The 57,671-nt window shown below is 28.3% G+C and carries 54 protein-coding genes and 1 other annotated feature (2 of these 55 running past the window's edge); of the genes, 6 read left to right on the forward strand and 48 right to left on the reverse strand.

Going from position 1 to position 57,671, the window contains the following annotated elements:
* From NSA50_RS03850 to NSA50_RS04000, 31 genes are all read right to left on the reverse strand, one after another.
* On the reverse strand, positions 1-539 hold the 5' portion of the coding sequence (locus NSA50_RS03850) for a flagellin N-terminal helical domain-containing protein (protein ID WP_257443117.1). The gene continues 277 nt to the left of window position 1, outside the view; only the first 539 of its 816 coding nucleotides appear in the window; the start codon lies at positions 537-539; the stop codon falls past the left edge of the window.
* Between the two features lie 166 nt (positions 540-705).
* On the reverse strand, positions 706-1,035 hold the full coding sequence (locus NSA50_RS03855) for a flagellar protein FliT (RefSeq protein ID WP_257443118.1): 330 nt from the start codon (positions 1,033-1,035) through the stop codon (positions 706-708).
* A gap of 3 nt (positions 1,036-1,038) precedes the next feature.
* Positions 1,039-3,084: a flagellar filament capping protein FliD gene (gene fliD, locus NSA50_RS03860; protein ID WP_257443120.1), complete on the reverse strand. Its 2,046-nt coding sequence runs from the start codon at positions 3,082-3,084 to the stop codon at positions 1,039-1,041.
* A 164-nt stretch (positions 3,085-3,248) separates the two neighbouring features.
* Positions 3,249-3,632: a flagellar export chaperone FliS gene (gene fliS / locus NSA50_RS03865; RefSeq protein ID WP_195429331.1), complete on the reverse strand. Its 384-nt coding sequence runs from the start codon at positions 3,630-3,632 to the stop codon at positions 3,249-3,251.
* A 14-nt stretch (positions 3,633-3,646) separates the two neighbouring features.
* The gene (locus NSA50_RS03870) at positions 3,647-3,937 is read right to left on the reverse strand and encodes a hypothetical protein (RefSeq protein WP_195264807.1); all 291 of its coding nucleotides are present in this window, start codon (positions 3,935-3,937) and stop codon (positions 3,647-3,649) included.
* A gap of 14 nt (positions 3,938-3,951) precedes the next feature.
* Positions 3,952-4,302 (reverse strand): flagellar protein FlaG, encoded by a 351-nt coding sequence (locus tag NSA50_RS03875; protein WP_195264809.1) that lies wholly within the window; start codon positions 4,300-4,302, stop codon positions 3,952-3,954.
* Between the two features lie 165 nt (positions 4,303-4,467).
* Entirely contained in the window at positions 4,468-4,686 is a 219-nt protein-coding gene (csrA, locus tag NSA50_RS03880; RefSeq protein ID WP_257443121.1) for a carbon storage regulator CsrA, read from the reverse strand.
* Positions 4,687-4,702: 16 nt separating this feature from the next.
* Positions 4,703-5,125: a flagellar assembly protein FliW gene (gene fliW / locus NSA50_RS03885; RefSeq protein WP_195429330.1), complete on the reverse strand. Its 423-nt coding sequence runs from the start codon at positions 5,123-5,125 to the stop codon at positions 4,703-4,705.
* A gap of 13 nt (positions 5,126-5,138) precedes the next feature.
* The gene (flgL, locus tag NSA50_RS03890) at positions 5,139-6,134 is read right to left on the reverse strand and encodes a flagellar hook-associated protein FlgL (protein WP_257443132.1); all 996 of its coding nucleotides are present in this window, start codon (positions 6,132-6,134) and stop codon (positions 5,139-5,141) included.
* Between the two features lie 13 nt (positions 6,135-6,147).
* On the reverse strand, positions 6,148-7,983 hold the full coding sequence (flgK, locus tag NSA50_RS03895; protein WP_195264817.1) for a flagellar hook-associated protein FlgK: 1,836 nt from the start codon (positions 7,981-7,983) through the stop codon (positions 6,148-6,150).
* Positions 7,984-8,004: 21 nt separating this feature from the next.
* Complete coding sequence (locus NSA50_RS03900; protein ID WP_195264819.1) at positions 8,005-8,415, reverse strand: flagellar protein FlgN; 411 nt, start codon at positions 8,413-8,415, stop codon at positions 8,005-8,007.
* A gap of 1 nt (position 8,416) precedes the next feature.
* Positions 8,417-8,692, reverse strand: a complete 276-nt coding sequence (locus NSA50_RS03905; RefSeq protein WP_195264821.1) for a flagellar biosynthesis anti-sigma factor FlgM — start codon at positions 8,690-8,692, stop codon at positions 8,417-8,419.
* 247 nt (positions 8,693-8,939) lie between these two features.
* The gene (gene fliY / locus NSA50_RS03910; protein WP_257443136.1) at positions 8,940-10,046 is read right to left on the reverse strand and encodes a flagellar motor switch phosphatase FliY; all 1,107 of its coding nucleotides are present in this window, start codon (positions 10,044-10,046) and stop codon (positions 8,940-8,942) included.
* On the reverse strand, positions 10,039-11,034 hold the full coding sequence (gene fliM, locus NSA50_RS03915) for a flagellar motor switch protein FliM (protein WP_257443138.1): 996 nt from the start codon (positions 11,032-11,034) through the stop codon (positions 10,039-10,041). The genes fliY and fliM overlap by 8 nt, the downstream gene beginning before the upstream one ends.
* Positions 11,035-11,050: 16 nt before the next feature.
* On the reverse strand, positions 11,051-11,449 hold the full coding sequence (locus tag NSA50_RS03920; RefSeq protein WP_195264827.1) for a chemotaxis protein CheW: 399 nt from the start codon (positions 11,447-11,449) through the stop codon (positions 11,051-11,053).
* A gap of 22 nt (positions 11,450-11,471) precedes the next feature.
* Complete coding sequence (locus NSA50_RS03925) at positions 11,472-11,831, reverse strand: response regulator (protein ID WP_142690943.1); 360 nt, start codon at positions 11,829-11,831, stop codon at positions 11,472-11,474.
* A 15-nt stretch (positions 11,832-11,846) separates the two neighbouring features.
* The gene (locus NSA50_RS03930; RefSeq protein WP_195264829.1) at positions 11,847-12,446 is read right to left on the reverse strand and encodes a chemotaxis protein CheC; all 600 of its coding nucleotides are present in this window, start codon (positions 12,444-12,446) and stop codon (positions 11,847-11,849) included.
* A 14-nt stretch (positions 12,447-12,460) separates the two neighbouring features.
* Entirely contained in the window at positions 12,461-14,497 is a 2,037-nt protein-coding gene (locus NSA50_RS03935; RefSeq protein ID WP_257443145.1) for a chemotaxis protein CheA, read from the reverse strand.
* 13 nt (positions 14,498-14,510) lie between these two features.
* Positions 14,511-15,275 (reverse strand): CheR family methyltransferase, encoded by a 765-nt coding sequence (locus NSA50_RS03940; protein ID WP_195264832.1) that lies wholly within the window; start codon positions 15,273-15,275, stop codon positions 14,511-14,513.
* An 8-nt stretch (positions 15,276-15,283) separates the two neighbouring features.
* Positions 15,284-15,874: a CheB methylesterase domain-containing protein gene (locus NSA50_RS03945; RefSeq protein WP_195264834.1), complete on the reverse strand. Its 591-nt coding sequence runs from the start codon at positions 15,872-15,874 to the stop codon at positions 15,284-15,286.
* 15 nt (positions 15,875-15,889) lie between these two features.
* Positions 15,890-16,390 (reverse strand): chemotaxis protein CheD, encoded by a 501-nt coding sequence (locus NSA50_RS03950; RefSeq protein ID WP_195264836.1) that lies wholly within the window; start codon positions 16,388-16,390, stop codon positions 15,890-15,892.
* A complete protein-coding gene (locus NSA50_RS03955) occupies positions 16,387-16,833 on the reverse strand; it encodes a chemotaxis protein CheW (protein ID WP_195264838.1) in 447 nt (148 codons plus the stop codon). Before NSA50_RS03955 ends, NSA50_RS03950 begins: the two co-directional genes overlap by 4 nt.
* Before the next feature lie 17 nt (positions 16,834-16,850).
* Positions 16,851-18,620 carry a flagellar assembly protein A gene (locus tag NSA50_RS03960; RefSeq protein WP_257443151.1) on the reverse strand — a complete coding sequence of 590 codons (1,770 nt, stop codon included), beginning with the start codon at positions 18,618-18,620 and terminating at the stop codon, positions 16,851-16,853.
* 113 nt (positions 18,621-18,733) lie between these two features.
* The gene (locus tag NSA50_RS03965) at positions 18,734-19,546 is read right to left on the reverse strand and encodes an aminotransferase class IV (protein WP_195264842.1); all 813 of its coding nucleotides are present in this window, start codon (positions 19,544-19,546) and stop codon (positions 18,734-18,736) included.
* Positions 19,547-19,561: 15 nt separating this feature from the next.
* Positions 19,562-20,200 carry an HAD-IB family hydrolase gene (locus NSA50_RS03970; RefSeq protein WP_195264844.1) on the reverse strand — a complete coding sequence of 213 codons (639 nt, stop codon included), beginning with the start codon at positions 20,198-20,200 and terminating at the stop codon, positions 19,562-19,564.
* Positions 20,201-20,371: 171 nt separating this feature from the next.
* Positions 20,372-21,565, reverse strand: coding sequence for a pyridoxal phosphate-dependent aminotransferase (locus NSA50_RS03975; RefSeq protein WP_257443154.1), 1,194 nt, complete (start codon positions 21,563-21,565; stop codon positions 20,372-20,374).
* 16 nt (positions 21,566-21,581) lie between these two features.
* Positions 21,582-22,406, reverse strand: a complete 825-nt coding sequence (locus NSA50_RS03980; RefSeq protein WP_257443156.1) for a PHP domain-containing protein — start codon at positions 22,404-22,406, stop codon at positions 21,582-21,584.
* Between the two features lie 115 nt (positions 22,407-22,521).
* A complete protein-coding gene (locus NSA50_RS03985; RefSeq protein WP_195264850.1) occupies positions 22,522-22,854 on the reverse strand; it encodes a DUF1292 domain-containing protein in 333 nt (110 codons plus the stop codon).
* 144 nt (positions 22,855-22,998) lie between these two features.
* Complete coding sequence (gene nifJ, locus NSA50_RS03990; protein ID WP_195264851.1) at positions 22,999-26,511, reverse strand: pyruvate:ferredoxin (flavodoxin) oxidoreductase; 3,513 nt, start codon at positions 26,509-26,511, stop codon at positions 22,999-23,001.
* 173 nt (positions 26,512-26,684) lie between these two features.
* Complete coding sequence (locus NSA50_RS03995; protein ID WP_195264853.1) at positions 26,685-27,110, reverse strand: flavodoxin; 426 nt, start codon at positions 27,108-27,110, stop codon at positions 26,685-26,687.
* 163 nt (positions 27,111-27,273) lie between these two features.
* On the reverse strand, positions 27,274-28,359 hold the full coding sequence (locus NSA50_RS04000) for an undecaprenyldiphospho-muramoylpentapeptide beta-N-acetylglucosaminyltransferase (RefSeq protein WP_257443161.1): 1,086 nt from the start codon (positions 28,357-28,359) through the stop codon (positions 27,274-27,276).
* Between the two features lie 321 nt (positions 28,360-28,680).
* Here NSA50_RS04000 and NSA50_RS04005 point away from each other — a divergent pair, with 321 nt between their 5' ends.
* Positions 28,681-28,869: an alpha/beta-type small acid-soluble spore protein gene (locus NSA50_RS04005; RefSeq protein ID WP_195264857.1), complete on the forward strand. Its 189-nt coding sequence runs from the start codon at positions 28,681-28,683 to the stop codon at positions 28,867-28,869.
* 83 nt (positions 28,870-28,952) lie between these two features.
* On the opposite strand, the gene recJ is transcribed toward NSA50_RS04005, so the two are convergent.
* The 10 genes from recJ to NSA50_RS04055 form a co-directional block, all read right to left on the reverse strand.
* On the reverse strand, positions 28,953-30,734 hold the full coding sequence (gene recJ / locus NSA50_RS04010) for a single-stranded-DNA-specific exonuclease RecJ (RefSeq protein WP_257443164.1): 1,782 nt from the start codon (positions 30,732-30,734) through the stop codon (positions 28,953-28,955).
* Positions 30,735-30,753: 19 nt separating this feature from the next.
* Positions 30,754-31,293 carry a DJ-1 family glyoxalase III gene (locus NSA50_RS04015; RefSeq protein WP_195264861.1) on the reverse strand — a complete coding sequence of 180 codons (540 nt, stop codon included), beginning with the start codon at positions 31,291-31,293 and terminating at the stop codon, positions 30,754-30,756.
* 19 nt (positions 31,294-31,312) lie between these two features.
* Positions 31,313-34,219 carry a DNA topoisomerase IV subunit A gene (locus tag NSA50_RS04020; protein WP_257443166.1) on the reverse strand — a complete coding sequence of 969 codons (2,907 nt, stop codon included), beginning with the start codon at positions 34,217-34,219 and terminating at the stop codon, positions 31,313-31,315.
* A gap of 20 nt (positions 34,220-34,239) precedes the next feature.
* Positions 34,240-36,189 carry a DNA gyrase/topoisomerase IV subunit B gene (locus NSA50_RS04025; RefSeq protein WP_195264866.1) on the reverse strand — a complete coding sequence of 650 codons (1,950 nt, stop codon included), beginning with the start codon at positions 36,187-36,189 and terminating at the stop codon, positions 34,240-34,242.
* A gap of 443 nt (positions 36,190-36,632) precedes the next feature.
* Entirely contained in the window at positions 36,633-38,027 is a 1,395-nt protein-coding gene (locus tag NSA50_RS04030; RefSeq protein ID WP_195264868.1) for a glycosyltransferase family 2 protein, read from the reverse strand.
* A gap of 545 nt (positions 38,028-38,572) precedes the next feature.
* On the reverse strand, positions 38,573-39,919 hold the full coding sequence (gene gdhA, locus NSA50_RS04035; RefSeq protein ID WP_257443170.1) for an NADP-specific glutamate dehydrogenase: 1,347 nt from the start codon (positions 39,917-39,919) through the stop codon (positions 38,573-38,575).
* A gap of 260 nt (positions 39,920-40,179) precedes the next feature.
* Positions 40,180-40,803 carry a hypothetical protein gene (locus NSA50_RS04040; protein ID WP_195264872.1) on the reverse strand — a complete coding sequence of 208 codons (624 nt, stop codon included), beginning with the start codon at positions 40,801-40,803 and terminating at the stop codon, positions 40,180-40,182.
* Between the two features lie 90 nt (positions 40,804-40,893).
* Positions 40,894-41,871 (reverse strand): rhomboid family intramembrane serine protease, encoded by a 978-nt coding sequence (locus NSA50_RS04045; RefSeq protein ID WP_257443172.1) that lies wholly within the window; start codon positions 41,869-41,871, stop codon positions 40,894-40,896.
* A 76-nt stretch (positions 41,872-41,947) separates the two neighbouring features.
* On the reverse strand, positions 41,948-43,750 hold the full coding sequence (gene pepF, locus NSA50_RS04050; RefSeq protein WP_257443174.1) for an oligoendopeptidase F: 1,803 nt from the start codon (positions 43,748-43,750) through the stop codon (positions 41,948-41,950).
* Between the two features lie 31 nt (positions 43,751-43,781).
* Positions 43,782-44,180 (reverse strand): DUF6762 family protein, encoded by a 399-nt coding sequence (locus NSA50_RS04055; RefSeq protein WP_195264878.1) that lies wholly within the window; start codon positions 44,178-44,180, stop codon positions 43,782-43,784.
* A gap of 245 nt (positions 44,181-44,425) precedes the next feature.
* Between NSA50_RS04055 and NSA50_RS04060 the strand changes: the two genes are divergently transcribed.
* A complete protein-coding gene (locus NSA50_RS04060; protein ID WP_257443185.1) occupies positions 44,426-45,097 on the forward strand; it encodes a metal ABC transporter ATP-binding protein in 672 nt (223 codons plus the stop codon).
* A 26-nt stretch (positions 45,098-45,123) separates the two neighbouring features.
* The gene (locus tag NSA50_RS04065; protein WP_195429317.1) at positions 45,124-45,921 is read left to right on the forward strand and encodes a metal ABC transporter permease; all 798 of its coding nucleotides are present in this window, start codon (positions 45,124-45,126) and stop codon (positions 45,919-45,921) included.
* 96 nt (positions 45,922-46,017) lie between these two features.
* On the opposite strand, the gene NSA50_RS04070 is transcribed toward NSA50_RS04065, so the two are convergent.
* The gene (locus NSA50_RS04070) at positions 46,018-46,428 is read right to left on the reverse strand and encodes a Fur family transcriptional regulator (RefSeq protein WP_195264885.1); all 411 of its coding nucleotides are present in this window, start codon (positions 46,426-46,428) and stop codon (positions 46,018-46,020) included.
* Positions 46,429-46,490: 62 nt separating this feature from the next.
* Positions 46,491-47,045, reverse strand: a complete 555-nt coding sequence (locus NSA50_RS04075; RefSeq protein WP_195264887.1) for a manganese efflux pump MntP — start codon at positions 47,043-47,045, stop codon at positions 46,491-46,493.
* 189 nt (positions 47,046-47,234) lie between these two features.
* Here NSA50_RS04075 and NSA50_RS04080 point away from each other — a divergent pair, with 189 nt between their 5' ends.
* Complete coding sequence (locus NSA50_RS04080; RefSeq protein WP_195264889.1) at positions 47,235-48,452, forward strand: 6-phosphofructokinase; 1,218 nt, start codon at positions 47,235-47,237, stop codon at positions 48,450-48,452.
* A gap of 431 nt (positions 48,453-48,883) precedes the next feature.
* Positions 48,884-50,803 (forward strand): ABC-F family ATP-binding cassette domain-containing protein, encoded by a 1,920-nt coding sequence (locus tag NSA50_RS04085; RefSeq protein WP_195264891.1) that lies wholly within the window; start codon positions 48,884-48,886, stop codon positions 50,801-50,803.
* A 79-nt stretch (positions 50,804-50,882) separates the two neighbouring features.
* Here the strand turns inward: NSA50_RS04085 and dut are convergent, their stop codons facing one another.
* The 4 genes from dut to NSA50_RS04105 form a co-directional block, all read right to left on the reverse strand.
* Positions 50,883-51,323 (reverse strand): dUTP diphosphatase, encoded by a 441-nt coding sequence (gene dut, locus NSA50_RS04090; protein ID WP_195264893.1) that lies wholly within the window; start codon positions 51,321-51,323, stop codon positions 50,883-50,885.
* Positions 51,324-51,467: 144 nt separating this feature from the next.
* A complete protein-coding gene (locus NSA50_RS04095; protein WP_195264895.1) occupies positions 51,468-52,127 on the reverse strand; it encodes a SpaA isopeptide-forming pilin-related protein in 660 nt (219 codons plus the stop codon).
* A 95-nt stretch (positions 52,128-52,222) separates the two neighbouring features.
* The gene (locus NSA50_RS04100; protein ID WP_257443188.1) at positions 52,223-54,349 is read right to left on the reverse strand and encodes a sensor domain-containing protein; all 2,127 of its coding nucleotides are present in this window, start codon (positions 54,347-54,349) and stop codon (positions 52,223-52,225) included.
* Positions 54,350-54,608: 259 nt separating this feature from the next.
* Positions 54,609-55,886, reverse strand: coding sequence for a uracil-xanthine permease family protein (locus tag NSA50_RS04105; protein WP_257443191.1), 1,278 nt, complete (start codon positions 55,884-55,886; stop codon positions 54,609-54,611).
* A gap of 321 nt (positions 55,887-56,207) precedes the next feature.
* On the opposite strand from NSA50_RS04105, the gene NSA50_RS04110 reads away from it, so the two are divergent.
* Positions 56,208-56,954 (forward strand): polysaccharide deacetylase family protein, encoded by a 747-nt coding sequence (locus NSA50_RS04110; protein ID WP_257443195.1) that lies wholly within the window; start codon positions 56,208-56,210, stop codon positions 56,952-56,954.
* A gap of 57 nt (positions 56,955-57,011) precedes the next feature.
* Here NSA50_RS04110 and NSA50_RS04115 read toward each other — a convergent pair whose 3' ends face one another.
* Positions 57,012-57,542, reverse strand: coding sequence for a tryptophan transporter (locus NSA50_RS04115; protein WP_374940962.1), 531 nt, complete (start codon positions 57,540-57,542; stop codon positions 57,012-57,014).
* A gap of 125 nt (positions 57,543-57,667) precedes the next feature.
* Positions 57,668-57,671: a binding site (T-box leader), on the reverse strand; it runs 228 nt beyond the window's last position.

A 57,671-nucleotide genomic window follows, 5' to 3' on the forward strand; every position in this document is an offset into this window, starting at 1 on the left:
TTATCTGTAGTTGTAACATCTAAAGTTCCACCTACAACATTTAATGCTGCAGCATCCATAGTCTTTAGTGAAATAACTATTGTTTGTCCTGAATTTGCTCCAACTTGAATATTTACTGTTGCAGCTCCTGCTAATATATCTTGTTTGTTGAATTGAGTTTGTTTAGCTATTCTAGTTATTTCTGAAGATAATTGATCTAATTCAGTTTTTATAGCAGCTCTATCAACTGTTACATTTGTATCATTAGCACCTTGTACTGAAAGTTCTCTCATTCTTTGAAGAATGTTGTGAGTTTCATTTAAAGCACCTTCTGCTGTTTGAATTAATGAGATACCATCTTGAGAGTTTCTTGATGCTTGATCTAATCCTCTGATTTGTCCTCTCATTTTTTCTGATATTGCAAGTCCTGCTGCATCATCTCCAGCTCTGTTTATTCTTAAACCTGAGCTTAATTTTTCCATTGATTTTCCTGCTGCTGATGTGTTCATTCCCATATTTCTATGTGCATTTAATGCATTCATATTGTGATTAATTATCATTTTTATTCCTCCTTGATTTTAACTTGACATCCTTGTCATTTAATTTTATATTTAGAAATCCTACCATTTTGGTAGAGAAATTCTCTATATAGAGTTTAAGTTGCTTAAGCTTATATTATAAGTATCGTACATATTTACATAACTTTATATATTTTTATAAAGTTTTTTATATTTTTGTACTAAAAAAACTATTTATTCTTCTATTTTTTTCATAGGCATTATTAGCATTTTTAATATTATGAAGATTTCTAATTTCTTCTTTTACTTTTAATTGCTGTTCCTCAATAGAAATCCTTAATTTCTTGTCAATTTCTAATAACCCCTTCGATATATATAATTCTTTTATTTCATTCTTACCTATACATTGCTGATCAAATAATTTATGTATTAACTCTTCTCGTATATTCATAAGTTCATCAATTGGCAAGTCATCTTTTAAATTACTTATTATATCTTCAGTTATCTTCTTATAATCGTCTAATATCATATCTACCATATCTTAACTCAATCCTAGTTGCTGCATTAAATAACTTTGTTGAGAATTATATTTATTCATCATTGTCTCTAAAGTTGCATATTTACTATATAAAACTTGCTCTCTTCTAGTAAAATCCTTCTCCATATCTTTCATCTTTTGCTCATATTTTTCAATGGATCTAGTTAATTCATTAGTATAAGCAGTAGAAGAACCCTCTAGTCCAGCTTTATTCATTAATGGAGCAGAAACAGTTACAGACTCTTTATATAATATATCTTTGACTCTTTGCATTAATCCTGTTTGTGCATACTTTTTACTATCTGAAAGACCTTCTGTAGTTGGTTTTGCTTTTATAAATAAATTCATAACTTCTTCTGTATTTTCTTCTAATGCTTTTGTTAACTTAGTTTCATCTATTGTGAATGTACCATTTTTAGTTCCTTGATAATCTTCTGTTGGTTTTATCCCTATCTTTTCTAAATTTAAACCAGATCCTTCAACAAAAGTCCTCATAGCTTGCTTTAAACTATTTGAAATTCTTGTTAAATCTGAATCTCTATTCAGTTGTCCCTTTTCAACTTTTTCATTCCATAGCTTAATTTCACTCTCTGACATTTCACTTTTTTGATCTGATGTTAGAGGGTCGAAATCTCTATTCCTTTTTTGCATAGTTAAAGTGTTTAATTTTTCGATTAAAGTATTATAGTCATTTATAAAAGTAACTAACTTTTCCTTAATATCTGTTACATTTGTTTTTCCATTAACAGTTATTCCTTCTGATGATATTTCTCCAGAAAACTTAAAAGTTACTCCATCTAATATAACTGAATTAGAATTTCCTTTATGAGTATAAACTCCACCTTTATTATCCTTAAATACAATTTCCGCATCTCTACCTGCAGAAGGTTCAATTACATTTCCTAATGATTTATCCAGTATACTTACATTGACATCATAATCAGCACCAAGTCTATTGGATGTTAACACTATTTTACCATCAACATTTATACTAGCAGTAACATTTGTGTTTTCCTCTTTTAACACTTTATTTAAGTAATTTAATATATCAGTACTATCATTTTTACCTGTTAGATCAATCATATTTCCATTAACAGATATTTTTTTATCTTTTATCAAGTTTATATCTAATGTATTAGTAGTTGCAGTAGCATCTATTCCTTTTACAAATGTTCCACCTTCCCCATTTATAAATATCTCAGGATCTTTAACATCACTTCCCAAAACAGTGCTGCTAAAAGTTATCTTTCCATCATCATCTACTTTTGCCGTTAAATTTTTATCTTTTATTTTACTTTGTAATAATTTTTCTATATCTGAATTTGTAAGAGTATCATTAATATCTAGTGATATTTCTTCACCATTGATAAATATTTTCCCATATGAAGCTTCCAAATCCCTAATTGTAAAATTATCTCCAGTTATTGTTGCTGCTGTTGCATTTATACCTTTATTAACAGTTCCTTTATTATCAAAAGTTCCTCCAATAGTAAAAGTACTATCTTTTCCTAATACCGTAGATTCAAATATAAATCCCTTAGCATTTCCAGATTCACTTCCTGCAAAATCACTATATCTTACTGATACATTTATTCCTAATTCCTTTAATTCTTTATTTAAATTTGCAGCTCTATCTTTTTCTGTATCTCCTTTTAATATAAATTCCTTACCATTTATACTAATTTTATCATCCTTATCTATTCCCGTTGATAAAACTGTCTTAGCAGCTTTAGCAGTAGTACCAGTTATAGTATAATTCTCTGGCTTTGCATCACTACCTCCAGTAACTGTCAATACATTTTCATTAGACGAAGTAAATCTAGTAGTTTCCCAGTTTTTACTCAATAATATGCTATCAGTTTTTGTTACATCAAAATATTTATTATAAAGTTCTCTTGAATCTTTAATAACTTCCCTATAAAGCTTTTGCTTTATTTCTAAAATTTCCTTATCTTGACCTTTTCTATCTATCTTTATTCTATAAGGCTTCATGGAATCTTTAACAATTTGATCCATATCCAAGCCAGTTGCTAAACCTGTTATTCTCACTTAAACACCCCCGACTTACAATTAATAATTGATAATGGACAATTGATAATTATTGAAAAAACTCCTATGGAATTTTACTTTGAATAAATTTCTTTAATAATTCAGCCCGTCTGAATTATATCCTAATTTGTCCATTGTCAATTGTGCATTATCAATTATATATATTATCTAGATTTTTTAGATATTTCGTATGCTTCATGCCATGTATTTCTCACATCTTCAATAACTGGCATAAGCTCGTCCATCATTTTCACATCTTTTTTTAGATTTATTTCAAATAATCTTGTTTTTACAAATTCATATACTTTATATATTTGCTTTGCCCACTCACCTGCATTTTGATCTAAACTTATCATAAGTTCTGTAAATATATCTTGAACTTTAACTAGATTTTCATGACTTTTTTTAATGTCTTTACTAACTAAAGCTTCTCTTGCTATTTTTGCAAATTTTACAGCTCCATCTACTAACATTAATAGTAATTGTTCTTTTGATGCGTAGTTTACGCTATTATTTTTATACACATTTAATGCATTATTGCCATACATTTTATTGTTTCCTCCTACTTTTTAACATCTAAAAAGGTGCCATAACCTATTGCATTTAAGTTTTCTTCTTTTTCACCATGAAGACTTATAGTGGACTTTTCTAACTTTGTAGCATCTACAGTAAATTTATTTTGCTCCATTTGCTTTCTTTCTTTTTTTACATATTCATTGAAAAACTTTTTCTTTTGCTTTTCACTATCTTTATTAATACTTATGTTAGACTTTCTATGAACCTTACCGTCTTTTGTTTTTTCGTAAACCTTTTTTCTAAGATCTGTATCTATTTTATTTAGTAAGAAATTCATAGTACTTCCCCCTATTAAGCTTTTTTGTCTATTGCAACACCAACTAGTTCCATCATTTTAGCTACTAGATCAAGTATTTTCTTAGGTGGGCACTCCATAATAACTTCTTTAGTATCTTCATTTATTATTTTTACCATTACATCTCCAAGCTTTTCATGGACTGAATACTCTGCATAGGTATGCTCATCTTTTAAAAACTCATTTAATTTATCTATTGCCTTTATTACATCATCTTTTCGATAATTTTTATCTTTAGCACTTACAGCTCCTACTACATCCTTGTTTTCTGCAATTTGCTTAATTTCTGGATTTTTAACTGTACTTAGGTTAACTTGTCCTCCTTGACTTGCAACCTTTATTTCCATTTTAAAACACCACCCTTGTTATAATGAAAGAATGAAAAAATTAAGGAATGAAAAAATTGTTGTTATAATTCTGCAAAGCTGAATTATTTCATTAATTTCTTAATATTATTTGAAAAAAATTTCAAATAACTTTTCGTTTTTTCATTTTTCACTATTTCATTTCTCTTATTTTTTTCCTAGCATTTTTAATAATTCTATATTCATTTTTGTTGCTTCTTTGTTTTCATTTTCAACTTCTTCATAAAGCTCTTTTCTTAAAATAGTCATTTCTTTAGGTGCTTTTATTGCTAGTTTCACGCTGCCATCTTCTATTTTAGAAATAGATATTTCTATTTCATCACCTATTAAAATAGACTCTCCTTTTTTTCTTGTTATAACTAACAAATTTAACACACCCTTCTTACTTGAATACTTTTTCTTTTATGCTATATATTTCTTTGTCTAAAATATATTGTTCCCCTTTTTTGTTTTTTATATTTATTACTAAAGGTGCTTTTAAATTTGCTGTTATTTCTTCTGATTTAGAATTTAATGTCACAATTGAATATAACATTACATCTTCTGGATTTTCTAAATTTAAGTTTTTTATTACTTCATCATTTAGTCTTATTTCATACTTATCATTTATAAAAAACGGAGAAATAATTATAAAACCTAATTCTTTATCTTCTATTGATTGTAAAATATTGAATGGACTTTCATTTCCAATTTCTTTTATTATATATTTTTTTAAATTATCGAATCCAGGAATTCCTTTTTCAAAATATATTATTTCATTTTCTTCATATATCATCTTTCCATGTATTGGTGATATTAATTCCATATTATATCTTCTCCTATCTTAGGAAATCTAAAAGTGATGGTTGTATTATTTTTGCACTTACTTGAAGTGAAGCCATATATACACTTTGTGCAACTGTACCTTCTATATTCTTTTCAGCTAAATCTATATCTTCTGTTTGTGATAATATATCTTTTAAATTGAAGTTTTGTTCTTCATTTTGATCTCCAGCTGACTCCATTCTATTTTGCTTTGCTCCAACCTCTGCTCTTACCTTTAAAAGATTAGATATAGTTTCATCCATAACTTTTAGATTTTCATTTGTTACTTTACCACTTATATTAGAATCTTCTGAATCTATATTGTTTGTTATTTCTTTTAATAAGTCCATAACATTAACATCTGCTCCATTTTTATCTTTAAACAATAATAAATCTGTAGCAGATACATTGTAATCCATAGTTACTCCTTGTGAAACTTCTACAGTAAGCTTTTTATTTATCATACTTATTTGATTTTGTACTGATTCATCTGAATTATCAAGTTCTAAAACTTCTCCATCATTTCCACTTAGATGAATAGAATTATTTTCGGTACTTATATCTTTATTAGTTCCAATAGGTTTTGTACTTCCCTTAGTACCACCAAAAATATATTTACCATCAAAGCTACTATTTAATATTTGTGCTATTTCATTTACTTTTTCATTCATTTCATCTTTTATTGCTTTTTTCTCATCACTTCCATATGCAGCATTCCCAGCTGAAACCATTAGTTCTCTAAATCTCCCAAAACTGTTTCCTAATTGCTCTAGCGCAGTATCTGTAGTATCTAACCAATTTGTAGTATCCTTTATATTTTCATTATATTGAGTATTAGCTCCTATATCTCTATGTAGCTGCATACTTCTTGCAACCTTAAAAGGATTGTCAGAAGGTCTTCTAATTTCCTTTCCTGAAGTAAGCTGATCATTTAGTTTTTTCATATAACCTTGATTTCTACCAAGATCCTTTAAGAAGCTTTTACTCATCATTTGATTAGTAATTCTCATTTACTTCTTCCCCCTATCTTTTTAGTCCATTTATTATTACATCTAAAAGTTCATCAACTGTTGATATTATTTTTGCATTTGCATTATAAGCATGTTGGAACTGTACAAGATTTGCCATTTCTTCATCTAATGATACCCCTGAAACTGAAGCTCTACTTTCTTCTATGCTATATAATAAATCTTCTTGATTTATTACCATTCTTTGAGCCTCTTGTGCTTGAACACCTAGCCTATCAATTGTATCCTTAAAGTAAGAATCCATTTTCATTCCTGATGTACTATTTTCAATTTTCAATCCATTATTTATAAGTGAGTTACCACCCTTATTTTTATCAAATATATCTTTTCTAGATATTACTGTTTCATTTATATCCTGAATTCTAATTAACGAATCTCTTAATTGCGCTATTGACAATGCTCTTGAACCATCACTATCTCCATCCATGTTATTTTCGTGAGTATATGGGAATAAATCATCATGAGTCTTAGTTTTTATTTTCATTACATCTTCTAATATTTCCTTGTTAACAGTTATGTTCTTAGCCGTGATCTCAGATTCTCCTACTAATGTTTCATCTAAATTACTTAAAATACCATTACTTTTATACTTAGCAATATCTTTATTAACGAAGAATGGTATGAAATCTTTCTCTGCCCCAGCAATATTACTTAAAGGATCTTCCATTCCACTATGCACTGCATTTACTGAAAAAGCTATTGATTTTGCTAATTTATTTAATTGTCCCATGTAGTCTTCTATATCTTTTTGTACTGAAACTAACCCATTAACACTACCACTTTCCGGTTTAAATATCATAAGCTCTGAGTAATTGATGACATCTCCATCTTTTATTGGATATCCATCTCCTCTTGCTGCTTGTCCATTATTATCAGCCCATATTATTCTATTATCTTTAATTTCTTTAGCTTGTTCTGGTGTTATACCAGTTACTTTTAGTGTTTGTTTATTAGATTCGCTATCCATATTACCATTTTTATAGTATGTAACTATATACGTCTTGCCTGAAAAATCACTTGAATCTAATTCAACATCTGTTACATATGAAAATCTCGCAACATCTCCATTTGGACTTGAATTTACTAAAAGCGGTGCTTTCATGCTACCTGTTTCTGTTGGCTTTAAATCTATACCATTAAACTCTCTTTTATCTACTTGTATTCCAAACTTGCTACTTAATTGATCTAACAATAAATCTCTTTTATCCATTAAATCATTTGGAGTATTTCCAGATACAGTTACGCTAATTATTTCTTGATTTACCCTATCTAATTGTTCTAAAACACTATTTACTTCTGTAACAGAGCTCTTTAACATATCTTGAGCATTAGCTTGTAAGCCTTCAATCTTTGTATATGTTGCATTTAATGCGTCTGTTAAAGCTGCTGTTTGCTGAGCTACTACAGTTCTTGCATTAGAACTATTTGGCTGTTTTGATAACTCTTGAAATGAATCAAAGAACTTTCCCATTAAAGTTGAAATACCAGTTTCTGATGGTTCATTAAAAACACTTTCTACTTCATATAAAAAATTATTTCTTATATCATATTTTCCTAAAACTGCATTTTCACTTCTTACTTGATAATCCAAAAAATTATCTCTAACTCTTTCTATCGCCTGAATTTGAGCTCCTGTACCAAGCTGTCCTGCTTGTACAGATGAACCCATTGATGTTCCTCCAAAAGGTCTACTTGTTTCTATTTTTGCTCTTTGCCTTGAGTATCCAACAGTATTAGAGTTTGCAATATTATGAGATGTCACATCTATACTTTTTTGTTGTACATTCATTCCTCTTTTTGCTATATTAAATGTTGAAAATAATCCTGACATTCCCTCACCTCCAGTTTCCTACTATCTTTTTATACTTCCATAAGAGTTATAGGTTGGTATATCCCTTTTAGGATTTATTAAATTTAAAAGTTTATTTGTAAAGCTTAGTTGTTGCTTTATTAATAAGTCATTTGTATCTTTTTGAAGAATCATTTCATTTAGTAGATTTTGTATCCTTCTATACCCATTTTCTAATTCTTCATCTTTATAGTTTGATATAATTTCTTTTATGGATTGATTCCCTAATAACCTTCTTCTTCTTACTTCAATTTCAGCAACATCTTTATTTTTTTGTTTTATATCTTCTACTATTGATTCCATTCCAAATATATCTTTGGATATAATTAATTTATATTGTTTATCTAATAGAATTAATAATTCTTTTAACTCTTTTTCTTCATCATAAAGTACATCTCTTAAACTATTTATCATACTATTCTTTTCCTCTCATAGCATCTAACATACTTTTAGCAATAAGCTTTGAATCATAAGTATATGTTCCATTGTAAATGCTATTTTTAACTTCTAAAACTTTTTTTCTATTATCAAAGTTTTTATTATCTATTGAATAATCATTTAATATTTTTGCAGCTTCTGATAATTCAATTCTGTCATAGGTTTCTTTTTTCTCTAACTTTTCAATTTTATTAGAAGTTACCTTATTATAATAGTTAATTCCATTTGCATAACCTATACCTTTAATATTCATAATTTCCTCCTAATAATACTTCTTATATTTATTTATCGTAATTATTAATTATAAGTTTAGACGTTAATTTAAAATTGTTAAATCTATATTTTATATATCCATTTAATATTATTCACTGTTTCTCTCTTAAATTAATATATTTACCTCTAACTTTAACCTAGATATAAATAAAATAGAACCTATATAAATACACTCTTTTTAAGTGTCTATTATATAGGTTCTATTCTTAAATATTTAAATCTATGTATTATTTAAGTGACCTTATTCTGTCAGCTCCACTTACGATACTTGTTATTCTAACTCCAAAGTTCTCATCAACAACAACAACTTCTCCATAAGCTATCTTCTTGCCATTTATTAATACTTCTACTGGTTCTTCTGCAAGTTTATCTAACTCTATTAAAGATCCTGTACTTAAATCCAATATATCCTTAATGCTCTTCTTAGTTCTTCCTAAAACAACTGAAACCTCTAATGGAACATCCAGTATTAAATCAATATTTCTATGTGATTCTCCAACAAGACCTTGTGACAGTGGCTCAAAAGTAGCTCCATGAACTTCTACTGGCTTTTCTACTACATTTTTAGCTACTTTTTCTTCTACTGTATTAACAATAGGCTTTTCTTCTATCTTATATTCTTCTTTATAAATATCTGAAGACTCATAGCTATCATCTATTTCATTTGCAACTTCTTGATCTTCACCCATCATTATTGAAACAATTTTTTTTGCAGTACCTATTGGTAATATTTGCATCATATTTGATTGAAGTAATCCTTCTATAGTTAAATCAAAACAAACTTCAACTATTGGTTCATCTTCTGGGATAGTTTCTGATATATTTTCATTCATATCCTTCCATATCTTTGATTTAGGAGGTGATATATTAACTTCCCTTGCAAACATAGTCGCCATAGAAGTTGCTGCAGAACCTATCATTTGATTCATAGCTTCCTGAACTGCACTAACTTCGATTTCTGATAACGTAGAAGTATTAACTTGTCCATCTCCACCCATCATAAGATTGGCAATTACAGCTGCATCTGTAGTTTGCATTATTAATATGTTTCTTCCAGTTATCCCAGAAACATATTCAACATCTAATATTATATTAGGATAATCAAATCCATTTTTTATTTCTTTTAATGTTGTAATCCTAACCTTAGGTGTTGTTATATTTACTTGCTTATTTATAAGTTGATAAAGAGCCGTTGAAGCTGATCCCATGGAAATATTCCCTATTTCACCTAACAGATCTTTCTCTATTTCTGATATTAACTCTGGTTTTTCACTATCTGTACCACCATTTAACAATGAATCTATTTCTTCTTGAGACAAAAACCCATTACTCATTCTCAATCACATCCTTATCTAAAATATCTAAAAGTTGTATCCCCATATTTTTACCTATAATTCCTGGTTTAGCTATAAAACATTCTTCATTTTCTACAAAAACTCTTACAGGATCACTGCATTGAGAATTTAATAATAAGACATCTCCATTAACTAACTCTAAAAAATCATCAACAGTTATCTCTGTTTTTCCAAGTTCAACATGCATATTCACTTCTACAGGATCTATTCCCTTTTTGAGCTTTTCTCTAGCCTCATCTTGTAATTCTGATTCATCAGTTTTAAACCAATATTGTACAACAAGCTTATCTAATACTTTTTCAATACTTAGATATGGAATACATAAGTTCATATATGTTGTACTTTTACCTAACTCAACTAAAAAGCTAAGCAAAGCAACAGGCTCATTTGGTGCTAAAGTTTGATTAACTGATGGATTAGTTTCAAGTCCTTCAAATTCCGGCTTCACTTCTAATATTCCATCCCAAGCTAAGATTAAAGACTTAATCATTTCTGAAGTTATATTTGATAAAATATTTTTATCTATTTCTGAAAACTCTTTTGCCTTTTCATCCCTATCCCCTGTTCCTCCTAAAAGTATATCTAATACTTGGAATGAAAATTGTGGATTCATTTCAAGTAATATGTTTCCTTGTAGTGGTGGCATCTTAAATATAGTAAGTATAGTTGGATTAGGAATAGAGTGCACAAACTCTTCATATGTTATCTGCTCCACACTTTGGATATCTACTTTGACATGCTTTCTAAGTTGACCTGAAAGGTAATTACTTATTATTCTTGCAAAAGCGTCATGAACCATTTCTAATGTCCTAATGTGATCCTTAGAAAACTTCTGAGGACTTCTGAAGTCATACTTTTTTATTTTATGTTTTTCTTCTTTTTCTTTTAGCTGTTCTGGTTCAACATCTCCTGTAGATAGGGCAGAAAGAAGAGCATCTATTTCGCTCTGACTTAAAACCTCTGCCATTTCTCTCCCTCATTTCCTAGTAATTTAGTAGCTTTTCTATATCTATAATTGTTAGTAATCTTCCTTCTAAGTCAATTACTCCTTTTATATAAACTTCAGTATTATGCGTTTCTAACCTTTGCAGTTTATCTTCATCTATATCTATTACTTCTTCAACTTCATCTACAGATATGCCTATTTCTTCTTCGTCAACCTTTAATATTATTATGTTATTTTGTTCTTTTTCTGATTCTATATTAAGTAATAAATTAACATCAACTAAAGATTTTATGCTACCTCTTAGGTTTATTAAACCTCTTATATAATTTGGAGCCTTAGGCACCCTTGTTATAGTCATCATATCATTGATACTTAATATTTTATCTGTCTCTACTGCAAAATGTTCTTCTCCTAATTTAAATACTACAAATTGCATTTAACTTGCCTCCTAAATAGTTTTAACCAACTACCTTTCTTATTGCTTCTAAAACTCTATCTGCTTGGAATGGTTTCACAATAAAGTCTTTTGCACCAGACTTAATTGCATCCATAACCATTGATTGTTGTCCCATAGCTGAACACATAATTATCTTTGCTCCTGGATCGAATGATCTTATTTCTTTTACTGCCTCAATTCCATCCATATCTGGCATAGTAATGTCCATTGTAACAACATCCGGATTTTCTTTTTTATATAAATTTACTGCTTCTATACCATTACAAGCTTCCCCTACTACTTCAAATCCATTTTTTTGTAGTATATCCTTTATCATCATTCTCATAAAAGCTGCATCGTCCACTATTAAAACTTTTGTCATTTTAATCCCTCCAAATTATCTTATTCCTAATGATTCTAAAATTTTTTCTAATGATCCTGGAGCTGGAACAAAATAAAAATGTCCTTCTATTTTGTTATCTCCTTCTCCCATAAATAATGTTTCTATATCTAAAACATACTCTTCGTGTTGCCCTGTTTCAACGAATGTTGAAACAAGTATTGCACTTAGCATATCATTAGCTACTGCAGGTACTGAGGCAGTTGCCTTTAGCCCTGTAAAATTTGCAATTGCATTCATAAAAGATGAGGATATTATATTCCCAATCTCCCCTATAACTGAAATGCCCATCTCAGTAAAAGTTTTTTCATCTTTATAAGTCATTTTTGATATCATATTTAATGCTACGTCTTCTTCAAATATATAAAGGACACTTCCGGGAATATCGTCAAGTACTTTCACCAATACAGCTACAACTTCATTTTCTCTGCAACTATTAAATAACTCATCGAATTCTATTAAGTTCATATTTGGAACTGACATATCAATCTTAGTTCCAAGTAGCATTGATAGAGCTGTTGCTGAATTTCCTGCTCCTATATTAGAAACTTCCCTTAATGCATCCAATTGAAATGAAGTTAAATTCTTGTATTCCATAAAAATCCTCCCTTCTAAATCAATGCCGCCACATCAAGAATTAATGTTACTAATCCATTTCCAAGTATTGTAGCTCCAATATATTCTTTTAAGGATCTTAAAGTTTTGCCTAAAGGCTTAATTACTATTTCCTGTTGACCAAATAATGAATCAACAAGTAATCCTACTGTTTTTTCCCCAACTTTTACTATAATAATGAACTTCTTTTTACTTTCTTTATTTTCGATTCCAAGTCTCTCATTTAATCTTATAAGAGGTATAATACTATCTCTATAAACTATTACTTCCTCTCCATTTGTCTTTTTAATATTTTCTTCTTTATAATCTATAACTCTATCAATAAATCCTAATGATATAGCAAGAGTTTCATCACCCACCTTAACTAAAAGTGCTTGAATTATTTGAAGTGTTAAAGGTAACTTTATTATAAAACTTGACCCTTTTCCCTCTTCACTAACAACATCTACAGTACCACCTAGTGATGAAATTTTTGTTTTAACAACATCCATTCCAACACCTCTACCCGATATATCTGTAACTACAGTATTTGTACTAAAACCTTGAGCAAATATTAAGTTCCTAATGTCATTGTCACTTAATCCTTCTGTATTTATTCCTATTTTTTCGGCTTTAGCCTTTACTTTTTCAATACTAATTCCTGCTCCATCATCACTAACTTTTATTAAAGCCTTAGTTCCTTCTTGATAAGCAACTAGTTTTATTTTTCCAACAGGATCTTTGCCATTTGCAATTCTTTCTTCTTTAGTTTCTATACCATGATCTGCTGCATTCCTTAAAAGATGTATTAACGGTTCTCCAATTTCGTCTATAACAGTTCTATCTAATTCTGTTTCTGATCCTTCTATAATGAAATTTATCTCTTTTTTAAGTTCTAAAGATAAATCTCTTATCATTCTAGGGAATCTATTAAATACTACTTCCAACGGAAGCATTCTTATCTTCATAACTAAATCTTGCAAATCTGATGTTGTTCTCTCAACTTGCTCTAATGTTTCTATTAGTTCTTGAGACTTATCATTAATTACAATTTGTTCTAATCTAGTTCTGTATATAACAAGTTCTGATACCATATTCATTAGCTTATCTATTCTTTGTAAGTCAACTCTAACTGATTGATGCGCCCTCTTATTATTATCTTTTTTCTTATCTTGCTTTTCTATTTTATCACTTGATATATTATCTTTTATATGAATCTTCTCTATTCCACTTATTATTTCATCTTTTAATGTAGCTTCTTCATCTTGATAAATATCTTCAATAGAAACATAAGATGTTTCTACTTTTCTTACTTCTGAAATATTGCTTACTATTTCATTAACTTCTTCTTTTGATCTAGTAGTAATTAAAACAAATATCAATTCCGTATCAAACTGTTCATTTTCTATATCTTCTGTAGAAGGAAAAGATTTTAATATTTCCCCTTGCGCTTCAAGTTCTTGAACAATTAAAAATGCTCTTGCTGATTTTAATAATGTATCATCTCTTAATATTATTTTAACGTTAACTCCATTAAATCCGTTTTGTTTTGCTTGCTTTAAGACTGATAAATCATATTCATTTAAACCTATATTAATAGATTCATTTGTTAATTTACTATCCTGTTCACTATTATATTTTTCTGTTATATACTCTTGTTTAGCTATTGACACTTCCTTGCTTCCAACATTTTCTAGAGACTTCATTATATTTTCTATTTCAATCTCTTCGTCATTGCCTTCTTCTATATTTCTAACCATTCTTTCCAAAGTATCTAAACAATCAAATAAAACTGTAACAACATTTCTACTAACTTGTAACTTGCCTTCTCTAAACTTTGATAGCACGTCTTCCATTTTATGAGTTAACTCAGCTATATTGCTAAATCCCATTGTTGCAGCCATACCCTTTATCGTATGAGCTACCCTAAATATTTCATTTACTTTATCTATATTTTCTGGTTCTTGCTCTAAATCTAATAAAGCTTCATTTAAGGTTTGTAAATTATCCATTGACTCTTCTAAAAACATTCCCATATATTGAGATACGTCCATTTTATTCACCCCTTTATACTCTTTTATAAATAAAAGTAGAAACTTTCTCTAATCCATAATCTTTATAATTATAAATACTTTCTGTTGCGCCAACAAATAGTAATCCACCCTTTTTTAAAGAGCTTGAAAATTTTTTAAATATCTCTTTTTTAACTTCATTTTTAAAATATATTATTACATTTCTACATACTATCAAATCAAAATCTTTTTCATAGTTATCTAAAATTAAGTCATGCTTTTTAAATATAACCATGGATTTTATATTATTATTTATTAAAAATTTATCTTTTTCTAATTGGAAATACTTTTTCATATAATCTTCACTTACATTTTTCATCTCAGCTTGTACATATTCTCCAAGCTTTGCTCTATTCAATATAGTATTATCTATATCTGTTGCAATTATAGTATTCCTTCCAATAGGATTTAGCTCATTCACCATCATTGCAATACTATATGGCTCACACCCTATTGAACAAGCAGCACTCCAAATTTTCAATTTATTATTATTTAAAAGATAAGATTTTAAGTTTTTTTCTAATTCTTTAAATAGTTCTGGATTTCTAAAAAACTCTGTAACATTTATAGTTATAAAATCTAAAAACCTCTGTCTTTCTTTATTATTAGATAGCAAAAGCCTCTTGTAATCATCTAATGATTTTATATCTATTCTTGACATCAAGCTTCCAATTCTTCTATTTAATTGTTCTTGCTTATATGCGTTTAAATTAATATTGAACTCTCTATATATCCAATTATGAAATTCTGTAAAGTCCATATCTCCTCCTAAGTTGCATTAACTAAACTTCTTATCTTTGCTGCAATATTATTTATAGAAAGTACATAATCTACACATCCTGTTTCATAAGATACTTTTGGCATCCCATAAATAACAGAACTAGCTTCATCTTGTGCTATAGTTATACCTTTATTCATTTTTACAACTACAGTTCCCTCTGCTCCATCTTTTCCCATTCCTGTTAGTACAACAGATATTACTCTACTAGCATATACAGTAGATGCTGATATAAATAATTTATCTACAGCAGGCCTTACTCCCCAGATTGCGTCATCAGTATTAAGCTTTAAAATACCGGACTTCTGGACTATCATATGAAATCCACCTGGAGCTATATATATTTTGTTTTTCTCTATCTTCATTCCATCTTCTGCTTCTAAAACATGTAATGAGCATTTTTTATTTAATCTTTCAGCAAATGCTTTTGTAAACCCACTTGGCATATGCTGAACAACTAAAACAGATACATTTAAATCTTTAGTTAATTCCGTAATTACTCTTTCTATTGCCTTCGGTCCACCTGTTGATGCACCTATTAAAATTATATCCCGCCTGTTATTTATGTCATTATGTATCAATAGTGCATGCACCTCCTATAGTCTTCTTAGACTATTTCCAATACTCTTAATTATAACTGCACCATCTTCACTCTCTAAAATCATAGTTCTTCCTTTGTTTCCTCCTATATCTTCTCCTATTATTGGAATAGATAAATTTCTTATAGATTCAATTACAGCAGTACTATTTCTTTTTCCTACATCACTAATAATTTTCTTATCTGGGAAGTTAAACATTGATGCTCCCCCTGCAATTTTGGCTACAATATTATCTTTTCTACACCCAAGAGATAGCATTTTTTCTAGTAAATTTTGAATTCCCAAATCTGCATATTTAAAAGGATTTAATATATTCTTGAATTGTGTGCTATCTGGTAACATTATGTGAACAAGTCCTGCAATTTTCTTTTCTTTATCATATAAGGCTATTCCAACACATGATCCAAGTCCCATCGTTATTAGTTTATCTGGGGCAGATACAATAGCTCCATCGGCTATTCCAACTCTAACCTCTTTTTTTTCTTCCAATTTTGTCACCCCTGAAAAATACTCTCTTCTTCTTCTACTGTTAGTATTTTTTCTAAATCTAACATTATGATTATGTTGTTGTTTTTCTTTATTAATCCTTTTATATATTTCTTTGAAATTAAAGTTGAAAGACTTTCTGGATTATTTATTTCCTCATCAAATATACTAAGAACTTCACTAACACTATCTACTGATATTCCAAATTTCCCTGTATTTCTTTTTACAACTATTATTTTTTTATCTAAACTATTTTCTAATTTTAATTTGAATTTATTTGCAAGATTTATAATAGGTAAAACTCCATTTTCATAGTTAATAACACCATCCAAAAAACTTGGTGAATCAGGCAAAATAGTTGGTTCCTCATACCCTAAAATTCTCTCTACTTCCATTATATCAGTAGCATAGAATTCATTACCTAATTTAAAAACTAAAATTTTTATCTCCTTCATTCCCTTTTCTTTTCCTCCTATAGAAGTAATTTATCCACAATTAAACTGCCATCTTTATCTATATATGCATGTACATTTTTAGACGGCTTTTCTAAGATATATTTTTTATTTCCTATAATAAAAATAGTGTTATGATATGCAACATCTACATTTATTTCTCCATCTTTATCTACTTCTAATTTCGTAAATACTCCTGAATCACTTCCTACTATTGAAGCCTTAATTAATTTTCCTGATTTTAAGTGACCTCCTCTACAGACAGAAGACTTAAGACAAAAATTAATATTACCAGATGAATTTAATTGGCTAGTAAATAAACCTTTTCCTATTATATTTATATCTCCTGTAACACTTATCTCAGATTCTTGTGCATACTCAATTGTTAAGTCTGATGTTGTTATAACATCATTTTCCAAATCTTCTAATTCCTTAGCAACTTGATAAATTATATTCTCTATTTCATTAATATCCTTTATAGTGCTAGGAGCAGCGCCCATAAGTTTTGATTTAGCCAATTCTACAACAATAGAGTTATAGCAATTATCTTGCATAGCATTTGAAATTATTTTGATGCATGTTTTAGGGATATTTTTATATTTAGTTTCAATTAGCGATTTAATTATCATTCCATCTGTTATATTGCTCTTAATCAAATTATTATCTTTTAGATATATAGAGTTTTTTAATAAAGATTCTAAATCATTCTTAATTTCTTTTAATGCTTTAACTCTCTTTTCTTTAATTAAATTGGTTCCTCCAACTTCAACTTTAGAGTTAACTATATTTCCAGTAATTTCAGATGTATCTTTTGCATCAATAAATCCAGCAAATACTCCATTTTTTATAGCAAGGCTACCTCCTGCAGTAACTTTCATTCCTTCAGTAACCTTGCCATTTATTTGCACACTTGATGGAAATTTAATATTTCCACTTAAAATTGTAACATCATCATTTAATACATATATAGGCTCAACTCCTATAGTATTCTTACTAAAATATGGCTTTCCAGAAATAGTTGAAATTATTAAATTATCTTTTATCTTACATCCTTGTCCCGCTGAAAAATTACTTTTCTTTTTAGCCTTTCCTGGTATTCGTTGTGAAAAAACATTTTTTCCATCAACACCATTCTCTCCCTTTATAATCTCGGCTAAAACTTCGTTAGCTTTAACACTTGTTATAGAATTAAACTCCCTATAATCTATTTTTTCTGTATTTTCATCTATTTCTAATTTATTATTTGAATTAAAAAACACGTTTATTTTATCTTCAATAGGAAGTTTTTCCTTTATTCCTTGTGCTATTAATTTATTTTCAATTTCTCTGCTAGACACAATATATTTTATAATTTCATTATCTATACCATAAGATATACCCTTATCTTTTAATAAAGTAAACAGCTCAGATTCTGTTATTATAGGTGCATCTATTCCTTCTTCAACATCTACATCTAATGATAAGATATTACTTTCCTTTGAATCTTTCAAATAATAAACTAATTCCTTATTATATGTAATTGAAATATACGCTTCTGTTTTATCATCATTAAATCTTATATCAATAAGACGTTGTGCTTTTTCTTTTAACCCTTTAAAGTCTATAATGTCTACCGCTTTTATAATAGATTGCTTGGTTACCTTTTCTCCATTTATATATAACTCTCCATTTATAGGCGGCAAAATGGTTGCATATTTCCCATTTCCAACTGGATTTCTAATTACTATTTTTCTATCTTTAACATAGACAGTTCCATCAATGTTATTGACCTTATTATAATTTTCTTCCATACCCAAGCCCCCATTGCATATATATGGTAATAAATTTACCAGTTTAATAATACCATAATTTAAAATATTTTTGAATAGACATAAATCTTTTAAAAATACAAAAAACTCTTATTTTATCTAAATTGATTAACATATATTTTTATCTCTTCATCAAAACTTTTAATTAATTTTTGCATTTTTTTATTTTCAATATTAAAATTAATTTTATCAACTTTAGAAATCGGTAATATTTTAGGTGATGTTCCAGATATAAACATTGCATCAATACTTTCCAATTGATCAAAATTTATTTTTCTTTCTTCAAAACTTATACCTAAGCTTTTAGCTAATGATATAATTCTACCTCTTGTCACCCCTGGTAAAACATCATCTAATGGAGAAGTGTATAATGTATCTTGTTTAATCATAAATATATTTGACTTACTTCCTTCTGTTATAAATCCATTTGAATTTACAAGTATTGCTTCGAAAACATTTGCTTTCTTAATTTCATCATTTACTTTTTGTCTAAAATTACTATCAATTACCTTAGCATTAGGATTTGTTCTTTCTCCATGATAAAGTATAGTCTCCACTCCATTTTTATACATATCTTCGGTTGGATAACTATGCTTAATACTAAAGACTTTCATAGTATCACTTTGTATATCAAATGTAAGTTTAATATTTCCACACTCTACATTATTTGCTTCAATTAACCTTATAAGATAATCTTTTATTTTATCATATTTATAAGAAAATGTTTTTCCCATAAGCCTAAAAGATGATTCCAATCTCTTAATATGATCTTCGTAGAATAATGGAACTCTATCTATAACTCGTATTACTTCATATATGATTCTGTTTTTTTCTGTTGAATCACTTGTATAATTGTTTATCTCTTCTAAATGTCCATCTTCTAAATAATATTTTAAAATAGCTTCCATAAGTAACTCCTCCTCTTATTTCCATTTTAATACTTCAAAATTATTTTTCTTTTTATAATTTATTAAATAACCATTTCCAACTAAATCTAATAATGGTTTATCTGATAAGGAATCTGAAAACATATAGGAATTTTTAAAATCAACTTTGATATTTTCTTTTGCTAGTACTTCTTTAAGCCTTCTTACTTTTTCCTCCCCCTTACAGTTTTCACCTTCCATTTTTCTTATAAACTTACCACTATCTATAGTAAATTTTGTTCCTATCACCATATCTACTTCTTTTATAGCGTAAAATTCTTTTAAATAAAATTCTGGAGATGCAGATATTAAATATACCTTATATCCTTGACTTTTTAAATCTTTCATCATTTTTATAGCATCTTTATATAATATATTCTCTAAAACATCTCTATAAAAACCTTTCACTAATATAGCTAAATCATTTTCATCTATACCATCTATAAATTTAAGGAAACTCTCCTTTACTCTCTTTTCATCATAAACCTTTATAGAATACATAACTCCACTATATAAAGCTCTTGGAAGAAATTTAATATTTCTTATATCTTTTTTAATAACATATTTATATAATTGCATTAAAGTTTCTTTTTTAGTTATAGTATAGTCTACATCAAATATTGCTAATTTATCCATTATCATTCCTCCTAAGCTAATTCATTATTAATTATATACTATAATTTGCTATAATTAAACAAATTAGTAACTGAATTGACTTAAATATAAAATAATATTAACTTTATTATTATTCTATAAAAAAAATATTACCACAGGATCACTGTAGTAATATTTATATTTTTTAATCTATCAAACTAATTTTTGCAAATATTTATCTAATCTATTTAATCCTTCTTCTATTATTTCCATAGATGTTGCATAAGATAATCTAATATAATTATCTAATCCAAAAGCAATTCCTGGTATTACTGCAACATTTTCTTCATTTAATAAACTTTTTGAAAAATCTAGAGATGAATTAATCATCTTATCATTAATTTTTTTACCAAAATACCTCTCTACACATACCATTATATAAAAAGCCCCCTTAGGTCTTATAATTGATAACCCATCAATTTTATTAATTCTATCAATCATATAATTTCTTCTTTTTTCAAATTCTTTTATCATTATTTTTATGCTATCTTGTGGTCCATTTAAAGCTTCAATTGCAGCATACTGAGATATAGAGTTTACATTTGACGTAACATGACTTTGAACACTGCTCATTAACTTAGCAATTTTCTTACTAGATGCAGAATATCCTACTCTCCACCCTGTCATTGCATATGCTTTTGATAATCCATTAATTACTATCGTTCTTTCATAAGAATCTTTTGATATAGCTGCTATGCTAATATGATTTGCATTATCGTATATCAGCTTTTCATATATTTCATCTGATATTATTATTAAATCATATTCCTTAGCTAATTCTGCAATTTCAGTTAATTCTTTCTTTGTATATATACTACCAGTTGGATTATTGGGACTATTTACTAATATTGCTTTTGTTCTATTTGTAATTGATTTTCTAAGCTCATCAACTGTATATTTGTAATCATTTTCCTTAGTAGTATTTATAAATAAAGGAATCCCACCAGCTAATTTCACAAGTTCTGGATAACTTACCCAATAAGGAGTTGGTATTATCACTTCATCCCCTTCATTCAATATAGCTAAAAAAGTATTTGCCAAACTTTGCTTAGCTCCTGTAGATACCACTATCTGATCTGCATCATAATTTAATTCATTATCTTTTTTTAATTTATTACAAATAGCTTTCCTTAAATCTAAAATACCACTTGTAGGCGTATATTTCGTCTTTCCATCTCTCATGGCTTTTATAGCAGCTTCTATTATATTTTCTGGAGTATTAAAATCTGGCTCTCCTGCCCCAAAGCTTACTACATCCACCCCTGATTCTTTTAACTCTTTTGCCTTTGCTGTAATTTCTAGTGTTATTGATGGATTAATTTCCATTGCTTTTTTAGATAAATCCATTTTGATACCCCCCAATTTACTTTTTAAAATTTATTAATTTTTTTAGTAAAGCTTCATTTATCCCATAGCTTCCTATTAAATTTTCATTATAACATTCTTTACCATGATAATCACTTCCACCAGTTATAAATAATTTATGTTTTTTACATAAATTATAAAAATTATTGGTTTGTTCTCTACTATGACTAGGGTGATATACTTCTACACCTCTTAAACCATAAAACTTAAAATCTTTAATTATATTTTCTATAGCTAATCCTTTATATATCTGACCTGGGTGAGCCAAAACTGCAACTCCTCCCGAGCTATTTATAACTTGTATAGCATCTTTATAATTAAGCTTAAAACCTTTAACATATGCAGGCTTTCCTTTAACTAAAAAGTTAGTAAAAGCAGCTTTATAACTATCAAAATATCCTTTTTTCACCATAGCATTAGCAACATGACTTCTTCCTATCACTGTAGAATCTAAATCAATAGCCAGCTCATCTAAAGTTAAATGGATATCATTCTTTCTTAATTTAAAAAGAATTTCTTCTATTCTTTCTATTCTAGCTTTATTTAATCTATTTACTGTTTCATCTAAATTTTTATTTTTTATATCAATAAAATATCCTAATATATGAATTTCTAAATCATCATATTCAGTGCTTAATTCTATTCCAGATATTATATTTATATCATCGGAATTATTTTCTACTATATATTGCGAAGCTATCGAATCATGATCTGTAATAGAAATACTTTTCACACCTAGACTTTTTGCTTTATCCACAATTTCTTCTGGTGTCATACTACCATCTGAATAACTTGAATGAATATGTAAATCTGCATAGTTCATTTTAACACCTTATTTCTTAAGTATATATTAAAAATATATCATTATTAATATAAAATGACAATTAAAAAGTAAACATAAATAAAAGAAGTGCCAAAATTGGCACTTCTTTTATTTATTACTCAGCTAAATCTTCACTATAGAACTTTGATACTCTATCAAATTCTTCTTCTTCTGGAATTATTAATTCTCCATCTTCATTTGATCTAAATAAGTAAACTGAATCTTCATTTGGATCTTGAGCTAAAATATACTCATTTTCTTCAAATTCGAAGGCATCTATAATTGGACATGATATAACATTTCCATTATCATCTTCTAAGTCTACAACAAAGTGTTCATGATGGTCTTCTCCACATCCGCATCCTTCATGATGTTCATGATCGTGATCGTGACCACATCCACATTCCATTTCTTCTTCGTGGCATCCACATTTCTTTTCGTTATCCATTAAAATAATCCTCCTTCAATAGATTATGATTCTATTTAATTCTACCCTTAATTAGTAAAAATTAAAAGAAAAATATTAATTTTTTTTATATTTTATATTATTAAAGAAAAAATGAGGAGCTTTATAGCCCCTCATCTATAAAAATTATTGTTGTTCTGCTAATCTCTTGTAGTTTGCTAATCTTTCCTTAGCATCCTTTTCTGTCTTTTCAAATAAAGCTTCAGCAGCTTCTGGGAATGCCTTAGCAAGTGATGCATATCTTACTTCACCCATTAAGAATTCTCTGAAATCAGCCTTTGGTTCCTTAGAATCTAATGAGAATGGATTCTTAGTTCCAATTAAGCTTGGATTATATCTATATAATCCCCAATATCCGCATTCAACAGCTTTTTTAGCTTCATCTTGGCTGTTAGCCATACCACTCTTAATACCATGGCTTATACATGGAGCATAAGCAATGATTAATGATGGACCATCATAAGCTTCAGCTTCTGCTATTGCTTTAAGAGTTTGGTTCTTGTCAGCTCCCATAGAAATTTGAGCTACATATACATATCCATATGTCATAGCCATCATTCCTAGGTCTTTCTTCTTAGTTCTCTTTCCTGATGCAGCAAACTTAGCTATTGCAGCAGTTGGAGTTGATTTAGAAGATTGTCCACCAGTATTTGAGTATATTTCTGTATCAAATACAAGAACATTTACGTCTTCTCCTGAAGCAAGAACATGGTCTAATCCACCGTATCCGATGTCATATGCCCATCCGTCTCCTCCGAATATCCATTGAGATCTCTTAACTAGGAATTCCTTATCTTTTAAGATTTCTCTTGCATAGTCAGCATCAACATTTGCTAAAGTAGCAAGAACTCTATCAGCTCTATCTCTAGTTCCTTCTCCACTGTTCATATGATCTAACCAGTCTTGAAGTACTGCTTTAACATCTTCTGAAGTTTCTATTTCTAGAGCCTTCTTCATGTTATCAGCTATTCTTTCTCTTATAGCCTTAACTCCTAAGAACATACCTAATCCAAATTCAGCATTATCTTCGAATAATGAGTTAGCCCAAGCTGGACCATGTCCTTCATTATTTACTGTGTATGGAGTTGCTGGAACTGATCCACCCCAAATTGATGAACATCCAGTAGCATTAGCTATCATCATTCTATCACCGAATAATTGAGTTACAAGCTTAGCATATGGAGTTTCTCCACAACCAGCACAAGCTCCTGAGAACTCAAATAATGGTTGTTCAAATTGGCTACCCTTAACTGTATTCTTGTTCATTGGGTTCTTCTTAGGTGCAACTTCTTTAACTGCATAATCCCAAGCTTCGATTTGATCTTCTTGAGTATCCATTGGTTTCATTATTAATGCCTTACCAGGTGCTGGACAAACTTGAGCACAGTTTCCACAGCCTGTACAATCTAATGGAGTAACTCCAATTGTATAGAATGTTGGCTCTTCTGTCTTTAATGCCTTTGCAGGAACAATCTTTAATGATTCTGGTGCATTTTCTTTTTCATTTTCATTTAATAAGAATGGTCTTATAACAGCATGTGGACATACATATGCACATTGGTTACATTGGATACATTTATCTTGTTGCCATTCTGGAACATTGATAGCTATACCTCTCTTTTCATATGCAGCAGTACCAGCCATGAATGTACCATCTTCCATTCCATCAAATGCTGAAACTGGAAGGTCAAATCCTTTTTGAGCATTGATTGGTTCAACTATATTCTTGATGAAAGCAGGAACGTCATTTCTTTCTTCCTTAACTTCTTCAACAGCATCTTTCCAATCTGCTGGAACTTCTATCTTAACTATAGATTCAACACCTTTATCTATAGCAGCATAGTTCATGTTAACAACTTTTTCACCTTTTTTACCGTATGACTTAACTACAGCGTCTTTTAAGTATTTAACAGCATCTTCAACTGGAATGATGTTAGCAATCTTAAAGAATGCAGCTTGCATTATCATGTTAATTCTTCCACCAAGACCAATTTCTTGTGCTATCTTAACAGCATTTAAAGTATATAAATCGATGTTGTTTTCTGCTATATATCTCTTCATTGATGCAGGTAATTTTTCATTAACTTCTTCTGGGCTCCAGATTGTGTTTAATAAGAATTTACCATTTTTCTTTAAGCCTTCTAATACGTCATATTTATAAACGTAAGCTTGGTTATGACATGCTACGAAATCAGCTTTGTCAACTAAATATGGTGATTTGATTTGTTTCTTACCAAATCTTAAGTGTGATACTGTTATACCACCAGATTTCTTTGAGTCATATGAGAAATATCCTTGAGCATACATGTCTGTATGGTCTCCAATGATTTTAATAGCACTCTTATTAGCACCAACTGTACCGTCTGATCCTAATCCCCAGAATTTACATGCTTTAGTTCCTTCTGGAGTAGCATCGATGTCACCAATTTCTTCTAATGAAGTATTAGTTACGTCATCAACAATACCAATTGTAAATCCATCCTTTGGATTTTCTGATGCTAAGTTAGCATATACAGCAGCTATATGTGATGGGTTTGGATCTTTTGAACCTAATCCATATCTACCTCCAACTATAACTGGAGCATTTTCTCTTCCATAGAATGCACTCTTAACGTCTAAGTATAATGGTTCTCCAATTGAACCTGGTTCTTTAGTTCTATCTAGAACAGCTATAGACTTAACTGTAGCTGGTATTACCTTTAATAATTTTTCTATAGAGAATGGTCTGTAAAGTCTTACCTTAACAACCCCAACTTTTTCTCCTTTTGCATTTAAGTAATCTACAGTTTCTTCAGCAACGTCAGTTGATGAACCCATTGTAACAATTATTCTGTCTGCATCTGGAGCTCCATAATAATCGAAGCAGTGATATTCTCTTCCTGTTAACTTAGTTATTTCAGCCATGTAGCTTTCTACAACTTCTGGAATATCTTCATAGAATCTATTTACTGATTCTCTAGTTTGGAAGTATATATCAGGGTTTTGTGCAGTACCTCTAGTTACTGGGTGATTTGGATTTAAAGCTCTTCTTCTAAAAGCATCTAAAGCATCATAATCAACTAATTTAGCTAATTCATCATATTCTAAAACTTCTATTTTTTGAATTTCGTGTGAAGTTCTGAATCCATCAAAGAAGTTCATAAATGGTATTCTAGTTTTGATAGAAGTTAAGTGAGCTACTGGAGCTAAATCCATAACTTCTTGAACTGATCCTTCTGCAAGCATTGCAAAACCAGTTTGTCTTGCAGCCATAACGTCTTGATGGTCTCCAAATATACTTAATGAAGAAGTTGCTAAAGCTCTTGCTGATACATGGAATACTGTTGGAAGCATTTCCCCTGCAATCTTGTACATATTTGGGATCATTAATAATAACCCTTGTGATGCAGTATATGTTGTTGTTAATGCACCAGCTTGTAAAGATCCGTGAACTGCACCAGCTGCTCCTGCTTCTGATTGCATTTCCATAACCTTAACAGGTTGTCCAAATATGTTCTTTCTTCCTTGTGCTACCCATTCATCAACGTGCTCAGCCATTGGTGATGATGGTGTAATTGGGAAGATAGCAGCTACTTCTGTGAACGCATATGATATATGAGCCGCAGCCGTATTACCATCCATAGTTTTCATTTTTCTCATCGTGTTTGACCTCTCTTCCTTATATATAAAATTTTATAAATACGCTAAATACAGAAAATTAACACTGTATTCAATTGAAATAAATTATTGGTAAGAAAAGATTCAACCGCTTAATTACGTCTCCGTACCTAACCCCTAAGGTACTTCCCTGAGTCTTTACCCCCTCAAAGAATTTATTTAGTTAATTTCTCACCAAGTTCTTTTGCTTTTAGCAATTCCTCTTCACTTGGTGATTCCTTAACGGCGATGTGTCCTACAACATTAAAGTCGTAATCATTCATACGTTGAACCCAGTCAACCATGAATTTTCCATCATCCCATCCATATGATCCAAATAATACAACTTTCTTTTGTTTGTTTGGTAACAATTTGAATTGATTGATAAATGGTTCCATTTCATGTTGTTCAATTCTATTATTATCCATTGATGGGCTTCCGAAAGCAATTGCATCAGCTTCTGTTACATCTTCAATTGTTGCATCATAAACATATTTTATATTTACATCTGCATTAGCACATTTAGCACCTTCTGCAATTGAATTTGCAAGAACTTCTACGTTTCCCCCGTTACTCCAATAGATAATAGAAATTTTTTTCATAATTACATCACCTCATCCTTTGACTAAATTAAGTCACTTTGTTGGATATATATTACCTATTTTTTTACTCACTATTTTATTATATAACACTATTTTTTTTTTGCAAGTTTTATACAAGCCATATTACTTCAATATATCCTTTTCAAATTAAAAAAATCCTATTTTACTTATTTAACTCCATACTTTGAATAATTACTTCTAAAATCGCATCTACACCATTCGTTATCCCACTTTTTTTCATATTTCTTACCAAAACACTGCTTTTTTCTTTCAACTCATTAATTTTTGTAAGTAGCATTCCTTTATTCTCCATCATTTCATCTTCATCAAGGACTACTGAATATCCTTCCTTCTCAAAAGATTTAGCGTTTAATATTTGGTCCCCTCTACTTATCTTTTTAGATAATGGAATTAAAAGAGTAGGTTTGTTTAATGCTAGTAATTCGAATATAACGTTGGCACCTGCTCTAGATATTATATAATTAGCTGCTTTTAATAAATGTGGAAGTTCATCTTTAACATACTCATATTGCACATATCCCTTTAAATTACTTAGTTCTTTATCTAAGTTTCCTTTTCCGCATATATGAATAATATTAAAGCTTTCTAATAACTTTTTAATATTTTTTCTTACTTCCTCATTAATACTTTTAGCACCTAAGCTACCTCCAATAATAAGTAAAATTTCCTTATTATCATTAAACCCACATATCTGTTTTCCTTTAATTGCACTACCACTCAATATTTCCTTTCGTATTGGGGTTCCAGTTAAAACACCTTTTCCATCCTTTATATAATTTAGACTTTCTCTAAATGTAACACATAGCTTTGAACAAAATGGCGCTGATAGCTTATTAGCTAAGCCTGGAGTTAAATCTGATTCATGCGATACAACTGGAATTTTCTTCATAGAAGCTGCTATTACAACCGGAACAGCAACAAATCCCCCCTTAGAAAATATTATATCTGGTTTTTCTTTTCTAATTATTTTATTTGCTTCTATAACACCTTTCATAACTTTAAAAGGGTCTGTGAAATTTTTAATATCAAAATATCTTCTAAGCTTTCCTGATGATATTTCATAATAAGGTATATTAGCATCTTTTATTATTTCTTTTTCTATTCCATCTTTACTTCCTATGTATTTTATATCAAAACCTTCTTCTTTTAGCCTTGGCACTAATGCTAAATTAGGAGTAACATGACCTGCTGTTCCTCCTCCAGTCATTATTATTTTATATTTACTCATTTAAACACCCCACTAATTTAATTAACAATTAATAATTGATAATGGATAATTATAGGCTAAACTCCTCTGGAGTCTAACTTTTTTATAATTCAACTAAGCTGAATTGTTTCATAAATCATTAAATTCTAGTTGTTAATTTTTAATTATTTTTTACTTATTAAATAATATCATATTATTCAATACAATTTAAATGTTATTTAAGTTATTCTAAAAAAATTATCTCTTCCACTATTATGTCCAATTACCTGAAGTTACATATAATATTTTTTTAAAAATATACACAAGCTATAATTACAAAAGAGAGAAGGAGGTGTAAGAATCATGGCAAGTAACAGAAGTTTAATACCAGAAGCTAAACAAGGATTAGCTAAATTCAAGAATGAAGTGGCTAACGAAATGGGAGTACCATTCTCTGATTACAATGGAGATTTATCTTCAAAACAATGCGGAAGCGTCGGAGGAGAAATGGTTAAAAGAATGGTAGAACAATATGAAAATGGAATAAAATAGTTTTCATGTGTTAAATCATTAAAAAACAATAAGCTTAAGGAGTTACCTTAAAGTGATTTATATCATATTAAGGTAACTCCTCGTCAGTTTATTCTTATATTTTTTATCATAAGTTGTATGTTTCTTTTACCATTAAACTCATTAATATTAGGATAATAAATCACATCTGATTTTATATTTATATAACTACTGTCACAAGCTCTAATAAATTCTTCTTCTCCATATTTATTTATTACTTCTTCTTTAAAAGTTTCAAATTTATCAAAACTCACTCCATCTATATATAAAAATCTTCCATTAGACTCAAATTTAAATCTTAACTTTAAGAAATTCTTTTCTTTTCCAAGTAGCCATAATCTTTCTATATTAACATTTTTAACAGCAAATAAAGGACTAGAATTACCTTTTCCAAATGGCCTTAAACTTTCAATAACATTTATTAACTCTTCATTTAAGTAATTTAATCCAAGCGGCGAATCTATCTTAACAGTAGGAATTATATCCTCATCTGATAGATTACATATAGTGTTCAACTTATTTCGTAACGGAATTATATTTTCTTCTTTAATAGATAATCCTGCCGCCATTGGATGTCCACCGAACTTTTCTATAAGTTCACTACATTTACTAAGTTCTTCAAATATATTATAGCCTTCTATTGATCTTGCAGATCCTTTAGGCATTTCTTTACCTTTAGTTAAGACTATACAAGGCATGTTATATCTTTCTTTTACTCTACCTGCTACTATTCCCGCAATACTTTCGTGTATAGTATCCTCATATACAACTATTACCTTTTCTTCTTTCTTTTTTTCATTCTCTATTTTTTCAATTACTTTTTCAGAACTTTCTTTAGTTAATTCTTGTCTTATTGTATTCAATTCACTTAATTGATTCGCTAAAGCTTTAGCCTTATTAGTATCTTCTGTTATTAGTAATTCCACTGATAAATCTGCAGTTTCCAATCGTCCTGTAGCATTTATACATGGACCTATTACAAATCCTAAATGATATTCTTCAATTTTCTTATCGTCTAATCCAGTTGCTTTTCTTAATTCTTTTATTCCAAAGTTTTTCGTATCATTTAATAATTCTAATCCTTTTTTAACTATAATTCTATTTTCATCAACTAAATCCACAACATCACAAACTGTTGCAATAGCTGCAAACTGTATTAAATCTAAAAACTTTTCTTCGTCTATTTTAAATTCATCATATAAACACTTAGAGAATTTTAATGCCACACCAGCTCCACAAAGTTTTTTAAATGGATAGTTGCAGTCACTTCTCTTTGGATTTATTACAGCATCGGCACTAGGTATAGTTTCTTTTAGCTCACCTTTATCATTTTCTCTAATTGGTATGTCATGATGATCAGTAATTACTATTTCCATACCAAGGTCTTTAGCTAAATCTACTTGCTCAAATGCAGATATACCATTATCACAAGTTAAAATCACTTCATATCCTTCTTCTTTTAACTTTTTTATTCTTCCACTATGCATTCCATAGCCTTCATCTTCTCTATTTGGAATATAATAACTATAATTTGCTCCAACATTTTTTAATGCTTTGTAAAATATAGTAGTACTAATTACTCCATCGCAATCATAGTCTCCATAAATAATTATTTTTTTATTATTTAAAATAGCATTTTTTATAATGCTTATTCCCTTTTTCATATCAGCCATTAAATATCCATCATAGAAATCATTTATTGTTCCATTTAAAAATCTGTTAGCTGCCTCAAAAGTATCTATACCCCTATTTGCAAGAAGTCTCAATACTAATGGATTTTCATTTATAGAATTAGAGAGCCTTAAAAAGCTCTCTTTTTTATTTACTAATATCCAATTTTCCTTCATTTTTCCTCCTAAGACAAAACTATTTAAATAACATACCCTTCTTAATAGAATCTGCCTTATCTTCTGAAATATTTGATAATATTTCAAAAGCAAAAGGAATTGCTGCTGCTGGACCTTTGCCTGTTATCATTTTTCCATCTACAACTACTAAATCTTCCTTATAGTTACTATTACTTATTTGATCTTCAAAACCAGGATAACATGTCATATCTTTGCCTTCTGTTATTCCAGCTTTACCTAAAGCTATAGGTCCTGCACAAATTGCACAAATCCATTTATTTTTATCATTGAATTCTTTTACTAACTCTATAACTCTTTCACTATCTTTTAAATTTTTAGCTCCTGGCATACCTCCTGGTAAAACTAAAAAATCATAATCTTTTATTTCTTCATCCATTATATTTTTATCAGCTTTTACTATTATATTATGAGATGTTTTTACATCTTCACCTTCTAATGCGAAAGTATGACATTCTACTTCTGCTCTTCTTAAAATGTCAACAACAGTTAAAGCTTCTAAAGTTTCAAAGCCATTTGCTAATAAAATTGCTACTTTCATTCTACAATCTCCTCCATAATTATATAATTTCTTTTATTTCATCCTCTAGAGATATAATCATTATACTACTTCCTTTACCAGCTCTATTTTGAAGCTTTATATCTTCTAGTTCAACTTCCTTTTTTTCTTTATTTTTAGAAATTAAAGTTATTTTATCCGTAGAGGTTAATGCAATTTCACTTGTAATATCTCTACTTTGTGAGCCAATTAAAGCACCATAAATTACTTCATCATTTTCTTTTAAACTTATTCCCGTAACTCCTGAAGCAACTTTTCCCATTGTATTTACATTTTCAGAAGAGAATTTTATTCCCATGGCTTTTTTAGTTATAATAAGCATTTCAACTTGACACTCATCATATAATTCAACTGATATTAGCTCATCATTATCATACTTAAACTTATATGTTATTTGTGCTGAATAGTTACCATCAAATTCTGTTAAAACAGTCTTTTTAACCATTCCTCTTCTTGTAAAGAAGTAAATAAATTTGTTATCTTCAAAAGTTTTCAAAGAAAATACTTTTATTACTTTTTCATCTTTTTCTATATTATCTACAATCTTATCTAGTGGAATTTCTCCTTTGTTTACTCCTGATAATAAGAATGATGGTATTTTAAATACTTTCCCCTTATTTGTAAACATTAGTATAGTACTTAATGAATCCGTACTTACTTTTAAATTGTCATTTTTCTTAATACTATTAAATCCTTTTATAGTTCCTTTAGAAGTTATACCTATTGAAAAGCTGAAAAACTCCATAAACTCACTATATTCTACCTTTGTAATTTCATCTTTATTTGATAAATTAAACATTACGCTTGGAAGTATATTTCTAGGTAAATCTTCTATTTTAGGAATTTGCAAGCTAAATGATAGTCCTTCTTTTGTTTCAAAGCTTATAAATTCTTTAGCTTCATCTTCATTTAGTATTACTACATCTATAACTTCTTCAAAATCCTTAAGTTTTATAGCTTGTAATTTTGTATAGCTAGTTTGGAACTTATCTAATGAACTTTTCTTAATTCCACCTCTCGATGTTATAAATTGAACATACTTGCTTGGTATAAATGAAGTTACTGAAGTTACAAATACAATACTTTCTTCTTCAAGATTTAAAGTTTTTATTATATTGTCTACTCTTTCACCTTTTTCTTTCCATTTACCTTCTGGGACGTTTATACCTTTAGTTTGATACATATTTCCTTTATTAGTAAATAAAAGGATACTTTCTGTTGTGTTAGATTTAAATAAGAACTTTAATTCATCCCCTTCTCTATACTCAATGTCTTCTGCTTTCGCACTAAGTCTATTGAATGTTTTTAAAGGTATTCTTTTTATAAATCCATCCTTAGAAAGTGTAACCATAACATCTTCTACAACTATAAGCTCTTCCACATCTATTTTAGCTTCATTGTCATCCTTTATAATAGACGTCTTTCTAGGATTTCTATATTTATCAGCTACTTCGCTTAGCTCATTTTTTACTACTCTAAGAAGCTCTTTTTCATCTGATAATATCTTCTTAAGTTTCTTTATAGTCTTTTCCAGCTCAGCATATTCTTTTTGGAATACTTTTATTTCAAGTCCGGTTAATCTATATAACATCAATTCTAAGATTGCTTCTGCTTGTATTTCTGTAAATCCAAATTTACTTATAAGATTTACTCCTGCATCTTTCTTAGATTTGGATTCTCTTATTGTTTTAATTATTTCATCTAGAACATCTATAGCCTTAATAAATCCTTCAACTATATGAAATCTTTTTTCAGCAATAGCTAATTCTTTTATAGTTCTTCTTGTAACTATCTCCTTTTGATGGTTAACATAATGCTTTATTATAGTTTTTATACCCATCGTTTGAGGCTTTCCATCTGCAATGGCTACCATATTAAAACTTAAGTTACATTGAAGATCAGTTCTTTTAAATAAATATTTTAAAACTTTATCTGCTACATCTTCGTCAGCTGCTTTTCTTAATTCTATAACAGCTCTTACCCCGCTTCTATCTGACTCATCTCTTATATCAACTATAGACTCTAAAGCTTTAGCATGTCTTTTATCTCCAGTCATTTCAGATATAGTTTGAAGAAGTTTTGCTTTATTTCTTCTAAAAGGGAATTCAGTTATTACTATTCCAACTCTTCCATTTTCAAGTCTTTCTATGTTAGTTTTAGCTCTTAATGTTACCTTACCTTCTCCAGTTTCATAAGCTGCCAGAATAGAATTTTGTCCTATTAATATTCCACCAGTAGGTAAGTCTGGTCCCTTTATATAACTCATAAGTTCTTTAGTTGTTATCTCTGAATTATCTATATATGCCAATACTCCATCTGTAACTTCTCCTAAATTATGAGGAGGAATATTCGTCGCAAGTCCTACTGCAATTCCAAAAGTACCATTAACTAAAAGATTAGGATATCTACTTGGAAGAACTTTAGGTTCTATTTCACTATCTGAATAGTTTGGAACCATATCAACAGTGTCTTTGTCTATATCTCTAAGCATCTCCATAGCAATTGGTGCAAGTCTTGCTTCTGTATATCTCATAGCTGCTGCCCCATCTCCATCCATAGAGCCCCAGTTACCATGACCATCTATAAGTGTTTCTCTAGTTGAAAAGTTTTGAGCCATTATAACCATAGCATCATAAACAGATGTATCTCCATGCGGATGATATTTACCTAATATATCTCCAACTATTCTTGCAGACTTGTAATATGGTCTGTCTGGGAATGCTTTTAGCTGATACGCTCCATATAATATTCTTCTATGAACTGGTTTTAATCCGTCTCTAACATCAGGCAGTGCTCTATCCTTTGCAACTTCAATAGCATAGGGCAAATAGTTATCAGGCATTGCCTCTTCTAAAGGGACTCTAATTATATTATTATCCCTTGGTATATCATTAACTTTCTTCGCCATATTTTTTCTCCATCCTATAATTAAAATTCTCCATATTTATACATATAAGTTTTTCTTGGTTCAACTATATCACCCATAAGTAAAGAAACCATTTTTTCAGCTTTAGCAGCATCTTCAATAGTTACTTGAAGTAAAGTTCTTGTTTCTGGATTTAATGTAGTTTGCCATAACTGCTCTGGATTCATTTCACCAAGCCCTTTATATCTTTGTATAAGTGCACCTTTACCAATTTCTTTCTTTACATTTTCAAGTTCCTCATCACTATAAGCATATTTGTGAATTTCTTTTCCTTTAACATTTTTATATACTTTATATAGTGGTGGTTGTGCTAAATATAAATGACCATTTGCAATTAAAGGCCTCATATATCTGTATATGTATGTCATCCATAATGTTCTTATATGATATCCATCTACATCAGCATCACTCATTATTATTATTTTGTCATACTTTAAGTCTTCTTCTTTATAATTATCTAAAGTACCTGTTCCTAAGGCTGTATTAAATATCTTTAATTCTTCTGAAGCTAAAACATTTTCTAGTTTTTGCTTTTCTGTATTCATTATCTTACCTTTTGAAGGCATTATAGTTTGGAATCTTCTATCTCTTGCTTGTTTTGCAGAACCACCAGCTGAATCTCCCTCAACTACTATAAATTCATTTACTGTATTATCTTTTAAAGTACACACAGCTACTTTTCCTGCAAGCGGTGCAGCTCCTTTTCCTACCTTTTTCTTTTCAGCTTCATTTATTTTTTTTATTTTCTCTCTTCTTTGAGCTGCTTGAAGCGCATTATTTATAAGCATAGTTGCAACTTCTTTATTATCTTCTATCCATTCACTGAACTTAGTATATGCTAGATCATTCATCATAGTATATGCTTCAGTGCTACCTAATTTAGTCTTTGTTTGACCTTCGAACATCGGATTAGTTATTTTAATCCTTACTATGGCGGTCATACCTTCTCTTAAATCGTCACCTTCAAAATCCTTATCCTTCTCCTTAACAAGTCCAAGCTTCTTAGCACCTTCTTTAAAAGCTCTAGTCATTCCTGTTTTAAATCCTGTTTCATGCGTTCCGGCTTCTGTAGTAGGAATATTATTAACATAACTTGCTATATTTTCTGTCGATGAATCTGTAAATTGAATACAAAGTTCTCCAAACATTTGTATATTATTAACTACTCTTTCTCCTTCAAAATAAATAGGAACTTGATGAAGTGTAGTTTTACTTTCATTTAAATATTCTATAAAATCTAAAAGTCCTCTTTCAGAATAATATTCTTTTCTAAATTCTTCTTCTTTTCTTAAATCTATTAACTCTAGATGCATTCCTTTATTTTGAAATGCTAATTCCTGTAACCTTTCATCTATTACGTCAACTTTAAAATCAACACTTGAGAAAATTTCCTTGTCTGGCATAAAAGTGACTTTAGTTCCTGTATTCTTAGTTTTTCCAATTACCTCAAGCTTTGTTACAGGTGTACCAGGCATATCTCTCTTTAACTCTTTATCATAAGCATATTCAAATCTTTGCTTATATATATTCCCATTTTGATGTACTTCGACCTCTAACCATGATGATAAAGCATTTACTACAGCAGCTCCTACACCATGTAATCCTCCAGAAGTTTTATAGTTTTTATTATTAAACTTTCCCCCAGTATGTAGTTCTGTAAAAACCATCTCTACTCCTGATTTCTTTTTAGTTGGATGAATACCTGTTGGAATACCTCTTCCATTATCAATTACTGTAATACTTTTATCTCTATTTATAATAATTGTCGCTTTATCTCCATACCCATTAGATATTTCATCTATGGAATTGTCCAAAACTTCCCAAACGCAATGATGTAGTCCCTTTGTTCCTGTAGATCCTATGTACATCCCTGGTCTTATCCTAACTGGCTCTAGCTTTTCTAAGGAAGTTAAATCAGTAACATCATATCCTTTCATCAAATCTTCGCTCATACAAACCTCCAAAATCACTATTAATATGTCAAACCAAGATCTTTTAATTAGTTTAACCATCCATATTCAATATATATGTTTCAATTAACAATCTACACAATTACATCTAGAGTATATTAAACAATTAATATACTTATTAAGTAAAATAGCTAAGTTGAAATCATATATATTACTTATTTTTTATAAGTCAATAAAATATTTACTTTATTTATATACTGCTAATTACTTATATATTTTATTAAAATATTAAGCCTTTATGCAACTTATATAATCTTTTTAATTTTATCATAATTAACTTACAAATAAAAATATAAATCTTTATACCAAAAAAGTCAAACAAACGTTCGCAAAAAAAATAAGAACTAACTATATTTATAATTTTCTTTACATATGTAAAGAGCTGTTATAAAACCATATAATTAGTTTTATAACAGCTCTTTTAATTACTGAACATCACAAATTTCTATATTTCTAACATGCTTAGTAGGATTCCATTCCTTATTATTCTTTCTTATTATACCTTCTATTGTAATTGGTATCCATGTTAATGTATATAATGAATATAATAAGAATCTAAAGAATAAAACAAGCTTCTTTTTACCTAAGAATAATGCTGTCGCTAATAAGAATGCTAAATTATAAACTATGTCTATTAATAAAACTGTTGCATAATTTTCCGCCTTTGTAGCAAATATAGGTAATATAAATACGCTTAAAGAATAGAATATAAGCATTACAAAAAGTCCAGGTGATATCTTTTTATCTAATCTCATAATTAAAGGAGTAATTAAAAATTGCATAATACCAATAACCTTAAAGAAAATATCTCCTGTTAAATAACTAATTAAAAAGATATTAAGTCCTTCTGGGCTCATGCCTTGAATAAAGCTCAATACTGCTGATATACCAATCATTAAAGTAAAGAAAGGTTGTATAACATATAAAGCACAATCTAAAACAAACCACTTTCTTTCTTTGATGCCTTTTTTAATAAGTTTAATAAAATATCTAGATGCTACATCTGTAAATCCTTGCATCCATCTTCTTCTTTGTACCCATGATTGTTTTAATGTTAATGGTTTTTCATCGTAAATTATTGCATCATGAGCCCAACCTACTTTTTCACCATTTAAAACTAATTTACAACTAAACTCTAAGTCTTCAGTTAAGCATGTAGCTCCCCAACCAAATTTCTTTAAAATATCTGTGTCTATAGCAAATCCTGTTCCACCAATTTGATTTGATAATCCAACATTTGCTCTTGCTAATTGATACATTCTATTTTGTGTCCAAAAAGCTATTGAGTAAGAAGTAGCAATCCATGAATCATTAGGGTTTTTGCTATCAATATAGCCTTGTACTACTTTATAACCTTCTAACATTTTTGAATTTATTTCTTTACACCAATTTTTTGACACTAAATTATCAGCATCAAATACTGCAACTGCATCATATTTCTTTTGCATTTTGAATATTTTATCAAACATCCATTCTAATGCATAGCCTTTACCCTTTTGTTCTTTGTTAAATCTTTCGTAAACATAGACTCCATATTTTCTTGCTATCTTTGCAGTGTTATCATCACAATTATCTGCAATAACAAAAACATCAAAAAGCTCTCTCGGGTAATCCTGATTCAGCATACTTTCTATTAACTTTCCAATAACAACTTCCTCATTATGAGCTGCAACGATCATTGCAAACTTTTTTGTAGGTGTATAATTTTTCTTTTCAACTTTTCTTCTTAATCCAAAAAAAGCTAATATAAAATAATACATCATTATTGCAAAGACACTGATCTGAAATACGCCTGTCACAGTTAAAATAACTTCTTCCATTACATCCACTCCTATAAATAAAGGAAATTTTCCTTGTATTACTATTTTTGAACATTATCTTTGACATCTTTATTAAATATATTCTAATAGAGGTAAAAAATCAAGTATAGAAATCTTAAAAATTCATTAATATTATATTAGCCTTATATATACTTCAGTTAATAATCAAAACTAGTAATGCAGTAAATAACTACCGCATTACTATATTAACGAAATTAAAACAATATAATATTTAATTGTTTTTATAACTTACTAAAATAATAACTCTGCCTATATTTCAATTAGCTATAGTTTTATTAATAGCAAATCTTTATTTATATATTATTTTATCCTATATAAATAAAGATATAATTAATGTACTTATGTAATAATTCCCTAATTTTTTACCCTAAATAAATATATTGCTATGATTACCCTTTTATTAATACTTTTTCTTATAAAAATTTATACTACTAAAATATAAAAGCCACTTAGATATAAGTATTAACTTAAAACTAAGTGACTTCTTATTAATAATCTTAAAATAGGGGTTGCTATTTTTGAGATTAAACTATTCCTTGAGCTAACATAGCCTCTGCAACTTTCTCAAATCCAGCTATATTTGCTCCCATTAATATATTTCCAGATTCTCCATACTTTTCTGCAGCAATTTTAGAGTTCTTATATATGTTTTTCATTATATCTTTAAGTTTCAAATCAACTTCTTCAAAACTCCAAGCTAACCTCATACTATTTTGAGACATTTCTAATGCAGAACATGCAACTCCACCTGCATTAGCAGCTTTTGCTGGGCCAAACATAACGCCTGCTTTTTGTAGCAACTCAATTGCATCTAAATCAGTTGGCATATTGGCACCTTCTGAAACAACCTTTACTCCATTTGAAATTAAAACTTTTGCTGATTCTTTATCTAATTCTCCTTGCGTTGCACAAGGAAGTGCTATATCGCAATTAATCTTCCATATTTCTCTAAATCCTTCTACATACTTAGCAGTTGGTACAGAATCTAAATACTCCTTGATTCTACCTCTTTTTACTTCTTTGATTTCTTTTACTACATCTAAATTTATTCCATTTTCATCATAAATGTAACCATTTGAATCACTTAAGGCTACAACCTTAGCACCTAATTCTGTTGCTTTTTCACAGGCATATATAGCAACGTTTCCTGACCCTGATATGACTACAGTCTTGTCTTTAAAACTTAAATTATTATCATTTAGCATTTCTTCTGTGAAATACACTAATCCATAACCTGTAGCTTCTTTTCTAGCTAAACTTCCACCATAAGTTAATCCTTTTCCAGTTAAAACACCTTGATCATTTGCATTTCTAATTTTCTTATAATAGCCATACATATATCCTATTTCTCTAGCTCCAACTCCAATATCTCCAGCTGGAACATCTGTATCAAGTCCTATATGCTTACATAATTCCGCCATAAAGCTTTGACAAAATCTCATTACTTCCCTATCTGATTTTCCTTTAGGATCAAAATCTGATCCACCTTTACCTCCACCTATAGGCAAGCCTGTTAAAGAATTTTTAAATATTTGTTCAAATCCTAAAAACTTTATTATACTATGATTTACAGATGGATGGAATCTTAATCCACCTTTATAAGGTCCAATTGCACTATTAAATTGTACTCTAAATCCTCTATTAATTTGAACCTTTCCTTCATCATCTATCCATGGCACTCTAAAGAAAATTTGCCTTTCAGGTTCTACAATTCTTTCTAATATCCCCTCTTCTATGTATTCAGGATGCTTATCAAATACTGGTACTAAAGAATTAAGTACTTCTTTTATTGCATCTAAAAATTCTTTTTCACCATTATTTCTTTTTTCTACCTCAGTAATAACTTTATTTACATAGTCTCTTCCTAACATTGGCCCCAACTCCTTTAAATTCCAATAATATATATAATACCTTATCAGAATATTTTTTACCATATCTTTCTTTAATATTCTATAAAATTACTAATTTAATAATTTTATATATATATTTATATAATTTCAGAAAATTGAAAACATTTAAAAATCATTATATAAATTTTATTATATTATAAATAAAAAGTAATTTATAAGGATAATAAAAAAATAAATTATTATAACCTATATTTAAAATTATAATAATTTATTTTTTAAATTTATTTTCTAATCTTTTCCACATCAGCTATTATATATTTTATTACTTTTATATCTTTACCCTTACTATACATATATATAGGAATAGATGTTATTATTCCAACAACAGTTCCACAGATTATATCCCACATAGTATCATATAGACTACCATTTTGTGCATGAAGTCCAAATAACGAGTCTGTTGTAAACTCCCATATTTCCCATGCTCCTGCTGCAGCTGTAGCAAATAATATAACGAATATAGCTGAAGTCAGAGGATTTATTTCTTTCCTTGCTTTCTCATTAGTTAAATATAAAAATAAAACATATCCAATTATAGCAATTATAGCACCAGATAATAAATGTAAGAATTTATCATAATTAGTTATTGAATAAAAATCCCAAACACTTGCTAAATACATTGACAAGAATATAAAACTTATATTTATATAATATATAATTCTAGATCCCTTAAGAAAGCTCTTTATATATAACAAATATGCTCCTACTATAGTTATAAATGTAAGTCCTATTCTAAAAAGTTTTTCTCCATCTCTTACCACAAAATCATATATAGCAGTCATTATTAATAATAAAGTAAAAATAACTGCTAGTATAAATTCATTATTATATTTTTTATTTTTCAATTGCATCACTCCTAGAATTTAATACCAATAATTATATAACAAATTTTCAAATTTATTTTTACTTTATAAATATTGTTCACTAAATATTAACTAATTAATCTTAAGATTTTTCTTTCTAAATAATATAAGCGAAATTAGTGCTCCAATAATTAATCCACCTAAATGTGCAAAATTATCTATATTCGGAATAGTTATACCTATAATAACATTCAACCCTATAGTTTCTAATATGTTTTTCATATATTGCTTTCCAATTTTATCTTTTTCTTTTAATCCAAATATTAACATCGCTCCTAAAAGTCCAAATATTGCTCCTGACGCACCTACAGATATGCTATTAGGTTTAAATAAATAACTAAATATTGATCCACCTAAAGCTGATATAATGTAAATTACTATGTATCTCTTACTTCCATATACCGCTTCAACTTCTCTTCCTATGATATTAAGTGCACTCATATTAAAGAAAATATGAATTATTCCACCATGTAAAAAAGCAGATGTTAATAATCTATATATTTCTCCGCTATTGATTAAAACATTAACTTTAGCACCCATTTGAATTAAGGTATAGATATCTATATCAATTAAATTTCGTGATTTAATTACTTCAATTAAATATACTAAAATATTTAAAATAATAATTGTATATGTAACTTTGTATTCTTTAAAGCTTATCTTTCTTTTACTATCTATATTCACCATATAATCTATAATAGGAATAAATGCTTTAGAACCATTACTACAATATATTATTTTTCTTTCTTTTAAAGAAAATATTAATTTATTATAATTACTTTCTCCATAATTTATATATTCTCCTGAAGTTAAAATTATTAGGTTCACTATAAATGGCTTATTTAAGGATTTTGCTAAATATTCTCTTGCTTCATTAAAATCAACTTCTTCATCTGAATCCTTTACTACTATAACGCCAACTATTACTTCATCTAAATCTAATAAGCCTATCCATTTATTTTTTTCATGAAAATTACTATAATAATCTCTCATAAAGAATTTTAATTCCTTTGTTATTGAATTAAAAAATACTTTTTCAAACTTATCCAACTATATCCCCCTATCATTTAAATAATAATAAGCAATTAGTAAACTATTTACTAATTGCTTATTAAATATTAATAATTTAATTAATTTCTTTTTCTAGCATATCTAAAAGTTCGTTAAATCTTTCAATAGTTGCTTCTAAAGGTTTAGATGTAGTCATATCGACTCCAGCTTTCTTTAAAATTTCTATTGGATAGTTACTACCACCACTCTTTAAAAATTCAATATATTTAGGAACTGCATCTTCTTTTCCTTCCAATATTGATTTTGCAAAAGCTGATGCAGCAGCATATCCAGTTGCATATTGATAAACATAGAAATCAGAATAAAAATGTGGTATTCTTGCCCACTCAATATTAATTTCTTCATCAACTATCATATCTGGTCCAAAATATTTAACATTTAACTCATGCCATGCTTTATTATAATCTTCAGCTGTTAAAGGTATTCCTTTTTCTAAGCTTTCATGAGTATATAATTCAAACTCTGCAAACATAAGCTGTCTAAACACTGTTGTTCTTATTTGCTCTAATTCTTGATTTATTAAATATAACTTTTTCTTCTTATCAGTTTCTTTATTTATTAAATGATGTATTAGAAGTGCTTCATTAGTAGTTGATGCTACTTCTGCACAAAATAGCGTATATCCTGCGTAAATATATGGTTGCTCTTTTCTTGAATAATAAGAGTGAATAGAATGCCCCATTTCATGAGCTAAAGTAGATACATCATGTAACTCATAATTATAGTTTAATAAAACATATGGCATTGTTTTATATCCACCCCAAGAATAAGCTCCTCCTCTTTTACCTTTGTTTTGATATATATCTATCCAGCCTTCTTCAACTCCGCCTTTAAAGATATTTAAATATTCATCTCCTAGTGGTTTTAATCCTTCTAAAACCATATCTACAGCATTGTTAAATTCTATATGCTCTTTTGGTATTTCAATAACTGGAACATATAAATCATACATATGCATTTCATTCAATCCTAGTAGTTGTTTCTTTAATGCTACATATCTATGAAGAGATTTTAAATTTTCGTCTATAGTTTTCAAAGAATTCTTATAGACTTCTAGCGGTATATCATTTGGCTTTAATGAAGCTTCTAGTGCAGAGTTATATTTTCTAACTTTTGCACTAAAGTTAAAGTTCTTTATTGAACTTGTTAATGTAGTTGCAAAAGTGTTTTCTAAATCTTTATATGACTTAAATAAAGTTTTAAATACTTCTTCTCTTACTTTTCTATCCTTACTTTTTATAAACCCTGAATAATTTCCTTCAGTTAATTCTACTTTTTCACCATCTTCATCAACTATTTTCCCAAATTTCATATCTGCATTTGTAAGCATATTGTGAATTGAATCTGGAGCATCTAAACAATCTGAAACTTGTGCTAATAATTCTTCCTGCTCTTTATTTAATATATGAGGTTTTTCTTTTAATATATCTTCAAACATAAATGAATACATCTTTAGCTTTTCATTGCTATTTATAATATTTCTTATAAAATTATCTTCTAAGGACAATATTTCTGGTACAAAATAAGCTGTATATGATGCAAATTCTGCCATATAAGAATCTACTTTATTCATCATAGCTTGATATTTAGGGTTAGATGTATCTTCATCACATTTTAAATGAGCATATACATATACTATTTCAGCCTTTATGCCTAAATCTACATATTTGTTTAAGTAAGCTAGAATGTTTTCTTCATTATTTAATTTTCCTTCAAAATCCTTAAGTGATGGTGCCTCTTTTTTTAAATCTTCAAAAGTTTTTTCCCACTCTTCATCAGTTGAAAATATTTTATTTACCTTCCACTTATATTTATCTTCGATTTCTTCTCTTTTTTTCAATACCTTTGATTCACTCATAATTTTTGCCTAAATTTTTAGGCCCTCCCTTCTAATTATATTCTTCTTCTTTTCCTACAATATCCTTAAAAGCATTTTCCATAGAGTCTTCAATTAATTCTACACATCTTGTTATTCTTTCCTTCATAACCTCATAATCATCTACATATTTAAATTTTATTAAAAATGTAGGATTATATTCATCTAACATATCCTCAATTTCAAACTCTTCTTTTATAAAGGCATCATAATTAAAAACATCGTATATTGCTGAGTATTCCCATTCTTCAACATCTTTATTTGTATCAAAATATAAATTTACAACATCATTAACAACAAAAAGTTTCTTTACATATAAAGCTCCCTCTGAAACTTGAAAACTTCCAAGCTCCTTAGTTATAAATCCCGTATCCTTATCCTTTTCCATTAATACTAAACTTGAAAAATCCATGTATATTCCTCCAACATCTTTACTTTAGTTTTAATAACTTACCTATATTATATGTTTTATTTATAATATAAATCAACAGAATTAAATAGTTAAGAGTTAATTGTTAAGAATGAATAGTTAAAGAGTTAATGTGTCTATAATATAAATAATCAAACAAATATATTAATATCTCTAAAGTAATTGTTGCAAACTATTTGCATTTTCATATATAATAAGTCTAGACTATTTAGGAGATGATTTTTTTAATGATTAATATAAAAGATTTATGTTTTTCATATTCCAATAAACCACCATATTTACTTAAAGATATAAATTTAAATATACCTGAAGGTATATATTTATCTATAGTTGGCGAAAATGGAAGTTGTAAAACAACACTAATAAAAATAATTTTAGGTTTATTAAAACCAACCTCTGGTACAATTGAAGTTCAATCTAATTCTATTGGATATGTTCCTCAAAGATTAGATTCTTTTAATTCTCAATTTCCTATTACAGTGAAAGAAGTTTTATCTTGTCATAAAAAAAGTTTAAAAAATAATAATATAAATATTTCTTCTATTCTTGAAACTGTTAATATGAAAGATTACAAAACTAGACTTTTGGGAATGCTATCAGGTGGACAACAGCAAAGGGTTCTTATTGCTAGAGCCTTAATGGGAAATCCAGATATAATTATTCTCGATGAACCTTCTACTGGCGTTGATGAATCAAATCAAATTGAAATATACAGTATTTTAAAGAAACTAAATCAAGTAGATAAAAAGACTATTATATCAATCGAACATAATATAGATATTGCTTTAAATAATTCAACTCATATACTTAAAGTAGATAATGGAAATATTACATTATTTACAGTTGATGAATATAAGAATTTTAGAAATAATAATTTTAAGTTAAATGATGCTATTTAAGTTTATGATTAAGAAAGGTAGATTATATGCTTCAATTAGATTTTATGCAAAACGCCTTTATGGCTGGCTTTATAATATCAATACTATGTCCTTTCATAGGACTTTTTTTAGTGCTTAGACGCTACTCCATGATTGGTGATACATTATCACATTCCTCTTTTGCTGGAGTTGCTATAGGATTAGTTATAGGGGTTAATCCACTTATAACAGCATTTTTATTTACAACTCTTTGCGCAATAATTATTGAATTATTAAGAGAATATTATAAAAAATATGCTGAACTTGTTATGTCACTAGTTTTAACCTTTAGCTTAGGTATAGCAATAATACTTATAAGTAGTGGAAAAGCTTCAGCTAAAGTTAATTCTTTTTTATTTGGTAGTATTCTTACTGTTTCTACGCAAGATATATTTATGATATTAATTGTAGGAATAGTTTGCTTGATAGCACTTATATTTTTATATAATAAACTTATTTATATTACCTTTGATGAAGAAGGTGCCAAAACAGCGGGAATAAAAGTAAAATTAATTAACTATATTTTCACTATATTAGTTGGTGCAACTATTTCTATGTCTATAAGAATAATGGGAATACTTGTGATTTCATCTATAATGGTTGTTCCTGTTGCAACTGCAATGCAATTAAAAAAAGGCTTTAAAACAACTTTATTATATTCAATATTCTTTGGAATGTTTGATATTATGGTAGGACTATTCTTATCATACTATGTAAATAGTGCTCCTGGAGGTACTATTGCACTTACTTCAGTATTTACTTTAATTATAGTAATAATACTAGATAAATTTTTAAATTTTAAATAATATTAAAAATTATAAATGGGATATTTTCTTATGAAAATATCCCATTTATAATTTAGAAGAGTGCGACATCCTTTTATATTTATTATATTACAAATCTTACTTGTTATTTTTGCATTGATCACAAATACCATTAAGCTCCAACTTATGTTCAGTTAAGCTAAATCCAACTTTAGCCTTTATAGCTTCTTCTATTTCTTCCATCGGACAAGGTATTTCAACACACTTATGGCAAACATCACACTTTAAAGTATGCTTATGACTTTCTTTTTTTAGTATATATATTGCAGGTCCATCTATATTTATTTTCTTAATTATATCTTTTTCTTCAAGTAACTCTAGTGTTCTATATATAGTGCTAAGATTTAAGTTTTCATTTTGCTTTTTACATTCACAATATATATTTTCTGCTGATAGCCCTTTATCTGAAGACTCTATTATATTTAAAATTGAAATTCTTCCTGCTGTTACTCTCATTCCATTTTCTTTTAAATAATTTTCCCAGCTCATTTTATTCTCCTAACGTTCTAATCTTTATATAATTATAACACTAATATTCCACATATTAAATATTAAAAAAATATCATTTTAATTCCCAGTATTAATAATATTACTCCACCTAATAAATCAGCATACTTACATATAAAATCAACTCGCCTAGCATATCTGCACATAAAAAAACCAATTGTACATATAAGTAATGTTATTAATCCTACCAAAATAGCATCAACAAATAATAATATTTCATTTACTTCATGAAATGCCGTAAATCCAACTACTAAAGCATCAATACTTACTGACATACCTAAAATCATATACATTGATTTTCTTATTAAGACCGACTCATCATTATCATTCTTTTTAAACGCTTCTAGTATCATTATAAATCCTATTAAGGCTATTATAACTCCACCTATTACGTTAGGTATAGCAACTATATATGTATCAAAAAACTTTCCCCCTATTCCGCCTAAAAATATAAATAAAAACTGAAAGAAAGCAAATGATACTATAAACCCTATTTTATTTCTTCTTTTTAATATAGGATTTATCCCTAAACTTATACTAAGTCCAAGTGCATCCATAGCCATAGCCACACCTATTAAAATTACTTCTTTTAATCCCATCTTCTAGAAACTCCTCCAAATTATATAATTCTATTCTATATATAATTATAAAGTATAGTATTTATGTATTATTTTTTTTAAATAAGTACTTTTAATAAGACAAATTTTATTGTATATTATTAAATAGAGTATATAATATTTGAAAAAGTATATCATATTTTGTAGTTTTATATAAAGGAGAGTAACTTAATGGCGAATTGTATAATTGCTCAATCTGGAGGTCCAACATCTGTTATTAATTCAAGTGTAGTAGGTTTATTGCAGGCAAATAAAGATTTAGGTTCATTTGATAAAGTATATGCCGGTCTAAATGGAATAGAAGGTATATTAAAAGGAAATATAATAGAATTATCTTCTTTTACTGATGATGAAATAAATACATTTAGGTATACACCATCTTCTGGCTTAGGTTCTTGTAGATATAAAATGAAGAGTTTAGAAGAATCAAGCGAAGAATATGACAAGCTTTTAGATATATTGAAAGTTAATGACATAAAAGCCTTCTTTTATGTAGGTGGTAATGATTCTATGGATACCATTGCTAAACTAGGCAAATATGCAAGAAAAACTGGAATAGATATAAAGTTTATTGGTATTCCCAAAACAATAGATAATGATTTAATGTATACTGATCATACTCCTGGTTTTGGAAGTGCCGCAAAATTTATTGCAACTACAGCCCTAGAAACATATTTAGATTCATCAGTTTACATAAATAACGGAATATTTATTTTAGAAACAATGGGTAGAGATACAGGTTGGCTAGCAGCTTCTTCTTGCGCAGCTAGAATAAATGGTGAGCCTGTTGCAGATTTTATATATTTACCTGAAGTTGCTTTTGATATAGAAAAATTTCTTTTAGATGTAAAAAAAAGATTTGAAGAAAAAAATAAAGTTTTCATAGTTGTTTCAGAGGGTATAAGAAATGCTGAAGGAAAGTTTATAACTGAAGTTGAAAAGCAAGCTCATGATAAATTTGGTCATGCACAATTAGGTGGTGTCGGTTCATACCTAAAAAACTTAATAATACATTCTGGTATAACATCTAGAGTTAAATCTCTAGAATTAGGAGTATTACAAAGATGTGCAATCCATTGTTCTTCAGATATTGATTTAAATGAAGCTTTTGAAGCTGGATACTCTGCATTAAAGTTTGCACTTGAAGGCAATAGTGGATATATGGTTGCTATAAAAAGAGAGTCAAACGCACCTTATTCTACTTCTCACTTCCTTGTAGAAGCAGATAAGATAGCTAATAATGTTAAATACTTTCCTAAGAATTTAATTAATGATGAAGGAAATCATATAAAAGAAGAAGCATTGGATTACTTCTTACCTCTTATTGCTGGAATTCCATCATTAGTTATAGATAATCATTTACCAAAATTTAAAACAATATCAAAATAATAAAAATGGCAATATCAAAATAAATTTTGATATTGGCCTATAAAGATGGAAGTTCTAATTGAACTTCCTTTTTTTGCGCATATATAAATAATAGATCAAAATTTCTATTTAAGTTTAAATACATCTTTAAGCAAGTAGAATCAGTGGTTTAAAAGGGGCTCACGTTTCGTTAGCCCCTTTATAAAAATAATAAATTAACTTTTTAAGGAAATAAAGCTTACTTGAAATTGAATAAATTTTATATTAAATAAATTTCTGAGACTCCACCTTTTACTTATATACATATAATACTATTTTTATTTTATTAATAACTAAACATAAAAGTTTGTGTATTTGCTTACCTTAACACCTTAGAGTATAATAAAATTGGAATTATTGAAATTTATAAGTTTAAATGTATTTGATATATAAGATAATCATAGGAGGATGAAATGATAGTTTTAAGCTGTAAAGATATATCGAAAAGTTACGGAATAAGAGATGTACTAAAAGATATTACTTTTTCAATCAATGAAGGTGATAAGGTTGGAATCATTGGCGGAAATGGAGAAGGAAAATCAACCTTGTTTAAAATAATATCTAAAGAATTATCACAGGATTCTGGTGAAATATTTATAGATAAAAATAGAACTATAGGATATTTAACTCAACACGTTGATTTAGATTTGAATAATACTATATATGATGAAATGAATTTAGTATTTAAAGAGCTTCTTAATATTGAAGAGAGATTACATTCATTAGAAATAAAAATGGCTGAACCTTATAACGAGGATAATGCAGCTTATCATGAAAAAATTATAAAAGATTACACTACTCTTCAAGATTTATATTCTCATAAAGGCGGGTACACATATAAGGGTGAAATATCTAGAGTATTGAAAGGTCTTGGTTTTCTAGAAGAAGACTTTGATAAAATTATAAACACTCTTAGTGGTGGACAAAAAACCAGAGTTTCACTTTGTAAACTACTATTAAAAAATCCAGACATAATTTTGCTTGATGAGCCAACTAACCATCTTGATCTAGAAGCTATTGAATGGCTAGAAGAATATCTAAAAAATTATAAAGGAACTGTTTTAGTAATATCACATGATAGATTTTTCTTAGATGCCGTTACAAACAATACCTTTGAAGTTATTAACGGTCATGTTAATTGTTATAATGTTCCTTATACTAAATTTATTGATCAAAGAAAGAAAAATTATGAAGCTCAACTTAAAGCTTATAATCTTCAGCAAGCTGAGATTAAAAGACAAGAAGCAATAATAGAAAAGTTTAGAAGCTTTAACAGAGAAAAAAGTATAAGAGCTGCTGAAAGTAGAGAAAAAGCCTTAGAAAAGATGGATAGAATAGATGCTCCTGATAAGGAAAAAGAAGCGTCTAAAATTCAATTCGAAACTTCTGTCAAAAGTGGGCATGATGTTCTTCATATTGAAAATCTAGCTAAAAGCTATGGAGATAATAAGCTCTTTTCAAATCTTAATTTAGATCTTAAAAGAGGCGAAAAAGTAGCATTAATTGGAGAAAATGGTCGTGGTAAAACAACTCTCTTTAAAATTATTTTAGATAACTTAAATCCTGATAGTGGTAAAGTTATACTTGGAACAAATGTAAATGTTGGATATTACGATCAAGAACAATCTAATTTAAACCTAGATAAGACTATTTTAGATGAAGTATGGGATGAATTCCCTAATTTAACCACATCTAAATTAAGAGGTGCATTAGCATCATTCTTATTTACTGGAGATGATGTATTTAAAATAATTAACACTCTTAGTGGTGGAGAAAAATGTAGGATTAATTTATTAAAGCTTATGTTATCAAGGTCTAATTTATTATTATTAGACGAGCCAACAAACCATCTTGATATAATGTCTAGAGAAGCTCTTGAAGACGCTCTATTAAGTTATGATGGTACATTAATGGTTATATCCCACGATAGATACTTTCTAAATAAAGTAATTAATAGAATCCTAGAGCTTAACGAAGATGGCATTAAAGAATTTTTAGGAAATTATAGTTACTATCAAGAAAAGAAAATTAATCCTAATAGATTTGAAGTTTTAGAAGAGTTATCAAATGGAAAAACTAAAACTCAATTGAAAGATGAAAAGAAGAAAAAAAGAGAAATTGAAAAAGAAGAAAAAGCTTTAAAATTGAAAATAAAGAAAATAGAGGATGATATATCAACAGGAGAAGAAAAATTGTTGTCTCTCCAAGAAGAACTTTGCCTTGAAGAAATTTATTCTAATCCTTCTGAAAGCGGAAGAGTTAATAAAGAAATAAGAGACTTAGAGGAAAAAATCTCTAACCTATATGAAGAATGGGAAAAGTTATCTAATTAAAGCACTTTTGCATAATTATTAATTTTAATAGGAGCTGTCTTATGACAGCTCCTATTTTTAGTAATATCTTGTAAGTTACTTATCTTTTTCCTGTTGATCCAAAGCCACCTTCCGCTCTTTCAGTTTCACTTAGCTCTTCTACTTCATCCACTTCAACATACCATACTGGTTTTACTACCATTTGTGCAATTTTCATACCTTTCTCAACTATAAAGGCTTCCTTCCCATGGTTTATTAATACTACACCTACTTCGCCTCTATACCCTTCATCTATAGTTCCTGGTGTATTTAAAACAGTAATTCCATGTTTTAATGCTAATCCACTTCTAGGTCTAACCTGTGCTTCAGTTTGAGGTGGTAACTCTATCTTTATTCCAGTTTTAATTAATGCTGTTTCTGATGGATTAATTAAAACCTCTTCTACTGAGTATAAATCTAACCCAGCATCACCTTTATGTGCATAATTAGGAATTATAGCTTCATTATGTATTTTTTGAACTTTTAATTTTAACTTATTCATTTGTATTCCTCCAACAAAATATTAATTCTATTGTAACAAGTAAATCTTATTTATGTCCATACTTATTCTAGGTAAATTAAAAAGAGATAAATTAAATCTTAAATTTATCTCTTTTTATAAGTGTATAAATATTTTTCCTCCATCCTATCTTCTGTAATAAGTAGATTTTATTTTATTTACTACACATATATTTGCAGATTTATTATCTTTATCTATAGTAACTTCATTCCATGTATAGTATGAAGGCTTTTCAAAAAATCTTCTATCTACTATTGCTATAACCCTATAACATCCATTTTCTAAATTATCGAATACTACTTTTCCATTTGCATCAGTAAATTTTGAATTATACAATTTAGGAGATATCCCATTTAATAAATATAAATTTATCCTTGCTCCCTTAAGCTCTACACCCTCTCTACTTGCAAGCCTTGATATGACTTCAATTCTACCCTTTTCCTCCACTTCATTATAATTATTATAATTATTTTGTAGATTATATTGAGAGCTATCTTGTGAGATACCTTGTAATTTATCTTCTATATTTGAATATAGTCTGTCATAAGGATTTTCATATTGTCCCTCACTACAAACTTGATCACTAAAATCACTTTCTATTATTTCTTCTTCTTGATTATTGCATATGTTGTCTCTATTAATAGTTCCTGTAGAGTTATCCTCTCTAACTTCCCCATCAACTTGAATAAATAAATTTAAATTTCCATTTTCATCTACAGTATATTGATCTTCATTATTATTATTATTTTCATCACTATGATATTGATCGTCGATAACTATTTTCATATATACCTCCAAAGCATAATATAGTTACATAATATGCTTCACCTATAATTTTGGTGATAAAATAATAAAAAAAAGTGTCAAAAGACACTTTTTATTTAAGAAGAAATCATTTTAACAGCTTCATCAAATTCAATAGGTTTGCTAAAATAATACCCTTGAATAACATCACAACTAATTTTCTTTAAAAAATCTAGCTGTTCTTTAGTTTCAACCCCCTCTGCAACTACTAAGAGGCTTAAGTAGTGTGAAAGTTCAACAATACTATTTATTATATACTCACTTTTTTCTTCAACAACTATTCCATCTATAAAACTTTTATCTATCTTTAATACATCTATAGGCAAAGTTCTTAAATAACTTAATGATGAATATCCTGTTCCAAAATCATCTAACGCCAACGAAACTCCTATATGTTTTAATTTTTCTAATGTGTTTATATTTTTTTCTGCTGATTTCATTATTATACTTTCTGTAATTTCAAATTCTATATATTCAGAATTCAAATCATAGAATTTTAATGATTCAGATATAAACGAAACTATATCTTCATCTCTAATTTGCACCTCTGATAAATTTATAGCCATTTTAAACTTTTTAGTAGTTATTAATGTTAATTCTTTGCACTTTTTAAAACTCTCATTTATTATGTATTTTCCTATAGGTATTATAAGCCCTGAACTTTCTGCTATTGGTATAAATTCACTTGGTGATACTGGTCCTAAGGACTTACTATTCCATCTTACAAGCGATTCAAACCCTATAACCTCTTCCGTATCTACTTTAATCTTAGGTTGATATAGCATTTTTATTTCGTTATTATCTACAGCAACTCTTAATCCCTTTTCTATATCAAATTCTCTATTTAGAATTTCTAATATTTTTATGTCAAAAAACTCATATCTATTTTTTCCATTAACTTTTGCAAGATACATAGCCATGTCTGCTCTTTTTAATAAAATAGGCATATCACCCCCATCTATGGGATATACGCTAACCCCTATGCTTAATGTACAAAAAATTTCTTTTTCATTTATTATTATTGGATTACTTAACTTTTTTATTATATTATCTAAAATGTATTTAATTTTATTCTTTTCTTGTATATTATATTGCACTAATATAAATTCATCTCCGCCATATCTAGCAAAAAGAGAATCTTTTATCTCCATATTATTAATAATTTTTGCAAACTCAATTAAAAGTAAATCTCCAGCATCATGCCCATATGTATCATTGACATATTTAAAGTTATCTAAATCTATAAAAATAAATGCGATTTTTTCATTAGGATAGTTTTTTATATGATTTGTAACCTCTCTTACAAAAAACCTTCTATTAGGAATCCCAGTAACTTCATCATTGAAACTTAAATAATTAATTTCAAGTTCCTTTTCCTTCCTATCCGTTATATCGGAAAGAGCTCCATGAATAAATAAATCCCCATTCTTTTCTAATGTCTTTTTTCCTTTACTTTGAAGCCATACAACTCTATTATCCTTACTTAATATTCTATACTCTATAGAATAAAATTCTTCTTTTTTTGAATTTAGAACCTTATCTATTTTCTTATTATATATATCAATATCATCTTCTAGTATAAACTTCTGCCAACTTTTATCTGAAATTAGTACGTCGCCTTCCCCTCTAATTTCTAAATACTCTCTAATACTATAATCAATTGATATAATGTTTTGATTAACATTCCACCAAAATGCAATGTCTTTAGAGCCCTCTACAGCTAATCTATTCTTATTTTCTATAACCTTATTCATATTTTCTACTCTTTTTCTTTCAGTTATATCTGTAATAAATCCAGACAAATAAAAAATATTATTTCTTATCTTTCCCTTTCCTTGTACTTTAAGTAATAGCTTTTCTCCCGAAAAATCTATTATAGATGATTCTAAAAAAAAGTTATCTAATATCCTATTATGTATAATGTTTTCAATGAAAATTTTTATATCTTCTCTTTCATCTTCAACAATAAATGAAAACCATTCTTCAAAGCTCTCTATGTCATTATTAGTTTTTAAAATCTCTTTCATCTTTTTAGACATATATAATTTATTATTTTCACTATTCCATTCCCAAATTGCACCTTCCAATGCATCTATAGCCATTCTATATCTTCTCTTATTTGATTCTGCTAATTTATATAGCTTTTTATATTTCCTATTTGTATAAATCAATCTAATCATTAACAATAAAATAATAAAGAACATGATAAATAATAATGAAGTCAAATTATCAAAATTACTTTTAACTATTAATATAATTAAACACAGAGTAGTAAATATGAAAATACTATTCTTTTTTCTTTTTTTCAAGATTATCACCAGTGCCCTTCCTTTAAAATTATATTCTAATAATTATATATTTTATCATATTCTTCCACATATTAACATAATTTTAACTTGATAAAATTAAAAAAAATAGACGTATGTAAATATGTCACATTCGTCTATTTTACTCTTTTATTATTTATTTAAATATCTTCGTTAATATTATGTTTAATGTAACACCTACAAGCGCTGACAAACTTAAACCTGATATACTTACTGTATCTGTTATATTTATCCCTATAGCCTTTGGCATAAATAATCCTGATAATCCAATAAATATAATTGTTATTATAACTATTATATTCTTTATATTAAATTTTACACCTTCATTCCTAACTGTATTTACTCCAACTAATGCTATCATTGAAAATAACATTATACTTATTCCGCCCATGACTGATGAAGGTATAGTTCTAATTACCGCTCCAAACTTATCTATAAAACTTAATATTATTGCAAAAACTGCTGTTAATCTCAATATAGATGGATCATAGTTTTTAGTTATTGCTAATACACCTGTGTTTTCTCCGTATGTAGTATTAGCAGGTCCACCTATAAGCGATGCTGTCATAGTAGCAAGACCATCTCCTAATAAAGTTCTATTTAGACCTGGGTCTTCAATAAAATTCTTTCCTACTATAGTACCATTAGTTGTTATATCTCCTATATGCTCCATAAAAACAGCAAGTATAACTGGAACTACTATCATTATCGCACCTGAATCAAACTTTGGCAAAGTAAATTTTGGTACTGCTATAAAACTTGCATTTTGAATTGCAGTTATGTCAACTTGTCCTAATACTAAACTTAATGTATAGCCGACTATTACAGCAATTATTATAGATAACTGTGATATAAACCCTTTAGTAAATCTTTTTATGCATAAAGCTAGTCCTAATGTTATTATTGCTATTATTAATTCTTTTCCTGAACCTGCTTTTCCAGCCATAAATGAATTTACTCCTGCCATATCTAAAGCTGTTGGTATAAGATTTACACCTATAACTACTATCATCGGGCCAACAACTTGTGCTGGCAAAATACTTCTTATCTTAGATACTCCTATTTTTTTTACTATAAATGAGACTAAAGCATAAATTAATCCTGCTACAAACATCCCACCTTGAGCATATCTTAAATCACCATATTGAGTTGCAACTGCACCAATTACCGGAATAAATGCAAATGAAGATCCTAAAAACACAGGAACTTTACCTTTAGTACATAAATGAAATATAATAGTTCCTATTCCAGCTGAAAATAAAGCAACTGATGGATCAAGTCCTGTTATTATAGGGACTAAGACCGTTGCTCCAAACATTGCTATTAAATGTTGAAGTCCTAAAACGCTTTTTAGTAAGCCTCTCTTCACATTACTTAAACTATTTGTTTCTTTCGTCTCTACATATTGTGCCATTTAATGACCTCCCTATTTTTATTAATAAGGAGAAATTCCTATTTCTCCTTTTCTAGCCTCTCTGGACTAATTTAAAAAGGTATTTTTAAATAAAAAAACTTCTCTATAAATATCCAGAGAAGTTATAATAATCCTACAATAATTTTACTTCTTTTGAGCCTCTCTGGACTAATTTAAAGAATGAATTTTCTTTTTTCAAAATTATATCATCTACTTACTATTATTTCAATATAAATTTTAATTTCCATATAATAAATATTGTATTCTTTGAATTTTTAGGAATACTAGTACTAGCATAATAAGTTTTAGGAGGATATTAATATGAAATTTAAAAATTTTAGAAAGAAGTTATCTACAATTTATATGGCTATTATATTATCTTTCTCATTTATTACTAATACTCAAGCCATAGAAATCACAGAAGATTCATCTAACGAGAGTAGGCAGGAAAAAGTAGTATATCTTACTTTTGATGATGGTCCTGGAGGGAAAATTACACTTCAAGTTTTAGATACATTAAAAGCAGAAAATGTTCCAGCCACTTTTTTTGTTATAGGATGCCAAATTAAAGGACAAGAAAATACTATTTTAAGAATGAAAAATGAAGGTCATAGTATTGGACTTCATAGTTTTTCCCACAATAGAAATAAATTATATTGTGGAAATGAAGGTTTTTTAAAAGAAATGAAACAAGATCAAGAAACATTATATGAGGTTACAGGAGAAAAATATAATATTTTAAGATTTCCATTTGGATGTAATAATCAATCTTACAAGTTAACACAAAAATTAGTAGATACACTACATGAAAATAATTTTAAAATATATGACTGGAATACCGATAGCGGCGATGGTGCAAATCCTAACTCATCTCCTGAATGCATAATAAAGAAAGCATGTAAAAGTCAAGATAAGGATACTGTTGTAATTTTAATGCACTGTACATATATAAATAAAAATTCCGCTAAAGCTTTACCTTCTATAATTAAATATTATAAAGATAATGGATATACTTTTAAAGCTATCGATGAAAATACTCCAGAGTTATACAAAGTAACAAAGAAATAATTTTTGGGAGCTGTCTAAGCACAGCTCCTATTAAAAGTTTTAAATTAACAATTTAACTTATTTACTTATTAGTACACCTGTGGCTTTTAATGCTATTCCAATAGCCTTATATAATATCATGCCTAAGAATACATTCATTATTGCAGCAGGTATAACAACAATACTAATTAGACTAACAAAAGATCCTGGTAAACCTACTAATAAACTTGCAGATCCTAAAAATACTAGTCCACTTACTATAGTTCCAAAACTTAAAGCTATTAGCATTTTTATATTATTGCTTAGTCTATTTCCTATTAATTTAAATATAAAATACATTACGTTTGCTGTCACAACTTTATCTATAATATTTGGTAGTTGTCCACCTGGGAATTTTGTAGTAAGCGCAGTTAATACTCCCATTATAATACCTGATATTAAAGAAGTCTTATAATCATTATTTATTATTATGATTATAAATAACATTGCTAACGCAAAATCTGGTTGCATAGGTAAACCTAAAGCTGGTGTTATTTGATGTAATAGAGCTCCAATAGCTATTAATATTGCATTTAGTATCATTTTTTTTACATTCATATTTCTATTCATATTCAAAATCTCCTTTTTAAAATAAATTTATATCAAAATAGTTTGTCCCCTCTACTTCATAACATAATTACCAGCTCCTTTAAACATTACTTTAATTTTAAATAAAAAACGCCCTATACAAAAATGTAT

The sequence above is a fragment of the Clostridium mucosae genome (assembly GCF_024622765.1).
Classification (GTDB): domain Bacteria; phylum Bacillota; class Clostridia; order Clostridiales; family Clostridiaceae; genus Clostridium.

What these genes read in the sequence shown, in the direction of transcription:
- NSA50_RS03855 (WP_257443118.1), bottom strand. Translation starts at nt 1,035, where the DNA reads ATGGTAGATATGATATTAGACGATTATAAGAAGATAACTGAAGATATA.
- fliS (WP_195429331.1), bottom strand. Translation starts at nt 3,632, where the DNA reads ATGTATGGCAATAATGCATTAAATGTGTATAAAAATAATAGCGTAAAC.
- NSA50_RS03870 (WP_195264807.1), bottom strand. Translation starts at nt 3,937, where the DNA reads ATGAATTTCTTACTAAATAAAATAGATACAGATCTTAGAAAAAAGGTT.
- NSA50_RS03875 (WP_195264809.1), bottom strand. Translation starts at nt 4,302, where the DNA reads ATGGAAATAAAGGTTGCAAGTCAAGGAGGACAAGTTAACCTAAGTACA.
- fliW (WP_195429330.1), bottom strand. Translation starts at nt 5,125, where the DNA reads ATGGAATTAATATCACCAATACATGGAAAGATGATATATGAAGAAAAT.
- flgL (WP_257443132.1), bottom strand. Translation starts at nt 6,134, where the DNA reads ATGAGAATTACTAATCAAATGATGAGTAAAAGCTTCTTAAAGGATCTT.
- flgK (WP_195264817.1), bottom strand. Translation starts at nt 7,983, where the DNA reads ATGTCAGGATTATTTTCAACATTTAATATAGCAAAAAGAGGAATGAAT.
- NSA50_RS03900 (WP_195264819.1), bottom strand. Translation starts at nt 8,415, where the DNA reads ATGATAAATAGTTTAAGAGATGTACTTTATGATGAAGAAAAAGAGTTA.
- NSA50_RS03905 (WP_195264821.1), bottom strand. Translation starts at nt 8,692, where the DNA reads ATGAATATTAAAGGTATAGGTTATGCAAATGGAATTAACTATTATAAT.
- fliY (WP_257443136.1), bottom strand. Translation starts at nt 10,046, where the DNA reads ATGAGTAATGGGTTTTTGTCTCAAGAAGAAATAGATTCATTGTTAAAT.
- fliM (WP_257443138.1), bottom strand. Translation starts at nt 11,034, where the DNA reads ATGGCAGAGGTTTTAAGTCAGAGCGAAATAGATGCTCTTCTTTCTGCC.
- NSA50_RS03920 (WP_195264827.1), bottom strand. Translation starts at nt 11,449, where the DNA reads ATGCAATTTGTAGTATTTAAATTAGGAGAAGAACATTTTGCAGTAGAG.
- NSA50_RS03925 (WP_142690943.1), bottom strand. Translation starts at nt 11,831, where the DNA reads ATGACAAAAGTTTTAATAGTGGACGATGCAGCTTTTATGAGAATGATG.
- NSA50_RS03930 (WP_195264829.1), bottom strand. Translation starts at nt 12,446, where the DNA reads ATGGAATACAAGAATTTAACTTCATTTCAATTGGATGCATTAAGGGAA.
- NSA50_RS03935 (WP_257443145.1), bottom strand. Translation starts at nt 14,497, where the DNA reads ATGGACGTATCTCAATATATGGGAATGTTTTTAGAAGAGTCAATGGAT.
- NSA50_RS03940 (WP_195264832.1), bottom strand. Translation starts at nt 15,275, where the DNA reads ATGGACTTTACAGAATTTCATAATTGGATATATAGAGAGTTCAATATT.
- NSA50_RS03955 (WP_195264838.1), bottom strand. Translation starts at nt 16,833, where the DNA reads ATGAAGGAGATAAAAATTTTAGTTTTTAAATTAGGTAATGAATTCTAT.
- NSA50_RS03960 (WP_257443151.1), bottom strand. Translation starts at nt 18,620, where the DNA reads ATGGAAGAAAATTATAATAAGGTCAATAACATTGATGGAACTGTCTAT.
- NSA50_RS03965 (WP_195264842.1), bottom strand. Translation starts at nt 19,546, where the DNA reads ATGGAAGCTATTTTAAAATATTATTTAGAAGATGGACATTTAGAAGAG.
- NSA50_RS03970 (WP_195264844.1), bottom strand. Translation starts at nt 20,200, where the DNA reads ATGGATAAATTAGCAATATTTGATGTAGACTATACTATAACTAAAAAA.
- NSA50_RS03975 (WP_257443154.1), bottom strand. Translation starts at nt 21,565, where the DNA reads ATGGATTTATCTAAAAAAGCAATGGAAATTAATCCATCAATAACACTA.
- NSA50_RS03980 (WP_257443156.1), bottom strand. Translation starts at nt 22,406, where the DNA reads ATGAACTATGCAGATTTACATATTCATTCAAGTTATTCAGATGGTAGT.
- NSA50_RS03985 (WP_195264850.1), bottom strand. Translation starts at nt 22,854, where the DNA reads ATGGATAACGAAAAGAAATGTGGATGCCACGAAGAAGAAATGGAATGT.
- nifJ (WP_195264851.1), bottom strand. Translation starts at nt 26,511, where the DNA reads ATGAGAAAAATGAAAACTATGGATGGTAATACGGCTGCGGCTCATATA.
- NSA50_RS03995 (WP_195264853.1), bottom strand. Translation starts at nt 27,110, where the DNA reads ATGAAAAAAATTTCTATTATCTATTGGAGTAACGGGGGAAACGTAGAA.
- NSA50_RS04000 (WP_257443161.1), bottom strand. Translation starts at nt 28,359, where the DNA reads ATGAGTAAATATAAAATAATAATGACTGGAGGAGGAACAGCAGGTCAT.
- NSA50_RS04005 (WP_195264857.1), top strand. Translation starts at nt 28,681, where the DNA reads ATGGCAAGTAACAGAAGTTTAATACCAGAAGCTAAACAAGGATTAGCT.
- recJ (WP_257443164.1), bottom strand. Translation starts at nt 30,734, where the DNA reads ATGAAGGAAAATTGGATATTAGTAAATAAAAAAGAGAGCTTTTTAAGG.
- NSA50_RS04015 (WP_195264861.1), bottom strand. Translation starts at nt 31,293, where the DNA reads ATGAAAGTAGCAATTTTATTAGCAAATGGCTTTGAAACTTTAGAAGCT.
- NSA50_RS04020 (WP_257443166.1), bottom strand. Translation starts at nt 34,219, where the DNA reads ATGGCGAAGAAAGTTAATGATATACCAAGGGATAATAATATAATTAGA.
- NSA50_RS04025 (WP_195264866.1), bottom strand. Translation starts at nt 36,189, where the DNA reads ATGAGCGAAGATTTGATGAAAGGATATGATGTTACTGATTTAACTTCC.
- NSA50_RS04030 (WP_195264868.1), bottom strand. Translation starts at nt 38,027, where the DNA reads ATGGAAGAAGTTATTTTAACTGTGACAGGCGTATTTCAGATCAGTGTC.
- gdhA (WP_257443170.1), bottom strand. Translation starts at nt 39,919, where the DNA reads ATGTTAGGAAGAGACTATGTAAATAAAGTTATTACTGAGGTAGAAAAA.
- pepF (WP_257443174.1), bottom strand. Translation starts at nt 43,750, where the DNA reads ATGAGTGAATCAAAGGTATTGAAAAAAAGAGAAGAAATCGAAGATAAA.
- NSA50_RS04055 (WP_195264878.1), bottom strand. Translation starts at nt 44,180, where the DNA reads ATGGATTTTTCAAGTTTAGTATTAATGGAAAAGGATAAGGATACGGGA.
- NSA50_RS04060 (WP_257443185.1), top strand. Translation starts at nt 44,426, where the DNA reads ATGATTAATATAAAAGATTTATGTTTTTCATATTCCAATAAACCACCA.
- NSA50_RS04065 (WP_195429317.1), top strand. Translation starts at nt 45,124, where the DNA reads ATGCTTCAATTAGATTTTATGCAAAACGCCTTTATGGCTGGCTTTATA.
- NSA50_RS04070 (WP_195264885.1), bottom strand. Translation starts at nt 46,428, where the DNA reads ATGAGCTGGGAAAATTATTTAAAAGAAAATGGAATGAGAGTAACAGCA.
- NSA50_RS04075 (WP_195264887.1), bottom strand. Translation starts at nt 47,045, where the DNA reads ATGGGATTAAAAGAAGTAATTTTAATAGGTGTGGCTATGGCTATGGAT.
- NSA50_RS04080 (WP_195264889.1), top strand. Translation starts at nt 47,235, where the DNA reads ATGGCGAATTGTATAATTGCTCAATCTGGAGGTCCAACATCTGTTATT.
- NSA50_RS04085 (WP_195264891.1), top strand. Translation starts at nt 48,884, where the DNA reads ATGATAGTTTTAAGCTGTAAAGATATATCGAAAAGTTACGGAATAAGA.
- dut (WP_195264893.1), bottom strand. Translation starts at nt 51,323, where the DNA reads ATGAATAAGTTAAAATTAAAAGTTCAAAAAATACATAATGAAGCTATA.
- NSA50_RS04095 (WP_195264895.1), bottom strand. Translation starts at nt 52,127, where the DNA reads ATGAAAATAGTTATCGACGATCAATATCATAGTGATGAAAATAATAAT.
- NSA50_RS04100 (WP_257443188.1), bottom strand. Translation starts at nt 54,349, where the DNA reads ATGTTCTTTATTATTTTATTGTTAATGATTAGATTGATTTATACAAAT.
- NSA50_RS04105 (WP_257443191.1), bottom strand. Translation starts at nt 55,886, where the DNA reads ATGGCACAATATGTAGAGACGAAAGAAACAAATAGTTTAAGTAATGTG.
- NSA50_RS04110 (WP_257443195.1), top strand. Translation starts at nt 56,208, where the DNA reads ATGAAATTTAAAAATTTTAGAAAGAAGTTATCTACAATTTATATGGCT.
- NSA50_RS04115 (WP_374940962.1), bottom strand. Translation starts at nt 57,542, where the DNA reads ATGAATAGAAATATGAATGTAAAAAAAATGATACTAAATGCAATATTA.